The sequence below is a fragment of the Paenibacillus sp. AK121 genome (genome assembly GCF_019042715.1).
Lineage (GTDB): Bacteria > Bacillota > Bacilli > Paenibacillales > Paenibacillaceae > Paenibacillus > Paenibacillus polymyxa_C.
Window position 1 is genome coordinate 1 of the sequence record NZ_JAHPJM010000014.1, and the last position, 57,671, is coordinate 57,671.

General features: G+C 47.0%; 54 protein-coding genes, 2 pseudogenes and 1 riboswitch (1 of these 57 running past the window's edge). Of the genes and pseudogenes, 18 read left to right on the forward strand and 38 right to left on the reverse strand.

Features of this window, described 5'->3' with window-relative positions:
• From KSP24_RS20855 to KSP24_RS20875, 5 genes are all read left to right on the forward strand, one after another.
• Positions 1-447 (forward strand): spore germination protein (locus tag KSP24_RS20855; RefSeq protein WP_216976520.1); only part of this gene is annotated, 447 nt, incomplete at its 5' end.
• Positions 444-1,652 carry a Ger(x)C family spore germination protein gene (locus KSP24_RS20860; RefSeq protein WP_013369449.1) on the forward strand — a complete coding sequence of 403 codons (1,209 nt, stop codon included), beginning with the start codon at positions 444-446 and terminating at the stop codon, positions 1,650-1,652. The genes KSP24_RS20855 and KSP24_RS20860, both read left to right, overlap by 4 nt.
• Before the next feature lie 5 nt (positions 1,653-1,657).
• Complete coding sequence (locus KSP24_RS20865; protein WP_025677506.1) at positions 1,658-2,767, forward strand: GerAB/ArcD/ProY family transporter; 1,110 nt, start codon at positions 1,658-1,660, stop codon at positions 2,765-2,767.
• Between the two features lie 30 nt (positions 2,768-2,797).
• Positions 2,798-3,034 carry a hypothetical protein gene (locus tag KSP24_RS20870; RefSeq protein ID WP_013369447.1) on the forward strand — a complete coding sequence of 79 codons (237 nt, stop codon included), beginning with the start codon at positions 2,798-2,800 and terminating at the stop codon, positions 3,032-3,034.
• Positions 3,035-3,049: 15 nt separating this feature from the next.
• Positions 3,050-4,165 (forward strand): GerAB/ArcD/ProY family transporter, encoded by a 1,116-nt coding sequence (locus KSP24_RS20875; protein ID WP_216976522.1) that lies wholly within the window; start codon positions 3,050-3,052, stop codon positions 4,163-4,165.
• A 64-nt stretch (positions 4,166-4,229) separates the two neighbouring features.
• On the opposite strand, the gene bcp is transcribed toward KSP24_RS20875, so the two are convergent.
• The 4 genes from bcp to KSP24_RS20895 are packed head-to-tail and all read right to left on the reverse strand — an operon-like array spanning position 4,230 to position 7,369.
• Entirely contained in the window at positions 4,230-4,706 is a 477-nt protein-coding gene (gene bcp, locus KSP24_RS20880) for a thioredoxin-dependent thiol peroxidase (protein ID WP_216976524.1), read from the reverse strand.
• A 42-nt stretch (positions 4,707-4,748) separates the two neighbouring features.
• Positions 4,749-5,537, reverse strand: coding sequence for an ABC transporter permease (locus KSP24_RS20885; RefSeq protein WP_013369444.1), 789 nt, complete (start codon positions 5,535-5,537; stop codon positions 4,749-4,751).
• A 4-nt stretch (positions 5,538-5,541) separates the two neighbouring features.
• Positions 5,542-6,336, reverse strand: coding sequence for an ABC transporter permease (locus tag KSP24_RS20890; protein ID WP_013369443.1), 795 nt, complete (start codon positions 6,334-6,336; stop codon positions 5,542-5,544).
• The gene (locus KSP24_RS20895) at positions 6,329-7,369 is read right to left on the reverse strand and encodes an ABC transporter ATP-binding protein (RefSeq protein ID WP_013369442.1); all 1,041 of its coding nucleotides are present in this window, start codon (positions 7,367-7,369) and stop codon (positions 6,329-6,331) included. The genes KSP24_RS20890 and KSP24_RS20895 overlap by 8 nt, the downstream gene beginning before the upstream one ends.
• 103 nt (positions 7,370-7,472) lie before the next feature.
• On the opposite strand from KSP24_RS20895, the gene KSP24_RS20900 reads away from it, so the two are divergent.
• From KSP24_RS20900 to KSP24_RS20910, 3 genes are all read left to right on the forward strand, one after another.
• Positions 7,473-8,594: an LCP family protein gene (locus KSP24_RS20900; RefSeq protein ID WP_216976526.1), complete on the forward strand. Its 1,122-nt coding sequence runs from the start codon at positions 7,473-7,475 to the stop codon at positions 8,592-8,594.
• Between the two features lie 82 nt (positions 8,595-8,676).
• Positions 8,677-9,993 carry a glutamate-1-semialdehyde 2,1-aminomutase gene (locus KSP24_RS20905; protein ID WP_302054374.1) on the forward strand — a complete coding sequence of 439 codons (1,317 nt, stop codon included), beginning with the start codon at positions 8,677-8,679 and terminating at the stop codon, positions 9,991-9,993.
• 207 nt (positions 9,994-10,200) lie between these two features.
• Positions 10,201-11,151, forward strand: coding sequence for a DMT family transporter (locus tag KSP24_RS20910; protein WP_216976528.1), 951 nt, complete (start codon positions 10,201-10,203; stop codon positions 11,149-11,151).
• A gap of 100 nt (positions 11,152-11,251) precedes the next feature.
• Here the strand turns inward: KSP24_RS20910 and KSP24_RS20915 are convergent, their stop codons facing one another.
• The 14 genes from KSP24_RS20915 to KSP24_RS20980 form a co-directional block, all read right to left on the reverse strand.
• On the reverse strand, positions 11,252-11,653 hold the full coding sequence (locus KSP24_RS20915) for a sensory rhodopsin transducer (RefSeq protein WP_216976530.1): 402 nt from the start codon (positions 11,651-11,653) through the stop codon (positions 11,252-11,254).
• 52 nt (positions 11,654-11,705) lie between these two features.
• Positions 11,706-12,740, reverse strand: a complete 1,035-nt coding sequence (locus tag KSP24_RS20920; protein ID WP_216976616.1) for a glycoside hydrolase family 88/105 protein — start codon at positions 12,738-12,740, stop codon at positions 11,706-11,708.
• A 73-nt stretch (positions 12,741-12,813) separates the two neighbouring features.
• Positions 12,814-13,926: a rhamnogalacturonan acetylesterase gene (locus tag KSP24_RS20925; RefSeq protein ID WP_216976532.1), complete on the reverse strand. Its 1,113-nt coding sequence runs from the start codon at positions 13,924-13,926 to the stop codon at positions 12,814-12,816.
• 18 nt (positions 13,927-13,944) lie between these two features.
• A complete protein-coding gene (locus KSP24_RS20930; RefSeq protein WP_013369435.1) occupies positions 13,945-14,784 on the reverse strand; it encodes a carbohydrate ABC transporter permease in 840 nt (279 codons plus the stop codon).
• Positions 14,785-14,789: 5 nt separating this feature from the next.
• The gene (locus KSP24_RS20935) at positions 14,790-15,698 is read right to left on the reverse strand and encodes a carbohydrate ABC transporter permease (protein ID WP_016819319.1); all 909 of its coding nucleotides are present in this window, start codon (positions 15,696-15,698) and stop codon (positions 14,790-14,792) included.
• Positions 15,699-15,888: 190 nt separating this feature from the next.
• A complete protein-coding gene (locus KSP24_RS20940) occupies positions 15,889-17,181 on the reverse strand; it encodes an ABC transporter substrate-binding protein (RefSeq protein WP_019686149.1) in 1,293 nt (430 codons plus the stop codon).
• Between the two features lie 174 nt (positions 17,182-17,355).
• Positions 17,356-18,915 carry a response regulator transcription factor gene (locus KSP24_RS20945; RefSeq protein ID WP_216976534.1) on the reverse strand — a complete coding sequence of 520 codons (1,560 nt, stop codon included), beginning with the start codon at positions 18,913-18,915 and terminating at the stop codon, positions 17,356-17,358.
• On the reverse strand, positions 18,893-20,623 hold the full coding sequence (locus KSP24_RS20950; protein ID WP_254207930.1) for a sensor histidine kinase: 1,731 nt from the start codon (positions 20,621-20,623) through the stop codon (positions 18,893-18,895). Before KSP24_RS20950 ends, KSP24_RS20945 begins: the two co-directional genes overlap by 23 nt.
• Before the next feature lie 166 nt (positions 20,624-20,789).
• Positions 20,790-21,032, reverse strand: a complete 243-nt coding sequence (locus KSP24_RS20955) for a hypothetical protein (RefSeq protein WP_013369430.1) — start codon at positions 21,030-21,032, stop codon at positions 20,790-20,792.
• A gap of 36 nt (positions 21,033-21,068) precedes the next feature.
• Complete coding sequence (locus KSP24_RS20960; RefSeq protein ID WP_017428433.1) at positions 21,069-21,935, reverse strand: inositol monophosphatase family protein; 867 nt, start codon at positions 21,933-21,935, stop codon at positions 21,069-21,071.
• A gap of 173 nt (positions 21,936-22,108) precedes the next feature.
• Complete coding sequence (gene uvsE / locus KSP24_RS20965) at positions 22,109-23,110, reverse strand: UV DNA damage repair endonuclease UvsE (protein ID WP_113050148.1); 1,002 nt, start codon at positions 23,108-23,110, stop codon at positions 22,109-22,111.
• Positions 23,111-23,249: 139 nt separating this feature from the next.
• A complete protein-coding gene (locus tag KSP24_RS20970) occupies positions 23,250-23,573 on the reverse strand; it encodes a hypothetical protein (protein ID WP_025677477.1) in 324 nt (107 codons plus the stop codon).
• A 104-nt stretch (positions 23,574-23,677) separates the two neighbouring features.
• Positions 23,678-24,766 (reverse strand): D-alanine--D-alanine ligase, encoded by a 1,089-nt coding sequence (locus tag KSP24_RS20975; RefSeq protein ID WP_216976536.1) that lies wholly within the window; start codon positions 24,764-24,766, stop codon positions 23,678-23,680.
• A gap of 73 nt (positions 24,767-24,839) precedes the next feature.
• Positions 24,840-25,835, reverse strand: a complete 996-nt coding sequence (locus KSP24_RS20980; RefSeq protein WP_013369425.1) for an amidase domain-containing protein — start codon at positions 25,833-25,835, stop codon at positions 24,840-24,842.
• 424 nt (positions 25,836-26,259) lie between these two features.
• On the opposite strand from KSP24_RS20980, the gene acnA reads away from it, so the two are divergent.
• Positions 26,260-28,971 (forward strand): aconitate hydratase AcnA, encoded by a 2,712-nt coding sequence (gene acnA, locus KSP24_RS20985; protein WP_040102136.1) that lies wholly within the window; start codon positions 26,260-26,262, stop codon positions 28,969-28,971.
• A gap of 74 nt (positions 28,972-29,045) precedes the next feature.
• Here the strand turns inward: acnA and KSP24_RS20990 are convergent, their stop codons facing one another.
• Both KSP24_RS20990 and KSP24_RS20995 read right to left on the reverse strand, forming a co-directional pair.
• Positions 29,046-29,393, reverse strand: a complete 348-nt coding sequence (locus KSP24_RS20990; protein WP_216976538.1) for a DUF1648 domain-containing protein — start codon at positions 29,391-29,393, stop codon at positions 29,046-29,048.
• A gap of 277 nt (positions 29,394-29,670) precedes the next feature.
• Entirely contained in the window at positions 29,671-30,507 is an 837-nt protein-coding gene (locus KSP24_RS20995; protein ID WP_025677468.1) for a YitT family protein, read from the reverse strand.
• 507 nt (positions 30,508-31,014) lie between these two features.
• On the opposite strand from KSP24_RS20995, the gene KSP24_RS21000 reads away from it, so the two are divergent.
• Positions 31,015-31,167, forward strand: a complete 153-nt coding sequence (locus KSP24_RS21000; protein WP_010348453.1) for a hypothetical protein — start codon at positions 31,015-31,017, stop codon at positions 31,165-31,167.
• 205 nt (positions 31,168-31,372) lie between these two features.
• Here the strand turns inward: KSP24_RS21000 and thiC are convergent, their stop codons facing one another.
• Positions 31,373-33,187: a phosphomethylpyrimidine synthase ThiC gene (thiC, locus tag KSP24_RS21005; RefSeq protein WP_013369420.1), complete on the reverse strand. Its 1,815-nt coding sequence runs from the start codon at positions 33,185-33,187 to the stop codon at positions 31,373-31,375.
• 183 nt (positions 33,188-33,370) lie between these two features.
• Positions 33,371-33,482, reverse strand: a riboswitch (TPP riboswitch).
• 116 nt (positions 33,483-33,598) lie between these two features.
• Positions 33,599-34,342: an IclR family transcriptional regulator gene (locus tag KSP24_RS21010; protein ID WP_216976539.1), complete on the reverse strand. Its 744-nt coding sequence runs from the start codon at positions 34,340-34,342 to the stop codon at positions 33,599-33,601.
• A 298-nt stretch (positions 34,343-34,640) separates the two neighbouring features.
• On the opposite strand from KSP24_RS21010, the gene KSP24_RS21015 reads away from it, so the two are divergent.
• A complete protein-coding gene (locus KSP24_RS21015; protein ID WP_040102139.1) occupies positions 34,641-35,678 on the forward strand; it encodes an alpha/beta hydrolase in 1,038 nt (345 codons plus the stop codon).
• 251 nt (positions 35,679-35,929) lie between these two features.
• Positions 35,930-37,309: a Fe-Mn family superoxide dismutase gene (locus KSP24_RS21020; RefSeq protein ID WP_216976621.1), complete on the forward strand. Its 1,380-nt coding sequence runs from the start codon at positions 35,930-35,932 to the stop codon at positions 37,307-37,309.
• A gap of 11 nt (positions 37,310-37,320) precedes the next feature.
• Here KSP24_RS21020 and KSP24_RS21025 read toward each other — a convergent pair whose 3' ends face one another.
• The 7 genes from KSP24_RS21025 to KSP24_RS21055 all read right to left on the reverse strand — a co-directional run bounded on the left by KSP24_RS21025 (position 37,321) and on the right by KSP24_RS21055 (position 42,853).
• Positions 37,321-38,166: a lipoate--protein ligase family protein gene (locus KSP24_RS21025; protein WP_216976541.1), complete on the reverse strand. Its 846-nt coding sequence runs from the start codon at positions 38,164-38,166 to the stop codon at positions 37,321-37,323.
• Positions 38,167-38,358: 192 nt separating this feature from the next.
• Positions 38,359-38,952 (reverse strand): GTP cyclohydrolase I FolE, encoded by a 594-nt coding sequence (gene folE / locus KSP24_RS21030; protein ID WP_013369415.1) that lies wholly within the window; start codon positions 38,950-38,952, stop codon positions 38,359-38,361.
• Between the two features lie 54 nt (positions 38,953-39,006).
• Positions 39,007-39,261 carry a YneF family protein gene (locus KSP24_RS21035; protein ID WP_013369414.1) on the reverse strand — a complete coding sequence of 85 codons (255 nt, stop codon included), beginning with the start codon at positions 39,259-39,261 and terminating at the stop codon, positions 39,007-39,009.
• A gap of 105 nt (positions 39,262-39,366) precedes the next feature.
• Entirely contained in the window at positions 39,367-41,100 is a 1,734-nt protein-coding gene (gene queG, locus KSP24_RS21040) for a tRNA epoxyqueuosine(34) reductase QueG (protein ID WP_058710696.1), read from the reverse strand.
• Positions 41,101-41,195: 95 nt separating this feature from the next.
• On the reverse strand, positions 41,196-41,633 hold the full coding sequence (rnhA, locus tag KSP24_RS21045) for a ribonuclease HI (protein WP_019686138.1): 438 nt from the start codon (positions 41,631-41,633) through the stop codon (positions 41,196-41,198).
• Between the two features lie 90 nt (positions 41,634-41,723).
• A complete protein-coding gene (lepB, locus tag KSP24_RS21050) occupies positions 41,724-42,308 on the reverse strand; it encodes a signal peptidase I (RefSeq protein ID WP_025677452.1) in 585 nt (194 codons plus the stop codon).
• A gap of 119 nt (positions 42,309-42,427) precedes the next feature.
• Positions 42,428-42,853 carry a GNAT family N-acetyltransferase gene (locus KSP24_RS21055; protein ID WP_013369410.1) on the reverse strand — a complete coding sequence of 142 codons (426 nt, stop codon included), beginning with the start codon at positions 42,851-42,853 and terminating at the stop codon, positions 42,428-42,430.
• Between the two features lie 521 nt (positions 42,854-43,374).
• On the opposite strand from KSP24_RS21055, the gene KSP24_RS21060 reads away from it, so the two are divergent.
• Together KSP24_RS21060 and KSP24_RS21065 are read left to right on the forward strand one after the other, a co-directional pair.
• Positions 43,375-43,989 (forward strand): superoxide dismutase, encoded by a 615-nt coding sequence (locus KSP24_RS21060; RefSeq protein WP_013369407.1) that lies wholly within the window; start codon positions 43,375-43,377, stop codon positions 43,987-43,989.
• Between the two features lie 137 nt (positions 43,990-44,126).
• Positions 44,127-44,615 (forward strand): DinB family protein, encoded by a 489-nt coding sequence (locus KSP24_RS21065; RefSeq protein WP_058710694.1) that lies wholly within the window; start codon positions 44,127-44,129, stop codon positions 44,613-44,615.
• An 84-nt stretch (positions 44,616-44,699) separates the two neighbouring features.
• Here the strand turns inward: KSP24_RS21065 and KSP24_RS21070 are convergent, their stop codons facing one another.
• Both KSP24_RS21070 and KSP24_RS21075 read right to left on the reverse strand, forming a co-directional pair.
• Positions 44,700-46,139 carry a PTS transporter subunit EIIC gene (locus tag KSP24_RS21070; protein WP_025677448.1) on the reverse strand — a complete coding sequence of 480 codons (1,440 nt, stop codon included), beginning with the start codon at positions 46,137-46,139 and terminating at the stop codon, positions 44,700-44,702.
• A gap of 24 nt (positions 46,140-46,163) precedes the next feature.
• Complete coding sequence (locus tag KSP24_RS21075; RefSeq protein WP_216976543.1) at positions 46,164-48,359, reverse strand: alpha-galactosidase; 2,196 nt, start codon at positions 48,357-48,359, stop codon at positions 46,164-46,166.
• Between the two features lie 174 nt (positions 48,360-48,533).
• Between KSP24_RS21075 and KSP24_RS21080 the strand changes: the two genes are divergently transcribed.
• The 3 genes and pseudogenes from KSP24_RS21080 to KSP24_RS21090 form a co-directional block, all read left to right on the forward strand.
• On the forward strand, positions 48,534-49,355 hold the full coding sequence (locus KSP24_RS21080) for an AraC family transcriptional regulator (protein ID WP_216976545.1): 822 nt from the start codon (positions 48,534-48,536) through the stop codon (positions 49,353-49,355).
• A gap of 471 nt (positions 49,356-49,826) precedes the next feature.
• Complete coding sequence (locus KSP24_RS21085) at positions 49,827-50,819, forward strand: YiiG family protein (protein ID WP_013369402.1); 993 nt, start codon at positions 49,827-49,829, stop codon at positions 50,817-50,819.
• Between the two features lie 302 nt (positions 50,820-51,121).
• Positions 51,122-51,556: pseudogene (locus tag KSP24_RS21090) on the forward strand (IS110 family transposase); the annotation flags it as partial.
• 464 nt (positions 51,557-52,020) lie between these two features.
• Here the strand turns inward: KSP24_RS21090 and KSP24_RS21095 are convergent.
• From KSP24_RS21095 to acpS, 6 genes and pseudogenes are all read right to left on the reverse strand, one after another.
• Positions 52,021-52,227, reverse strand: a complete 207-nt coding sequence (locus KSP24_RS21095) for a DNA adenine methylase (RefSeq protein ID WP_216976547.1) — start codon at positions 52,225-52,227, stop codon at positions 52,021-52,023.
• Positions 52,228-52,316: 89 nt separating this feature from the next.
• On the reverse strand, positions 52,317-53,420 hold the full coding sequence (locus KSP24_RS21100; protein ID WP_254207926.1) for a GerAB/ArcD/ProY family transporter: 1,104 nt from the start codon (positions 53,418-53,420) through the stop codon (positions 52,317-52,319).
• 17 nt (positions 53,421-53,437) lie between these two features.
• Positions 53,438-53,806 (reverse strand): annotated as a pseudogene (locus tag KSP24_RS21105) (Ger(x)C family spore germination C-terminal domain-containing protein); the annotation flags it as partial.
• Positions 53,807-53,819: 13 nt separating this feature from the next.
• Positions 53,820-54,050 (reverse strand): hypothetical protein, encoded by a 231-nt coding sequence (locus KSP24_RS21110; RefSeq protein WP_014599466.1) that lies wholly within the window; start codon positions 54,048-54,050, stop codon positions 53,820-53,822.
• A 491-nt stretch (positions 54,051-54,541) separates the two neighbouring features.
• Complete coding sequence (mutY, locus tag KSP24_RS21115; RefSeq protein ID WP_216976551.1) at positions 54,542-55,774, reverse strand: A/G-specific adenine glycosylase; 1,233 nt, start codon at positions 55,772-55,774, stop codon at positions 54,542-54,544.
• A gap of 4 nt (positions 55,775-55,778) precedes the next feature.
• Positions 55,779-56,183: a holo-ACP synthase gene (acpS, locus tag KSP24_RS21120; RefSeq protein ID WP_013369392.1), complete on the reverse strand. Its 405-nt coding sequence runs from the start codon at positions 56,181-56,183 to the stop codon at positions 55,779-55,781.
• Positions 56,184-56,365: 182 nt separating this feature from the next.
• Here acpS and KSP24_RS21125 point away from each other — a divergent pair, with 182 nt between their 5' ends.
• The gene (locus KSP24_RS21125) at positions 56,366-57,193 is read left to right on the forward strand and encodes an alpha/beta hydrolase family protein (protein ID WP_058710687.1); all 828 of its coding nucleotides are present in this window, start codon (positions 56,366-56,368) and stop codon (positions 57,191-57,193) included.
• A 91-nt stretch (positions 57,194-57,284) separates the two neighbouring features.
• Here KSP24_RS21125 and nadE read toward each other — a convergent pair whose 3' ends face one another.
• Positions 57,285-57,671, reverse strand: the final stretch of a protein-coding gene (gene nadE / locus KSP24_RS21130) for an ammonia-dependent NAD(+) synthetase (protein ID WP_216976553.1). Its footprint extends 423 nt past the window's final position; only the last 387 of its 810 coding nucleotides appear in the window; the start codon falls outside the window, past its right edge; its stop codon occupies positions 57,285-57,287.

The window sequence follows — 57,671 nt, forward strand, 5'->3', positions numbered from 1 at the left end:
ACCGTCGGGCAAGCCGTATCCATTGTAGGTACACTGGTCATTGGACAAGCAGCCGTGGATGCAGGAGTGGTCTCGGCGGCTATGGTTATTGTTGTATCAATCACAGCGATCTCCAGCTATGTTATTCCGGAAAACGGTCTTTCCATTGCGGTTCGTATTGTTCGCTTCGCCTTAATGATGCTAGCGGCAGCCTTTGGACTTCTGGGAATATTGATGGGGTTAATCGTACTTTTGTTGCACTTAACCAGTCTGCGATCGTTCGGAGTATCTTATATGAGCCCGTTCGGTCCCTATGTGGAAAGCGATATAAAAGATACGATATTTCGCCTACCTTGGCCTCGCATGAAGACACGGCCTCAATCCATCTCTATCCAAAATACAATTCGTCAAAAAACGAAAAAAAGACGGATTGGCAATAAATCGAAAACCAGAAGGGATCAGCCATGAAACAGACCATACATTTGTTCTTCGTCTGGGGACTGATTGCATTACTATTAGGTGGTTGCTGGGATCGTAAAGAATTAAACGAGCTGGGCATCGCTATTGGGATCGGAGTGGATATGGAAGGTGACCAGTATCAGGTGACGGCTCAGGTGGTCATTCCTTCGGCAGTAGCTTCCAAATCTTCACCAAGTGCAGGCTCGCCCGTCGTTACTTATGAGGCTACTGCGCCCACAATTCAAGAGGCTATTCAAAAAATGACGGATACAAGCCCGCGAATCATCTATTTATCTCATATTCGTATGCTGATTTTAGGTGAAGAGTATGCGAGAAGAGGAATTTCTGATGCGATTGAAGCCTTGATGCGAGAGCCTTTTACCAGAAGTGACTTTTATATTGCGATAGCCAAAAATAACAAGGCTTCCACGATGTTAAAGATCCCCACTCCACTGGAAAAGTTACCGGCCAATAAAATGTTTGCTTCATTGGATACGTTAACAAAAACATGGGCTCCTGCCACCAAAGTAACCATGGATCAACTGCTGAGCGACTTGGCTAATCCTGACATCCAGCCCACTCTGCCCGCACTGGAAGCTTTGGGAGATACAGAATCGTCCAATGAAAAAGGTGTGGATGACATTAAAAGCATATCTCCTGGAACCACACTGAGGTTCTCCGGTATCGGTGTATTAAAAAAAGACCGCTTGCTGGGCTGGATCAATGAACAAGACAGCAAAGGGTTCAATTACATTCGAAATACAGTGGAATCAACTACAGGACACGTCGACTGTCAGGGAGGAGGTAATATCGCCTTATTAACCTTGAACAGCGAAACCCAAAGAAAAGTGATCATTCGCGATGGAGAACCTGTTATCTCCATATCCGTTACCAACGACAGCACAATACGAGAGGTCAACTGCCAGCATATGAAGTTAAGCAGTATGGCTGACATCAAAGAAATTGAAGCTGCAAGCAATGAAAAAATAGTTGAAATTTTGAGGCATTCTGTAGAGACTGTCCGACGTGAGTTTAAGTCAGACATTTTCGGCTTTGGTCAGCTGATCCACCAGTCCAAACCTGAACTTTGGAAACGACTAAAAGAAGAAAAAGAAAATCCATTTATGGACTTACAAATTGAATATAAAGCAAAGACCACGATCAAAAAAATTGGTTCCTTGTTTGAATCGTTCCAAAAAGAAATGAAGGAGTGAGCTTGGTGGAGGAGAAAGGGCGTATCAGCATTACAAATATAGCCGTACTCGTATTTTTGAGTATTATCGGAGACTGTGTATTGGTATATCCCTCCCTCATTACTAGCATATCCAAACAGGATGCCTGGATCAGCTCATTACTAAGCATCCCTGCAGGACTGGCTGTACTACTGCTATTCCTGCGGGTACATCAGCTATATCCTGATCTCACCTTTGTTCAGCTATGCGAGCGAATTTTGGGTCCGTGGCTAGGCGCCCTCATTTCAATATGGTATTTGTTCCATTTAATGATGAATTCAGCGATTTATTTAAGAGAAGTCGGAGATTTTATGAACAGCCAAACCTATGTGATGACGCCTCTTCCCGTGATCAATTTACTTTTAATCCTTGTGCTAATGTGGGGCATGTATATGGGATTGGAACCCATTGCGCGTACGGCTCAAATCTTATTTCCATTTTGCTTGGCTTTTGCTTTGTTTTTAATCCTATGCTTGCTTCCCCAATGTGACAGTCAGCAGCTTAAGCCCATTATGGAGCAAGGTATTCCTAAAATTATGGAGGGCAGCCTATTTGCGCTCTCCTACCCATTCGGTGAACTAGCCTTTTTACTCATGATTTTTCCCTATGTGAACAAACAACCGGGTCTAAAAAAATCGGTTTTACTTTCCGGACTTGCTGCCAGCATTCTGTTAAGCGTACTACTCCTAGTTTCTCTCCTGGTGCTGGGCCCTTTTGTAACCGAACATAGCGTGTACACCTCTTATATGCTATCTAAAAAGATCAATATAGGGAATTTCTTACAGAGAATTGAATCCATGATGAGTACTGCCTGGATTATCACTACCTTTGTTAAAACCATTTTACACTTCTATGCCTTTACCTTAGGAATGACTCAGCTACTGCGATTAAATAATGTTCGGACCTTTCTTGGTCCTAGCTTCATGATCCTGTTTGGTCTGATTATCGTGTCGGCGCCTAATATTACTTATTATCTGGATACGATCGTCCACGCCTGGATTTATTGGGATTTGACGGATTCCATTGTCCTTCCTTCGCTGCTGCTTATCGTATACAAGTTAAGATCGAAAGGCCGCCACAGCCTGGGACCCAGTTGATCCACACCCTTAACGGAAGGAGCCTTCACTGTGCTGATCACCACTGTTATTATCTGTATCGGTCTAGCCATTGCTGCCAAAGATTTGCCAGGCTTGTATCGAAAACATCGCTTTAAAGATATGTTCGTGTACATCATTATGCTCGGAATAGGCACATGGCTTAGTGTCCTTGCCGCCAAGTCAGAGGTTACGCCAAGCCCGCTGGTGCTGATTGAAATCATCTACAACCCTGTTAACGCTTTTGTGTCACATATATTTGGTTTTTAGAAAGGAGACAGCCACATGTCAAAAAAAGCACGTATTAGCGTTCGGCAAGTGACTGTCCTGATGTTTATGAGCTTAATCGGGGATATGCTCTTAATCTATCCGACTATGATTACACATATTGCTCTTCAGGATGCCTGGATCAGCTCCATACTGTCCATCCCGCTAGGCTTAATTATTATTTACGTGCTTATTCGTGTTCATGAACTCCACCCGAATCTTACACTTATTGAAGCAATTCGCAAAATTATGGGACCCGTGTTAGGAACCGTTGTCTCCTGCTGGTATCTGTTTTATTTTTTAATGAACACCGCTCTTATTGCGAGGGAGGTAGGCGATTTTCTGACTACACAGTTATTAGTACACACCCCTCTGCGTGTTCTACTCGCTATGGGAATATTCTTAATGGTGCTTACTGCGCTAATGGGAATTGAAGCTTTCGGTCGGGTTAGCGAGATGCTATTACCAGCATATATATTAATTTTCTCTGGTCTGATCCTTGCACTCCTGCCACAAGTTCAGCTTTCTAATATACGGCCTGTTTTGGAAAATGGGCTGGCTCCTGTTGCTAAAGGAATGGTTCCAGGCGTGGCAATGCCTTTTGCCGGAATGTCCATTATGCTTATGGTTTTTCCTTATGTAAACAAGAAAGCCCATTTTAAAAAGGACATGTTGCTCGCTTCCCTTATAGGCGGAATCGTGATTAGTCTGTTTCTGCTGCTCTCTCTTCTTGTGATTGGACCCTTTGTGACTAATTACAGTCCATACATTTCTTCTGTACTCACGACAAAAATTAATGAACTGAATTATATTACACGCGTTGAATCGCTTGTTGCTTTAACCTGGGCACTGGCTGCCTATTTCAAGGGAGTTCTTTTCTTCTACGCCTTCACTTTTGGAACCCCCCAGTTGTTCCGAATTTCTAATAGTCGTCCATTCGTCATACCCGCAGGAGCGATTGTGTTTGGTATGACCATTTTGATAACCCCAAATGTGTTTTATTATGTAAGAACTCTTGTTTATCCGATGGCTGCCTGGCATTATACGAACGGCTTGTTCATTCCGCTTCTTTTATGGGTTGTTTACCTCTGTCGGCGAAAGTGGAAGCAGCGGCAAAACATATCTACACATTAACAAAAAACCTTTTGAAACCGAGCTTAAAAAGCATAGCCCGATTCCAAAAGGTTTTTTTCATAACTTATGCCATGTCCTGAATGTATGCCAGTGCTGCATCAATATGCCCTTTTACTCTTAAACCGCGCCATTCATGAACTAAAATGCCATTCTCATCAATAAGGAACGTAGAGCGAACAATGCCCATGTACTGCTTGCCGTACATCTGTTTTTGCTGCCATACACCATATGTTTCAGCCACCTGATGCTCTTCATCAGATAACAACTGAAAAGGTAGACCGTACTTGGCAATAAACTTGTCATGCTGCTTAAGTGGATCGGGGCTTATGCCCAGAATCACGGTGTTCAAACCTTCAAACTCCACATGTTTATCCCGAAAATCACAAGCCTGGGTCGAGCAGCTAGAGGTTAAGTCCTTGGGATAAAAATACAACAATACTCTACTGCCGCGATAATCCGACAGCTTGACACTCTTGCCCTCACTACCAGGCAATTCAAAGTCTGGTGCAGCTTGTCCAATAACGGTCAATGTCGTGGACATCTTATCATCTCCTATCTTGTAGGGGTTCTTATATCATCCACCCTATGAGCCAGCCCCCCGGTAACGCCGAATCCCCCAGTTCCAAGCCAGTAAGCCCAATGTCAGAAAAACAATTCCCATCACAGGAGTTAAGAGCGCCATATGGCGCATGTCCTCTCGTTGAAGGAACAGGGAAGCCGGGTATACACCGACAAAAGCAAATGGCAGTATCCAAGTCAGCACAACCTGAATGGCACGGTTATAGATCGTTACCGGATAACGTCCGTAGCCCTGAATATTGTACATGAGCGGAATAATTCCTGTGGGCGCATCCGAAAAGAATGAAAGAGAAGTCAATATGGTGTATATACCCGTATAGATCGCCACGGCACTTAGACTCAAAACGATCAGCGCCGGTACGAACCACCACTCCATAGCCAAATCCATCTGTGCGCCGCTGATCCCCATAATAATCAGGCCGATCACTGAGCCGACCAGCGCGGGCGGGTCCACATTTTCAAGGAAAATCTGGAACAGATTATACGCAGGACGGGTCATTACCCGGTCGAGTTCACCTTTTACAATATAACGCTCGCTAAAGTTCCAAAGGTTAACGAAACAACTGAACAGTCCATAAGGAACCATAAAAAATCCGTAAACGAACACAACTTCGCTTTCACTCCAGCCACCCAAGCTGTTCGTATGCATAAAAATAACTAAAATAAAAATAAGATTCGTGGCCTGAAAGAGCAGATCCGAAATGACTTCTACCCAAAAATCGGCACGATAGGTGAGCCGTGATTTCATGTAATTTTTCAAATATTCGCTAATGAGACCCAAATAGTACATCATCGGCTTACCCTCCCTGCACGAACAGACGTCTGCGCGCCAGCCGCCAAATGATGATCATCGGCACGAGCAGAACGACCAGCCAAATGATTTGGATACCCAGCACATTCCATATGCCAACGCCTTTTACACGTCCCGTAAATACAGAGCCCGGCAAATAAGTAATTGCCTGAAACGGCATCCATTGGGAAACTGTCGCCAGCCAGCCCGGAAACAAACTGATTGGCAAGATCAACCCCGAGAACAGGTCTACGACTACGCGCTTCATGCGCATCATGCCCTCATTATTTTCAATAAAAAAGGCCGTCAATCCTGTAATAATATTAATCTGAGTATTAATCAGAAAGCTGAAAAACAGCATGACCAGAAAACCAATCCAGGCTACCGGGTCACTAGGAAGCTTCACGGGAAACAGCAGCATCGCAATCGCCATGCCCGGAATCATAAACAAGAGGAAGCGAAACATCCCCTCGCCGAGCCCCTGCATAAACTTAACAAGTACATAGTTATAAGGTCGGATCATCTGAATAGCAATGCTTCCATCCCGAATATCCGTCGATATTTCGCGATCCAGATTGTTAAAATAAAAGGCTCGTGCCATCCACGAAACGGCTACATAGGTTGTCATCTGAGCAGCAGTAAAGCCTCCAATACTACCCGCATCGCCATATATCGCTTTGTATGTGAAATAATACACGCCGATATTCATGGAATAAATAAGTATGCCTGAATAATAGTTCACACGATAAGCAAGCATGGTGAGAAATCGAATACGAATAAAATCGGTATATACGCTAAGCATGAACTTTGGCCTCCACTATCGGATTGCCCTGGCGTTCTGCCGAGCCAGACTGATAGATACTGCGGACGATATCATCCGTGTTGGTTTCAATGATTTTGATATCCGTAATGTCCGTGCGGCCAACTACGTTAGCCAGCACATCCGATACATTAATATGAAGAGGAATCCACACCTTGGCAGCCAAATCGTTATCCATGGTCCACGTCAGCGGCATATCGGCTGTCCATGCCTGCAATTGCTCAAGCTGTGTCGTCGTACCAAATTGAAACCGTACTTCCCTTCCTGTCCCCCAACGATCCTTGAGATCATCCAGTCCACCATCATAAATGATATTCCCATCATCCAACATAATGACGCGCGAGCACAGCGCTTCAATATCCTGCAAATCATGGGTTGTCAGCAAAATAGTGGTCCCGTGTTCACGGTTCATGTCCTTCAAAAACTCGCGAATTTCGGACTTCACCATAATATCAAGCCCAATGGTCGGTTCGTCCAGAAAAACAATGGACGGATTGTGCAGCAAAGCAGCTACCAACTCACAACGCATCCGTTGTCCAAGGCTAAGCTTGCGTACCGGGCGACTTAGCAGATCCTGCAATTGCAGCCTCTCTACCAGCTCATCCAGCCTACGTTTGAAGTCTGTGGCCGGAACCTGATATACTTTGCGCAGCAGTTGAAAAGACTCGATCACACCGATGTCCCACCAAAGCTGGCTGCGCTGACCGAAAACAACGCCAATGTTACCTACAAATTTCTCGCGATCCTCATAAGGGACATATCCCCCCACCTTGAGATGTCCCGAGGTTGGCACGAGAATACCTGTCAACATCTTAATCGTGGTGGACTTTCCGGCCCCGTTTTCACCAATATAACCGCATATTTCCCCTTGCGGAATACGGAAGGATATATCTTTGACCGCAGCCACCTCGTTGTATTCGCGGGCGAATAAATCAAGGAAGGCACCTTTTAAGCCCTCGCGGTTTTTTTGAACCTTAAATGTTTTGCGCAGATCCTGCACATCAATTGCTAGCATGCTATACCTCTCAATCAGGATTTGTAAAATCCATAGTTAAATTGATTGTGCTCCAAAAAGAAATTATAATGTAATGAACTGAAAAGCGAAAGGGAGAGCATCCATGACAAGCAGAACCAAAAGGACGATATGGTCGGTTCTAGCCGTGGTAATCGTCGCGATTGTCGGCTTTGCCGTGTACTATTTTACATCCATTTATAATCAGCTGGATAATCTGCATAAAGAGGGTGCTAACTCCCCCTTCAAAAATGTAAAGCAGGTCGATCAGGTTCGTACACCAGAACCGCCCAAGTGGGAAGGTACCGATATGGTCAACATTTTGCTGATGGGTGTCGATGGCCGTGGCATCCAGAAAGGGGAAGTCCCCCGATCGGATAGCATGATGGTCGTATCACTGGACCCCGTGAAGAAAAAAATCCACTTGTTCTCTATTTTGCGTGATACGTACGTGGATATTCCCGGCTACGGAAAAAATCGAATCAATACTGCCATTACTCATGGCCCCAATACGGCCATGAAGACGGCTGGCGATCTATTGGGCATCCCAGTGCAATATTATGTGTATACGGATTTCCAAGGCTTTATCAAACTGGTGGACGCTATAGGCGGCATTGATTTTGAAGTGGAAAAGGATATGCATTATACAAGTAATGCGGATAAGCATGAATACGATATTGATTTGAAAAAGGGTATGCAGCATCTGGACGGCAACACGGCGCTTCAATATGTGCGGTTCCGCCATGATGCCATGTCCGACTTCTCCCGTTCCGGACGGCAACGGGCATTTTTGGAGGCCGTAGCCCAGAAAATGCAGACCACGACTTCCATTGCTAATCTGCCAAGCATTTTAGAGCAGGTTAACCCGTACATTGATACAAATCTCAGTGTTAACGATATGTGGAAGCTGGCGAATGTAGGGTACCAAAGCAGCTTTGCAGGCAGCGAACAGGTTCCACCGATGAAGCTGCTTGGAGAAGAAAATGTGGGCGGCGCGGCAGTTCTTACCGTCCGCGATCCCGAAGAACTGAAATCATATGTGCAGGATATATTTAATAATCCTCCCACACAAACACAGGAACAAAATAAAGATCAGAACGAAACGAAACAGCCAGATAGTGCATCGTCTTCCAAGACGGATAAAGCTTCCTTTACAGGGGGCAGTAAAACCAGTAATGAGGATGCTTCCACACAATCAACAACAAAGACAGGACAAAAAGAGCTATAATGATGTATGCAGGGGCAGCCGTGAACGCTGCCCTTTGGCGTGTGTATACCCTATTTTAATGAACGGAAAGGAAGTTTTGATGATGAAACGGGATAACTCCGAAGCACTATATAAAGAAGCCCTGGAGCATATTGTCGGGGGCGTTAACAGCCCTTCACGCTCCTTTAAAGCTGTAGGCGGCGGCGCTCCAGTATTTATGAAACGCGCCCAAGGCGCTCATTTCTGGGACGAGGATGGCAATAAATATATCGACTATTTGGCGGCCTACGGCCCTATTATTACCGGACATGCTCACCCCCATATTACCAAGGCCATCAGCGAAGCGGCTGCGAATGGCGTATTGTATGGAACCTCGACGGCATTGGAAATCAAACTGGCCAAGATGCTAAAAGAGGCCATTCCTTCTATGGATAAAGTTCGGTTTGTGAATTCCGGCACAGAAGCGGTCATGACGACGATTCGTGTGGCACGGGCCTATACTGGGCGGAACAAGATCATCAAATTTGCCGGTTGCTACCACGGTCACTCGGATCTGGTACTTGTAGCCGCAGGCTCCGGCCCTTCCACACTGGGCATACCTGACAGCGCAGGCATTACAACCAACATTGCGAGCGAGGTCATTACTGTGCCATTCAATGACCTTGACGCGTTGCGTCAAGCTTTAGAGCGCTGGAGCGACGATGTAGCGGCAGTCATGGTAGAGCCGATTGTCGGTAATTTCGGCATGGTGATGCCGCAGTCGGGTTATCTGGAAGGGCTGTGCTCGATGGCGCGGGCGAATGGCTCCCTCGTCATTTATGACGAGGTCATTACCGCCTTCCGTTTCCACTACGGCTCAACCCAAACGTATGCAGGTTTGGACAACCATGATGCGATTCAGCCGGATTTGACCGCACTGGGCAAAATCATGGGCGGCGGTCTGCCGATTGGTGCATACGGCGGCAGCAAGCAGATCATGGAGCAGGTTGCCCCACTCGGCCCAGCCTATCAGGCAGGTACAATGGCGGGCAACCCGGCTTCGATCTCGTCAGGCATCGCCTGCCTTGAAGTTCTTCAAGGGGAAGGCGTGTATGAAGAGATGGAACGTCTGGCTGTGAGACTGACGGACGGTATTCAGTCTTCCGCTGATCGTTACGGCGTGCCATTGACGATCAACCGCATTCGTGGAGCGTTCTCGACGCATTTCTGTGATCATCCGATCACGAATTACGCGCAGGCGCAGGATACGGATAGCGAAGCGTTCGCATCCTTCTTCCGCCACATGCTGGATCGCGGTATTCATCTGGCTCCGTCCAAGTTCGAAGCCTGGTTCCTCACAACAGCGCATACGGACGAAGATGTGGATGCCACGCTGGAAGCGGCGGACGATTCGTTCCGTGCGATGTCACAAGGTAAATAAGCAGAGCAGTAAGGGATAAAATATGAATAGGATGAGAGCTGGAAGTAATCTTAGGGACGGGTATCCGACCTCTGGGACTGCGTTCCGGCTCTTTTTCATTTCATAACTGTACCCGTACAGTTGCAGATTTTATGAATTGTGTCTGGTTATGCTATCCCGTTATATTGAGAGAACCACAAGTTGAGATCATGATTACGGAGGTTTATTATGCACAGTCGTTCCAGAAATGGGGGCGCCTATCTGGCAGCTCTCAGCTATGCAGCTATACTTGGCTTTTCATTTTTATTTGTAAAATTGACGGTGACAGAGGCAAGCCCGCTGGATGTGATCGCCCACCGCTTTGCGTTGTCATTGATCGCTCTGACCATTCCAGTACTGCTTGGTTGGATCAAAATCAATATCAAGTTGCGTGATATGCTGCGCATTTTACCATTGGCGCTGCTTTCACCTTTACTGTTTTTCCCCTTGCAAGCGTTCGGGCTGATGAGTACTTCTTCATCGGAGGGCGGAATTATTCAAGCTACCGTTCCAATCTTTACGCTTCTGCTAGCCTCCTATTTTCTTAAAGAGCGCACAACAGTGCTTCAAAAGATATCCTTACTGCTATCTGTCTTTGGTGTCGTTTTTATATTTGTGATGAAAAGCGGAGCACCGTTAGCTTCCAATAGCTTTGGCGGTATTTTTCTGCTCGTGCTCTCTGCTATATGCCTATCTGGCTATAACGTGCTGGCTCGTCCATTAACACAAAAGTACAGTCCAATGGAACTGACCTACGTTACCTCCATTTTGGGATGTATCGTTTTTAACTTGGCGGCCTTGGGGTATCATGCTATAGACGGTTCCATGAGCGCTTATACTGCGCCGCTAGTAAAGCCTGATTATTGGATGGCACTAGCTTATCTAGGCATACTATCTACCCTCGTCACCTCGCTGTTATCCAGCTTTGCCTTGAAGTGGATCGAAGCCTCCAAAATGAGTGTGATTGGTAATTTATCCACCCTTATTTCCATGATGGCAGGTGCTTATATTTTGAAGGAGCAGCTTGCCTACTATCACATTATTGGTGCTGTGGTGATCATTATCGGTGTGGTGGGCACCAATTTCGGAGGAAGAAAAAGCTTTACGCCGATCAAAACAACTTCGGCTAAATCACAATAATGGGCTAAAAGCAGACAGGTGCTAATTTGCCTTCAAAAAAAGAAAACTCCAAGCTGGGTCATTCCAGCCTGGAGTTTTTAACTTCATAGTTTTTTGCGCACTAGACCGGGTACGCCATAACACTCATTAACGCCAGCTCGGGCTGTGTCGTGTCCAGTCTACTATATTGTACAATGATAGGCACATCGCTAGTGACCGTAATTGCGTAAGGAATACCTGGCGGAATTCGTTCGCCGGACTTTTCCAGCGAGGCTGTTCGGATATGACGGGTTCGTCTTCCTTCCACCACCTCGATCAAGCCCTCCAACGGCTCACGGTCTTCAAAATAAATGTCTATGCTCAGCTTTGCCGCACGGTTTCCACAGTTCAGCACACATATACTCTCATGACTGAGCAGCTCTCCCCGGCTTTCCGGTGGAATATATCCATCGGGGATGACCCAGAATAAACTTCCTCGCGGCTGGTTAGCCGCCTTTTCCTGAGACTGTTCAGGTTCTCCCATGCCAATGGCCTCCTTTCAGCTATGAATACCTTCTCACCTCTAAAGCCTTTTTTTACCCGTATAGGTTCTTCTTGGTACGCAGCAGTTGAGCCAGAAAAGCAAGCGTCAATCCCTGGCCCCATCCCTGAATGCGTTTGTAGGGTACGTTGCGATAGCCATCTATATCGTTCATTACAGCAGTTCCAGCGGATACGCCAGTCACTGTGCCGTCCTCTTTAATGCGGGAAAGGATGCCGTCGATCGCCTTTTGCGTGTATTTGTTAAACAATCGGCCCTGCATAAGCAAAGCAGTCGCAATCCCTGCAGAGCCGGAGGTTTCCAGATAAGAGGTATCATCATTCAGCACTGTATGCCATAGTCCTTCTGGGGATTGCAGCCGCACTAGTGCATTGAGTTGGTCACGCAGCGAGCCGTCAATGATCATATAGGATGGATGCTGCACCTCCACACATTTCAGCGCCTTGGCCATCGTGAGGGCTGCCCATGAATTGCCGCGCGCCCAGTATATTCCCGACATGCGGCTTTGGTTCGCATGATCCCAGCCGTGATAATACAAATTCGTATCCGGGTCCTGCAAAAATTCTTCATGCCCGTGATATTGCCGGATTCCATCCTCCCAATATGTCTTGTTGCCCAGGAAATGCCCGATCCGCAGCAGATAATAACCGGCCATAAACATCGTATCCACCCATGCTTGCTGCGGAAATACATCATGTAGTGAATTCACGGTGTGCTGGAAAATGCCGTCGGCAAACCGCTCAGCCTTTTTGACCAAAAATTCTGCCATCTCGATGGCGATATCCAGGTATTTTTGCTCACCTGTAGCCTGATGTAGTGTCAACAAACAATGTCCAACAGAAACGCCGTTTACCGACAGAGGCGGAAGTCCATCCTCGATATTCTCGTCAACCCATTCTTTCAGCTTGGTCAAATACTTTTCATTGCCTGTTGCTTCATAGGCCTCGCATACTCCATAAAAGGCTACTCCACCCGGCCAATCCCAGCTATAGTGCATTTGAAACGTGCGTTCCACTACCCGGTCAATCACCTGTTTAATCTGTTCCTCATCAAAACTCAATGCGGGCATTGCTACGTCTCCTCCTTTGGTAAGCTTCACGTTAGTTGCCCTCCTTGCCACCTGTTCCAAAAAAGGTCATCCGTCAACGTAAGTACATGCGCAGCGGTTGCAAATCCAGTTCCTTCACAGCCGTCGTCACCATATTTGCAATCCGGATCGCACCATTCTCATGAAAATGCGTATTATCCTCCAGGCCGCCGGAAAAGTTCATGTCTTCCCCAGGTAGCAGCCACATAAAAAGCTCCTTGCTTTCTTCAGGGCCCAGCTCTTCATATAACTCCTGCGTGCGGGCAGACAAATCAATGAGCGGCACGTTCGCTTCTTCCGCCAACTCGCGAACCGCCGTTATATAGTCGCCATGTGTGTCGGACAGCGTACCATCCTCGTTAAAATAGCGACGATGTACAGGCGTAATCAGCACCGGGGTTCCGCCCTTGCTTCTCGCTCCGTCGATATATAGGCGCAAATGCTCCTTGTAGGTTGTAAAAGGCTCCGTGGCCCGCTGCGGATCAGGCTTCTGATCATTATGACCGAACTGGATGAACAGGAAGTCTCCTGTCTTCATTTCTCCCAAAATAGCGTCCAGACGTCCCTCGTCCACGAAGCTTTTGGAGCTTCGTCCCGATACAGCGTGATTATCCACGCAGACATCATGCTTGAACAGGGCCGGCAAAGCCTGGCCCCAGCCTGTATACGGATAGCCAGACAGCCCTTGATCCGTAACCGTAGAGTCTCCGGCTAGGAATAGCCGAAGACTCTGCAGTGCGGGTGCAATTTCCAGAGCATTGAGCCGTGGCGCAGTGCCCGATACGGTGAGGAACAGTCTGCCGCCTCGGACAGGCACCGTAAACATCGCTTCCGTGAACTGGCCCGGCAGCGTGTGTACCGGGGGCAGCATATGCTTGCCCTCGCCAGCCTGGAATCGCGTGAGCGTTTCCGCCAGTGGATCGCCGACCAGTATAGTGACGAGATACAGCCCGTCTGGCACATCTGCAATAAACGAAGCGTTCAGTGGAATACAAAAGCTGTTTCGCAGCCGTGTGCGTGCGTCCTTGACTGGCTTCTGCCTTTGTCGCCCGTACACATGCTCCGTAGTCTCGAAGCCATAGCCTTGCTCAGCCGTATATATGCAATCCGGGGACACTGCCTTGCAGCCATCCGCAGGCTCTCCCGGACCAAAGTCAAATTTCCACATTTTACTCACTCCTCGGTCTTAACCCTTCAGGCCACTCGTGCTCATTCCTTCTACGATTTGCTTTTGGAAAGCGAAGAATACAGCGATGACAGGCAGCAGGCTTAGGATGGACATCGCGAACATTCCTCCCCAGTTGGAGGCTGACTCGCTGTCGAGGAACATTTTGAGTGCAATCGATACGGTATATTTTTCTGGCGAGTTCAGATACAGTACCGGGCCTAACAAATCCTCCCACTTCCAGTAGAAAGAGAAGATTGCCGCCGTAGCCAGCGAGGATTTGAGCAAGGGTAAAATAATTCGAAAATACAACCGGAACTTGCCGCATCCGTCAATCGTCGCCGCTTCATCCAGCTCTGCTGGAATCGTCCGTATAAACTGCACCATCAGAAAGATGAAGAACGGCATCCCGAAAAAGGATGGCACTACCAACGGTAAGATCGTATTGATCCATCCAAGCTTGGTGAAAATAATATATTGCGGTACCAGCACTACATCCCCCGGCAGCATCAGCGTCACCATCATCAGAGCAAACCACAAGTTACGCCCTTTGAATTTCAAACGTGCGAAGCCAAATGCGATCAATGAGGAGGAAAGCACAGCGCCAATCGTGGAAATCACTACGATCGTGAGCGAATTCAGAATATATGTGCCAAAGTTATAACCAGTCGTGCCTTTCCAGCCTGTTACATAGTTTTGCCAAATCCATTCTGTAGGGAAAAGTGAGGAGGCCGTGACGAATATCGTCCGACTTTCTTTAAAAGAGCTGAACAGCATCCAGAACACGGGATACAGCATTAGGAGCGCCAGTGCAGCAACCAGAATGTGATAAATTGGCCATTTGAACGTTTTCCATGCCATTGGTATCAGCGCCCCTTTTCCGTTTCATAGAACACCCAGAACTTGGATGTCATAAATAAAATCGCTGTCAGTATCGCAATCATAATGAGCATGACCCAGGCCATAGCTGCCGCATATCCCATATTGCTGAACATAAACGCCTGCCGGAACAGATACAGTGAATGCAGCATCGTTCCATCCATTGGACCACCCTCACCCTTGGAGATAACATAGGCCGGGACGAAGGTCATAAACGCACTGATCGTCTGCATAATCAAGTTAAATAAAATAATCGGACTCAGCAGTGGCAGCGTAATACTGAAAAATTTTCGTACTGGCGTAGCGCCATCTACACTGGATGCCTCGTACATTTCAAGCGGAATGTTTTTCAGCCCTGCTAGAAAAATAAGCATGGATGAACCAAATTGCCATACAGACAAGGTGATCAGCATCATGAGCGAAGCATTCGGATCACCAAACCATTTCACCGGGGTTGCCCCCAAGGCCGAAAGCAAGCTGTTAACAATGCCCTCATTACTGAAAATATTGCGCCACATGATGGACACTGCAACGCTACCCCCGATAATAGAAGGCAGATAATACATCGTCCGATAGGTGCCTACCATGCGTGACTTGGTATTCAAAATCATCGCCACAAACAACGCGAAAATCAGTCGCAACGGTACACCGACCAATACATACGTAAATGTGACCCTGATCGAATTCCAATATTTCGGATCACCTGTGAACATTTTTTCGAAGTTACCCAGACCAATCCATTTGGGCGGGGTGAACAGATTGTAGCTCGTAAAGGACAGATACAGCGAAATAAACATTGGAATTAACGTAAATGCCAGAAAGCCCACAATAAACGGGCTGATAAACGCATATCCGGTCATATTGGCTTTCAAGCTCTGATGATTTCGCAAGCTCATCAAGCCTCCCTTCTGTTGCATTTAAAAAAATTTCTAATTCAGAGATATTATATAGTCGTTGTTATACGAACTATATTGTGATATCTACAAAGGTTGCCTCTGCAATGGGTTCGTCGGATCAACCGTGCGCAAGTCATGCTTTGCACTACGCACGGTTAACCTAACGAATCGTTCCTTCAACCCTGCATTATTACTGCTTGTTATTCGCAAGGATGGTATTCGCATCAGCCCGGAATTTGACCGCTGCGTCTTCAGGCGTCATCTGTCCGAAATTGACTTGCTCAATATAATCGGTCAGAGTAGCAATCACTTCCGGCGATCCAACCGGCGGCGGCGGGCTCATTGGAGAAGCCTTTGGCTCCATGGAAGCCACAAATTCAAACACCTGCTTCGTTGCCTCGCTCAACTCCGGCGCTACAGCTTCTTTGATTTTGGCAGAAATCGGTACGCCGCGTTCGCCTTTAATCAATTTATTCGCTTCAACATCGTTCATCCAGAAATCAATAAACTTTGCGGCCTCATCCTTCACCTGTGAACGGGAAGCCACCGCCCAGTACATGGTAGGCTGCATATACACGCCTTTTTCCATATTCGGTCCAAACATTGGAGCAAGCGCCATTGGACGATTAACGACCTGTTGTAAGCCCACATACTGATTGGACCACTGCCAAATGCCGATACCTGTTCCTTTTACGATATCCGATTCCTCAAGAATTCCCTTGGTTTGGTTCATGACTTCAGGAGTCGGTGTCGCCCCCTTCTTAATCAGCTCAGCTAAACCACCGAAGAAATCAACAAACAGCTTATCGTCATCATACCCCAATCCTGTTCCTTCCGTATTGTAGAGAGATTTTCCATGTGTCCGCAAATAGTAGTGGAAGAAAATATCCGCAGCCATGGAGCTGTCAAAGTAAACTTTATTGGAGGCTGCCTTCAAAGCCAGCTCTTTGTATTGGTCCCATGTCCAGTCATCAGGAATTTTGTCTATGCCCGCTTTTTTGAGCAGTGCCGGATCGTACTGGAAGCCCAGCACATTGACACCTGTTGGAATACCATATTGCTTTCCGGCAATGATCCCGGTTTTGAGTACATTTTCGTTTACATCAGCGACTTGGATTTTCTGATTCAAGTAAGGCGCCATATCTTCCAGCTGGCCGTTCTTCGCATATTGGCTAATATACGAAATGTCCATCTGCACGATATCCGGCAGTTGGTTTGCTGCCGCCTGCGGTGCGAGCTTCTTCCAGTAGTCATCAAAAGAGGCATATTCCACATCAATCGTTACATTCGGATTTTTTTGCTTATACAAATCGATAACCTTCTGCGTATATTCGTGGCGCGTATCCGATCCCCACCAAGCGATCCGCAACTTTACTTTCCCGTCTGCACTTGCGCCCGAATTGCCTCCACCGTCTGCTCCACTACATGCCGTCGTCAATACCAGCAGCATCGCTATGACCAGAAACCATCCTTTTTTGCCCACCTATCTCTCCCCTTTTCGCTGTTCTAGAAAGGAGCCTTATTACGAGTAACAATGTACTTACGCTTGCTTGGTAGCGTTTACATTTGCTCCTGTTGTTATTTTCCCAAAAGCAGAGAAACATTGGAATACACAAATCAGATTTCAAAGGTTTAAAAAACAGAGGGACTCAGCAACTCATCCCCGTTCGTGTGATTTAATGTACTCGGAGGGTGTCATACCTGCCCATTTTTTGAACACCTGGCTAAAATATTGCGCGTTCCCGCCGAAGCCGAACCATTCCGCCAGCTCAAACACCTTTACGTCTCCCGTCTCCCGAATATGCTCAGCCGCGCGTTCGATCCGGTAACGGTTAACATAGTGTGAAAAGTTTTCACCCGTCACTTTTTTGAAAATTTTCCCTAAGTAGTCGGAATTCATATAGAGCATTTGACCCGCCACTCCGTTCAGCGAAAGATCGGATTTTCTATAGTTTTGCTCAATAATAGTGATCATTTTATCCACCGTGGAAGATTGACGGTATACATTGCTTTTATAATAAATTGCAGTCATTCGTTCGGCAGCCTCCTGTACAAAAGATTTGAGACATGCCAATGTTTTTTGCTCTGCCAGCACAACCATTCGGCTCGTAAACGCCGCACGCTCTTCTTCAGGACATATACGGATCATGGCCGCATAGAGCTGTAGCACATAGGAACGGGTTACGGAGATTTCCAGCTTCATACGGGACAGGATGCCGAACAGCCGATCCACTTCTTGAGCAACCTCCTCCCTATTTCCAGCCTTGATCAGCAGACCAAACTTCTCCTCGTCCAGCTCCAAATCTGCCATCTCCCTGGTATCCTCAGCCGCCAAATCCTCCTTCGTAATGAGACTGCCCTCCCCGGTATAAAAGCGGTGATTCATACAATGCAATGTCTCCCGGTACATCCCCCGCGAATGCTGCATGCTATCCGACTCGCTAACTGCGACGGTCACCTCCAGCTTATAAAAGCGGTGAAATGTCGTACGTACCGCTTCAATCTGTTTCATAAATCGAGATGTGTCATCCCCACTCTCCAGCACAATTAGCAGCTGCCCTTGCATAGTCGTACTGAGCAAGACATGATCCATTAAATCCCCTGCTATATTTTGCAAAGCAAACAAATGCTCCGGCTCGTGGGACTCCTCCACCCGCAGCAGCAGCATTCGAACCTGCTTATCTTGCAACTCCAGACCGAACAAACGCTCATAAAAAGCGATATCACGGCTGCCGTAAGTTTTATAGGAAATAAACTCCTTCAAAAAATGCTCCTTCACATGCGGCAACATACGCTGAAAATCAAGCTTCATCCGGTTCACAAACTGCTTGCGTTCTTCCTGTTCCTCTCGCTCCTGTCCCAACTCTGTCAGAGCCTCATGAATTTGCCGCTCGTTGCAGGGCTTCAGCAAGTAGTGCTTCACCCCGTATTGCATAGCCCGACAGGCATAGTCAAAATCTTTGTAACCTGACAACAGAATAAACCGAACGTCTGGAAAATGCTCCGTCGTTTTGGCAACGAGTCCGATACCGTCCAGTCCTGGCATAGAAATATCGCTGATCACAAAATCAGGCGGACTCGCCTGGATCTGATCATATGCCTCAATCCCATTACGCGCCGTACCTACCAGCCTTGTTCCTGCCTTGCCCCAATCGACCACCTGTGAAATGCCTTCCAAAATCATACGCTCATCATCAACCAGTAGCACCTTGTACACGACCCTGATCCCCTTTCACATATGGAATACAGACATGAATTGACGTTCCTGCTCCTGACTCGCTATGCAGCTCTATCCCCCAAGGTGTACCAAATGTCAGGTTAATCCGTTCTTGAATATTCGCAAGTCCAATACCCCGCCCACGGGTTGTGATCTGTCCGCTCCGCAGCTTTTCCAAGAAATCCGGGGTCATTCCAGGTCCGTCATCTTCAACCCTCAGGAACAGCGCCCCCTCGTTTTCTCTGACCACAATTGTGATCCGACACGGTTCAATACGCGGCTCCAGCGCATAATGGATCGCATTCTCCACCAAGGGCTGAAGTGTTAGCTTTGGAATTTGCGCGTCCATCAATTCTTCCGGGACATCGAGATGGAAAACGAGACGTTCATCAAAACGTGTTTTTTGGATCGTTACGTAGCTTCTCACGATATCCAGCTCTTTTTGAAGCGGAATCAGCTGTTCTTCAAAACTGACCGCACTGCGTAGTAGAAAAGCAAGGGCTTCCACCATTTCTGAAATCCGGTCCTGCTTGTTGGCCTTGGCGAGCCAGTTCACAGACTCTAATGTATTGTATAGAAAATGTGGATTTATCTGTGCCTGAAGCGCCTTCAGCTCTGTTTCCCGCAGCAGTAGCTGCTTGGCAATATTCTCATTAATAAGCTCACGGATACGGCGGATCATCTTCTTATACGTCCGATGCAGTAAGCCTACCTCATCCTGTGTGGAAAGGGGGACCGCTCCAAGCGCTTCCTCTTCCAGACGGTCGAGATCCCCTTTTTCTATTTTACGCATATTCTGGATCAACTGAACGATCGGTTGGGTAATGCTGCCCGACAGCCTGGCTCCTAACGCCAATGCAATAAGCAGCATAATGACAAAAATAGCGCTTACAATTTCTTTGATTATCGTAATACTGCGAAACATATCATCAAAGGGAGTCATATGTAAATACGTCCAGCCCGTATAAGAGGATTTGATTTGAGCAGCAAAAAAGGTCCCGCCTGTATAGGTCGCGATCCCGTAAGGCTGCTTCCTCCCAAGCTCTGCCTGAATATCGCTCTCACTCAAAAGCGGTGTTTCGGGATAAATCATCCGTCTTCCGTCTGTAATCATCAACTGTCCGTCACGGCCGGAGGTCTGCACACGATCCGCTACAATCCGGTCAATTCGCACACGAATCGCAAGCGTTCCAAGCCCGTTCAGCGTAAAATTGGAATCGGTAAAAGATTTGAATTGCCGTGCTGCCAGCAAGGAGGAATGGCCTGCCGCATACCATGCATGAGAGCCGTCATATTCGTCTGCCAACTCCGACAGGGTGGATCGAAGCTCTTGGGGGATACCTTCGCGGTTGCCCGCACTCATCACCTGTCCCTCTTTGTCGATTACCATCATAGAATAGACATAGGTTTCAGAGCCGGCAAAGGCAATAAGCCTATTCGTTATTTTTTTGCGCAGTACCATTTTGACATAAGGTGACGTTTCCTTTTCCAACTGGAGCAAATAACGCTGAAGCTGCTCGTCCGTTATTACCTTAAAAGTAACCTTTTCAACATCCTTCAGTTCATTTTCAATGCCAATTGAAGAAATATTGAGTACCTCGGATGTCTTTTTGTACATTTGATTATCATAAATATGAAATACGTATTTAAGTATGACTGCAACAACCGCAAAATTAACCAGCATGAGCACCGTAATCAGCAGTACCATCTTATGATGGATTCCAGCATTTTTGTAAGCGCTCTTAAAATAGGTAATCAGTACATGTCGCCTCCTTCGCTCATCCTGCACGGTCCAGCTCAAAATGGAGAAAACTCTATATATTATACAAAATACCCCATGCCTTGATCATTCGGCAAGAGGTATTTGGGTTTGCTTAGCGTTGATCGTTTGCTTTCGATTTGTCCGCCTTGCTCATATATTCGTCATATCGGTCATCAAGTTCACGTGCCATACTCCGGTATTTACGCGTCTCTTCGACAATAGGGTCCATTTGAGTCTGAACCCGCACCTCATATTTGGGGCTGAGTCGTTCCCGTTTTTTGGCCTCATTCTCACGAATTTCGCCTTCCGTCAGCAGTTCACTGAGCTGGCGTTCCAATTCTTCGGATTGGCTCATCGCGATTTCCTCCTTCAGGATGATGGTTACGTAGTATTATAACCCGGTTGCGTCCGCTTCTTTCAGCACTTGAATAAGTTGAGAATGAATAGCTGTATTCGTAGCTACAACATGCCGTACACTCAGGTCATAAGGTTGGCCTAATGTGTTCGTAATGGTGCCTCCTGATTCCTGTACCAACAAAGCACCCGCGGCCACATCCCAGGCATTCAAACCGATTTCGCAATAAGCGGACAAACGTCCCGACGCCACATAAGCCAAATGCAAGGCTGCCGAGCCGAGCGCCCGAATGCCCCGTACCTGAGGTGTAAGAACCTGCGTAATTTTCATATTCAACGGTTGTGCATACGTACGATCCGGCGGGAAGCCGATGCACACCAGACTATCTCCCAGCGTTTCTTCTTTCGATGCTTGCATGCGATTTCCGTGGACGTATGCGCCTTTTCCCTTTTCCGCTACAAACATTTCATCACGGGACGGATCATAAATTACCCCGACAATCACTTCGCCACGATGAGCCAAGGCAATAGACACACTGTAGTACGGCAGACTGTGCACGAAATTGGTAGTGCCGTCTACCGGATCAATAATCCATAAATATTCCTCTTCACGGGCAGCCTCTAATGCTCGGGCTGAAGCTTCAGCTCCCGGCTCTACCCCTTCTTCACCCAAAATGGCATGATCGGGAAAATGGGTGAGAATAAGTCTGCGAATCATCTGTTCTGCACCTTTATCTACCTCGGTTACTAGATCGGTCGAAGATTGCTTGGTATTCAATTGTTCAACAGTGCCCAGTCTGCTCTTAATCCATTCCCCGGCTTTGGATGCCGCATTAATAGCCACGGCCGTATAGCTTTTTCCTGATACGATATAGGGAACCTTTTCGTTTTCATGTTCGTTCAACGTGTTCACTCTACTTTCTATATCATTGTTACGTGGTTTATGAATCTGCCCTGCAGACAGTCTCTTAACCATCTCTGTTTCAGTACAAGTTTGCTAGTTTACACATTCTAGTATACACAATAAGCTTCATAAAGTTTCTCCATATGGAAGCTTTATCCGCAAAATACTACTTTTTAAGGCGTAATTTCTATGGAAGCCCCATCCAACACTTTGACCCCGTTATCTTCCTGAAGACGCAGTTCATTCATTAATCCGAACAATGCTTCATCCTTAAGTTTGGCTTCAAGCATGACATCAATCCGATCCGTATATCCAGCAATATTACGCAGAAAGGTCAGCAACGGCTCCACCAGAACACCGTCTGCATGACCACGAGGGTCTTTTTCACTTTTAGGACTGGAGGCATGAATTTTGGGCGGCAATGGATGATCAGTAGAAGATCCGGCTTGAGCCAATTCCCCTTTCCAGGTCTCCAATATATCCGGCCATAGCTCCCACGGCTTTTCCCCCTCGTTATTGACCCATTGATGATGAATATCGAGAACCATCGGCAAGCCCGTTATTTTGCAAGCTTCCAGTGTTTCCACCGCATTGAACGTTTTATCATCATTTTCCAATGTTAACCGTTGTCTTAATGAAAGATCCAGGGCATTCACTTGCTCTACAAAACGCTGACCTGAGGTCACCTTATCTCCGTAGGCACCACCAATATGAATGTTGTTCTTGGCTTCGGCACCAAGTCCCATGGCCTCCAGCATCGCCACGTGGTACTTCAGATCATTAATGGAGCTCTGTAACACTTCAGGACGGGGAGTGCTGAGCACTGTAAAATGATCGGGGTGAAACGATACCCTCATCTTATTCGCCTTGACATAGTCCCCCACCTCTGCAAAATCAGCGGCAAGCGCCTCAAACGGGTCCCAGTCCCGCAGATCCTGATGGGTCGCAAGCGGAATCAGCTTGGATGAGAAACGATAGACCTGAATATCACTCGCACGATTATGACGCAGCAGCCTCAATGTATTATGGAGATTTTCGGCTGCAATCCGTTCTAGCTTGCGGATCGCCGCTTCTCGGTCTCCGATCTTGTTAAAGCTGGCCATGGTCATAGTTTTAGAAGGGGATGCATTTTGCACGGTGACTGACATGGCAACATATCCGAACCTTACGATCATAGATGTCCTTCCTTTCAGCAGTTTGCAGTAGATGGCAAGGCCGCTTTCATTCTGTGACCTAGATCCCTTTTCTACTGATCATACCCGGAAAAGCACCTGCTGATTCGGTGTATTGCACAAAACTGTAAGAAACAAACAGCTAGGATTGCTGCTGTACTCCAAAAAACATTTCATCCGCCAATGCGGTCTGAATTCTTGATTCCTCTTCATTCAGCTTACGAATGAGAGTCATTTCTACCTCGGTCACTTCGTCACCTTGGAAATTGATTTCGGCGATACAGCCCACAATCTGAACGATGGCTACTGCCACGTTGTCCACGCTGTATGCGATGACCTTCTGTCCTGTCGGAAAAACACGCAGTCCGGATTTAACCATTTTGCCACGTCCATATTCCAGCAGTTCATAAAGTTCTTGTTCGCTCTTGAATTTGCACACCGAGTTAAATTCAGTTTGAAAGCCCATGTCTAGCCGCCACCTTTCATAATTAAGGGTTTGGTAAAATGCTCAAGTACATCAATATATATGAACAAAAAGGAGAGTGATCAGCTCCCCTTCATTTTTTTCGTTTATGAGTTCTCATAGTGCAGTGCCGACCGGCGCTCATAACGCTCCAGTGCAAGAGCAATCATGCGATCCAGTAGACTTACATAGGATACGCCGGTTTCTCTCCACAACAATGGATACATGCTGAACGGTGTAAAGCCAGGCATCGTATTCACTTCATTAATAAGGATATGTCCATCTGAGCGTCTGACGAAGAAATCTGCACGGGAAATCCCACAACCTTCCAGAGCGCGGAAAGCTTGCAATGCGGCTTCACGGATACGATCTGCCACTTCCTCGTCCAGTGGTGCCGGAATGAGCATTTCCGATTGACCATCGGTATATTTGGCAGCATAGTCGTAGTAATCACTCGACGACACAATTTCACCCGGTACCGAGGCAATCGGCTCATCATTGCCAAGTACGCTGACCTCAATCTCACGGGCATCGACGTACTCTTCCACGATCACCTTCAGATCAAATTGCAAAGCCAGATCTACAGCCTTTACCAGTTCTTCTCGGTTACTCGCTTTGGAAATACCGACACTTGATCCCAGATTGGCTGGTTTGACAAAGCAAGGATAACCTAGCTCAGTTTCTATGTTACGCACCAAGTCATGACCGGTTTGTGCCCACTGTGTACTATTAAAATAGCAGTATTTCACTTGCGGCAATCCTGCATGCTCAAACAGCTTCTTCATGACGCCTTTATCCATACCTGCTGCCGAAGCCAGCACTCCTGCCCCGACATAGGGCATATCCGCCATTTCGAACAGACCCTGAATCGTTCCGTCCTCGCCAAAGGTGCCGTGCAGCAGCGGAAACAGTACATCCAGTGTCTGCTCTCCATACAGCTTGCCGAACAACGTATCTAATGCCGCCTTGGTGCCGCCCTCAGCATGCTCCAGCTTCAATTGCTCTACAGTAGTCAGAGGCGCATTTAACAGCGTCCCTCTACGCCAATCGCCAGCCTTCGTAATATAAAAAGGAATAATCTCGTATTTCTCATAGTTAAAAGCGTTCATTACCGCATACGCCGTTTGCAGCGATACCTCATGTTCGCCCGATTTACCACCGTACACCAGCCCTACGGTCAATTTTTGATTTGCCATGCCTATCCTCCGCTTTCTTGCTTTCGTCATTGTGCCTGATTTGCTTCACTGTACCTGTTATCCATCATCTCATTTAAAAATAGTCGGCGATGTGATAAAAGCGATATACCGTATTGTCCGTCCACGCATACGAATTTTTATAGTCCCAATAACGATGTCTGGAGCTTACCGTATGTGCATTGACTAGCGGCATGCCGCCAGCATCAAAGGCCGTTACCACCGTGCTGTGCTGGAAAGTTCCGTCACCATCCCAATCATAAAAAATGACGTCCCCCAGCATGAGCTGCTCCGGTCGACTCACCTGCTCTGCGGTCAAACCCCAGGAACTGGAACCCAAATACCGTTCCAGACTGTTGGAAACCGCCCAGCTATAACTCCACAGCTCACGTCCGGCGACCCGTCCTTTATACCACCAGCCCGATTCTCTTTTACCAGTATAGTGGATCGGTGCACCACCTGCAAAGAGGCACTGCGAGATATAGTTGGTGCAATCCACATCAAAAGCCTCAAACTCCGGGTTAAAACTATCCCACCACTGATCTGCATAGGCCGCTGCTTCTTCACGGCGATATCGACTGGGGCGTGCTGATGAACCGAAGCCCAGCACACCACGATTTAGCAGCGGCAGACTTCCTCCCTGATTAAACGACGCTTGTTCGAAAGGAACCTCTCCTCCCGCTGGCTTTCTTTCTGCCGGATCACGCTCAATCCTCGTCACCTGCCAGGCTTCACCCTCGCGTGTAAACGTCAGGCGCTCCCGTTCAATCCGATCCTCCCGGTGAGTCATCCCGCCCTTCTCATAAAAGAGCCGCACATGCAGTTGTACATCGACCACTGCCTCATCCGGGGTATCCTGCACTATTCGTATCGGCTTGGCTCGTGTCTCGCTGCGTAGGGGTACAGCGTCCCGTTCGCTGTACCACTGCTCCAATCTGGCCGCACGTGCTGCCCGCTCCATTCGCTGGCCCACCTCCAGGTACTCATCCGGCTGTGGTACACCATTTACCTCACTGCGATTGTACTGATTCACGTAAGCAAAAAGGGCCTGTTTCCATTCCCGCTCCCCCATCCCTATCCCTCCATTTTTCGTCTTGCTATCCTTATTCGGGGATAACCTCGCCGATATATAACTTCCTTTCTTTCCTCTCTGGTCTGATAGGCTCTCTATCTATAAGTATGAATCTCTAAAGCTTGGTATGAACATCGAAAAACGCGGGGGAACGGAACGTTTTATTTTCCAGTCTGACACGCATAATTTAGGTCAAAAAAACTTTACGGAACCGTCTGAAAACGGTATACTTAATCCAAAAGCAATCATTTTGAAATCATGTTTCATCTAATGAAACGAATTGCATTCATCTCAACCTCTTAACTTACGATGAACCGCTGAAGATGAAATTGAGAACGCAACCAATTAAAACCTAATTGTGCAAGACGTCGAAAAAAGACATCCCTATTTTCCCGCAAGCATCCACTTCAAGGAGGTAATACTTATGTCAGGAAAAGATCAATTCTCCATTGCCCGTAGCTTGGAAGTTAACGGGAAGCCTTATCGCTACTACAGTCTTAAGGCACTGGAGGAACAAGGAAAAAGCGGTGTTGCCAAGCTGCCTTTCTCCATTAAAGTGTTGCTGGAAGCTGCGGTTCGCCAGTTTGACGGACGCGCCATTACTGAGGAACATGTGCAGCAGCTGACAGGCTGGGCTGAGGATCGTGACACCAACAAGGAAATCCCGTTCATTCCTGCACGTATCGTGCTTCAGGATTTTACAGGCGTCCCGGTGGTTGTCGATTTGGCGGCCATGCGTGATACGGTGAAAAAAGCGGGCGGCGATCCGAAACAAATCAACCCGCTCGTTCCCGTCGATCTCGTAATCGACCACTCGGTTATGGTTGATGCTTTCGGTACCAGTGACGCGCTGGACTACAATATTAATGTAGAGTTTGAACGCAACGAAGAACGGTATCGTTTTCTGCGCTGGGCGCAAACGGCATTCAATAACTTCCGTGCGGTGCCGCCGTCCACTGGTATCGTTCATCAGGTTAATCTAGAGTATCTCGCCTCCGTAGCCGCGACCAAAACCATCGACGGCGAAACCGTGGTCTTCCCGGATTCCCTCGTGGGAACGGACTCCCATACGACGATGATTAACGGGCTGGGTGTTGTGGGCTGGGGTGTCGGCGGGATTGAGGCAGAGGCCGGTATGCTGGGGCAGCCGCTGTATTTTGTCACTCCCGATGTGATCGGCTTCAAACTGACAGGCAGTCTGTCAGAAGGTGCTACCGCTACGGACCTGGCGCTAACAGTTACGCAAATGCTGCGTAAAAAAGGCGTAGTCGGGAAATTCGTAGAATTTTACGGCCCAGGTCTGGCCAACATCAGCTTGGCTGACCGTGCGACTGTGGCCAACATGGCACCGGAATACGGCGCAACGATCGGCTTTTTCCCGGTTGATGCCGAAACGCTGGCTTACCTGCGCAGCACCGGACGTTCCGATGAGCAAGTCAGCCTCGTAGAGGAATATTACAAAGCTCAAGGCATGTTCCGCACAGCCGATACCCCAGACCCTGTGTTCAGCGATACGATTGAGCTGGATCTGGCTTCGGTTGTACCGAGTCTCGCCGGACCCAAACGTCCGCAGGACCGTGTTGAGCTCAGCCGCATGAAAGAAACCTTCGAAGGCATTATCCGTACCCCGGTAGACAAAGGCGGCTATGGATTGAGCGATGAAAAGATTGCACAGAAGGTTCCACTGACCCATCCGGACGGCTCCACCAGTGAACTGGGTACTGGCTCAGTCGTGATTGCAGCGATTACAAGCTGCACGAACACCTCCAACCCAAGCGTTATGCTAGGCGCGGGCTTGCTCGCCAAAAAGGCAGTACAACGCGGGCTCAAAAAGCCAGGCTATGTTAAAACAAGCTTGACACCAGGTTCCCTTGTCGTAACGGAATACCTGCAAAAAGCCGGGCTGATCGAACCACTCGAAGCCCTCGGCTTCCATGTTGCAGGCTACGGCTGCGCGACCTGTATCGGTAACTCCGGTCCACTTCCTGACGAAGTGAGCCAGGCCATTACAGACCATGATCTGACCGTTGGCGCAGTCATTTCCGGTAACCGGAACTTTGAAGGACGTGTGCATGCGCAGGTCAAAGCCAACTATCTTGGTTCGCCGCCACTGGTTGTCGCTTACGCGCTGGCAGGTACGGTGAACATTGATTTGACGAATGACCCGCTTGGTTATGATCAGGACAATCAGCCTGTCTACCTGAAAGATATCTGGCCTTCTTCCGAAGAAATCAAAGAAGCGATCAGCCTGTCTCTCAGCCCGGATATGTTCCGCCGCAAATACGAAAATGTATTTACAGCCAACGAGAAATGGAATTCCATTCCGGTTCCTGAAGGCGAATTGTATGAGTGGGATGAAAACTCAACTTATATTCAAAATCCGCCGTTCTTTGAAGGGCTTCAGGATGGCGTGCAGGATATTAAGGAAATCCGTAATGCCCGTGTACTTGCCCTGCTGAATGATTCGGTCACGACTGACCACATCTCGCCAGCAGGCAACATCGCCCCTTCCAGCCCGGCTGGACTGTACTTGAAGGAGCATGGTGTTGAACGCAAGGACTTCAACTCCTACGGCTCTCGTCGCGGTAACCATGAAGTCATGATGCGCGGTACATTCGCCAACATCCGTATCCGCAATAATGTAGCTCCAGGCACCGAGGGCGGTGTGACCAAGTACTTGCCAACAGATGAGGAAATGTCCATCTATGATGCGTCCATGAAATATCAGGCAGCCGATCAGAACCTGATCGTCATTGCCGGCAAGGAATACGGTACAGGTAGCTCCCGTGACTGGGCGGCCAAAGGTACGCTGTTGTTAGGGGTTAAAGCCGTCATTGCTGAAAGCTTCGAGCGGATTCACCGCAGTAACCTGGTCGGCATGGGTGTACTGCCGCTGCAATTCCAGGAAGGCTATGGCTGGTCCAGCTTGGGTCTCAATGGTCGCGAAACCTTCGATATCCTCGGCATTGATAATGACGTGAAACCAGGTCAAGAACTTACGGTTGTAGCCAAACGCGAGGATGGCACCAAGTTCGAATTCCCGGTCACTGCCCGTCTGGACAGCACCGTCGACATCGACTACTACCACAACGGTGGTATTTTGCAAACCGTATTGCGTCAAATGATTCAAGCGTAATGATCGATTGAATCATGAAAATCCCCTCCCAAATGCGGTGTAAACTGCAATTGAGAGGGGATTTTTTACATTCTTCAAGCCTTCAAAAGAAAACATATGCCAAGGATTGAGAACACCAGGGTTATAAGAAGCGTGAAGAGACCAGGCAGGCTTTCCATGATTGTAGAACTTTCTTCGCTCTTGAACTGACGTCTGAGAAACGGCTGGAGAAAAAGCATAATTACAAAAGCTATGAAGCTAAGTGCACACAACAACCATACTTCAGGGGAGGATTTGTCAACAAAACGATCAGCCACATCATTGAAATTGTAGTGGATTGCTACATTTCTCGGCATTGTCGGATAGATAAACAAGTAGATACTGAAGGGCACAATAGAAAGAAGAATGGAAAATAAATTTAAAATATTTAAACTACTTCGCATGAAAATCCTCCTTATTAGAGCTAAACAATTTATATGATACACAGATCAGCAGTCTATATTTTTACTTCCCTGGCTTAGTAAGAGAGAAATAATAAAACTAATCATCGTGGGCAAATAAGAAACGAGCAACTATATACTTTAGCTTCTTGTCCTAATCCTACTTCAAACCAACTAAGCGGTTAGTAAAGGACATTCCCACTGCTAAATGCAAAAAAGCCGACCCACTCAGGACCGGCTTCCAACCATGTTCTCTTATTCTCTTACCTTCGCTTGCCAATTACTTCGAAATATCCAAAAAGCCCTCTCCGAATACGTCCCGTACATCATGAATGGTAATAAACGCTGCTGTATCGATGGCTTTTACAATCTTTTTAAGCGCGGACACCTCTTGTTTACTAATGACGATATATAGGACTTCTTTTGGATTTTTGGTGTAATATCCGTGGCCTGACAGGACGGTAACTCCACGGTCCATTTGCGTAATGACCATCTCGGCAATCTTATCTTGGTGCTCCGAAATGATCATGACCGCTTTTTTCGGATTCAATCCTTCAATCATGAAGTCCATCACCTTCGTACCAACGTACAAAATAACGATAGTTAGCATCAATTTTTCCGGGCCAATAATAAAATAGGAAGAGAATGCAACAATCAGATCAAAAAACAACAAGGCATAGCTGATATTCCAATCCAGATATTTGTTGGCGATCCGGGCTAAAATGACGGTTCCTGCCGTTGTACCACCGACCCGTACAATTAAGCCAATTCCAACCCCTACCAAAACTCCGGCAAATACAGCATTAATCGTCGGCTCATGCGAATCAATCCGCCAGTTGACCGTTAAATGCAAAAACAATGAGTTAAATGCGACCGCAATTATAGTGTACACGGTCGTTCTCTTGTCCAAAAATTTATATCCAACAATCAGCAGCAAGCCATTAATCACCAGATTGACGATCGAGGGAGACCACTGAAACAGGTAGTACAAGATGATCGTGACCCCTGTAACGCCCCCCTCGCCAAACTCATTCGGGATCACATACAGATTAACAGCCAGCGCGAAAAAAAACGCACCCAGAATAATAAATACGATATCTGCAATACTTTTTTTCATATATGCTCTAATCCTCTCTCTAACATTTCAACGGATGAATTGCCAGATAGATTGGCTGACTCTTCTTGCCAAAATACGCTGACAACCAGTTCATGGTATCTACTACCCAACATAAAGTCAATACAACTTTGACACTTTAATTCGCCACCAGACTGCCTTAGTCCAAGCTTAGAATTCCGCAAAATTCCGCTAATACAAGGTTATTCGACAAAAAAACACAATCCCGACTACTAAACTAAGAAAACGGGCCTCTAGCCCTTGTTTAGGCCCTAGGCACATTTTCCCCTAAAATGACCATCCTCCTAATACACATTTTGGCCACATACGACCATCTTCCTGTTTTATGGCAAAAGCGTTTTACTTTGGATAAATGCGGGTATAATGATTGAAACCTTACCAAGCAACCTACATGGCATTACGACATCAAGTACATATAAATAGTCCTATACAGACGTCCTAAGCAACTCAATCTGAATTTGACAATATGGAATTGGAGGAATGACCCACATGAATACAATGAACTTAACTGTCCACACCCTGATGCCCTTTCACCACCAATACCAACGTGCCAACGCGGTGAGTATGCAGAAGAAAGAAGATAGCTCGGAGAAGAAGCTCAGCTTTCAGGACATTTTGAATGAAAAAATGGGTAAAAAATAAAGCTCCGTTAATCCGGTGCATATCTCGCTTTACATAAGCTGAAAAGCCGTAGTTTTCTACATCGACTGTAGAGAACCACGGCTTTTTGCTATCTCACGCGTTTCTAAACCTAAACTCATACATTCATGGAAATAAACCTCTGACGAGCTTAACTGTACTATTTGTTGAGGCTTCCCAGTTGATTGACTTTCGTATCGCTACCGATTTATCGCTCGCCATCCCGATACTGCTCTGCCTTCTCACGCATCCCGGCGACGACGGCTTCCTCGGTATTCAGTCCCTTATCTGCCGCATAGGCACGAATGTCCTGTGTGATACGCATACTGCAAAACTTAGGACCGCACATCGAGCAAAAGTGTGCTTCCTTGGCCCCCTCTGCCGGTAGTGTTTCATCATGGTAGGACAAGGCCCGCTCAGGGTCAAGCGAAAGATTGAACTGATCGCGCCAGCGGAATTCAAAACGCGCCTTGGACAAAGCATCGTCCCGCTGCTGTGCACGTGGATGGCCCTTCGCCAGATCGGCAGCATGTGCGGCAATTTTGTAGGTAATAACTCCCTCGCGGACATCATCCTTGTTCGGCAGACCCAAGTGCTCCTTCGGCGTAACATAGCACAGCATGGACGTCCCGAACCAACCGATCATGGCCGCCCCGATAGCTGAGGTAATATGATCATATCCTGGTGCGATATCCGTCGTCAGCGGCCCTAAAGTATAAAAGGGAGCCTCCTTACAAATTTCCATTTGTAAATCCACATTCTCCTTGATTTTGTGCATAGGGACATGTCCCGGCCCTTCAATCATGACCTGGACATCATGCTTCCATGCGATTTGCGTTAGCTCGCCCAACGTCTCCAGCTCTGCAAATTGTGCTTCATCATTCGCATCATAGATACTACCCGGACGCAGACCATCCCCGAGAGAAAAGGCCACATCGTAGGTTTTCATAATTTCACAGATTTCTTCAAAATGCGTATACAAAAAGTTCTCCTGATGGTGCGCAAGGCACCAGGCTGCCATAATCGACCCGCCCCGGGATACAATTCCCGTCATTCTATTCGCCGTCATCGGTATATATCGCAGCAATACTCCCGCATGAATTGTAAAATAGTCCACTCCTTGCTCCGCCTGCTCAATCAGTGTGTCTCGATACAACTCCCACGTCAGCTTCTCTGCTTCGCCGTTCACCTTTTCCAGTGCCTGATATAGCGGCACCGTCCCAATCGGTACGGGTGAATTCCTAATAATCCATTCGCGTGTCGTATGGATATTACGGCCTGTGGACAGGTCCATGACGGTGTCTGAGCCCCAGCGTACAGCCCAGGTCATCTTCTCCACTTCCTCCTCGATGGAGGACGTAACCGCGGAATTTCCAATGTTTGCATTGATCTTCACGTGAAAATGGCGCCCTATGACCATGGGCTCGCTTTCCGGGTGATTGATATTTGAAGGTAAAATGGCTCGTCCAGCCGCCAACTCCTGCCGCACAAACTCGGGCTCCACTCCTTCACGGATCGCCGCAAATTCCATTTCAGGCGTAATGATCCCTTGCCGCGCATAATGCATTTGCGTCACAGTGCGTCCTTGTGAAGCCCGTAGCGGACGGTTGGTCACGCCGGGAAATTCCACTGTTTCCCGTTTGGAGCCGGGTTTCAGTCCATTATCCTCCGGCTTGACGGCGCGGCCGTCGTAAGCCTCCACATCCCCCCGTTCCAGTGCCCAAGCTCGCCGTAATGGTGGCAAGCCCTGACGAATATCCACCTGATAGGCTTCATCTGTCATCGGACCGCTGGTATCGTACACACGCAGTGGCTCATGATACTCTATTCCCTGCGGCGTATGTGTGGGATGCAGTGCGATTTCACGCTCTGGCACGGCAATGTCCGGCCGAGAACCTTGAATATACACCTTGCGGCTCCCTGGGAAAGAATTAACCCTACTGGCTTGCTCCGTACTTGTCTTCTCTACTGCTGTTGATTTCACTCCTGTTTCTTTTGTTCCTTCGGTTTCCATCGATTTCATGGTCCATTCCTCCCGTATCGTTGAAGTGACACACCGATCCGGAACCATTCCGAGGGTGGCGCTGATCTATGCAAAAAAGCCGGTTCCCTAGGGAACCGGCTAATCAAACGAGGCAGCTATCCAGACAGTGCGCACATGGAATAAAACCCTATGCGTCACCGCAGACAGCAGCTGCGTATACATTTCAATGGCCGATTACTTCCCTACGCTGGTATGATCCAGATCAGGTGCAAAGGGTCCGGAATCTTGCCCGATTCCATCTCAGCCCGCATTACAGGCTCCCCCAGTAACTGTGATACTTTCTATTCACATGAATTGGCGGCTATAACAGACATCCGCCATCTCTATCAGACTACTTTAAATTTATAGCTTTGGCAACCCTTGTATGATTTCCTTTTGTATTGATTACTGTTACGGGAGCATAAGCCCCATTTCCTTAGCTGCTTCGATCAAAACCGGAGCAAAATCATGCAGCGTCTCGGGTGCAAGTCGACTGACCGGGCCGGATACAGATAAAGCCGCCGCGACCTGTCCCTTTCGGTTCACAATAGGCGCGGCCACAGCCGCAGCTCCTGGCTCACGTTCTTCATAGCTAGTCGCATACCCCTTCTCACGAATGTCCTGCAGCTGGGCTTTATATACCTCAGGATCTACCGAGGGAGGCCATTCTTCACTGCTTAGCAGTACCTCCAGCTCCTGTGGCGGCATAAAGGCCGCCAGCACCTTGCTGGAGGCTCCCACAGCCAGCGGCATACGCGCTCCCACGGGAGCAACCCTGCGGATCGCCTGATTGCTCTGCACGGCTTGTATGCGAATACGCATGCTTCCATCCCGCAGGTACAAGCTGACCGTCTCCCCTAAGCGATCACGCAGTCCTTCCATTGCAGGCTGTAACAACACCGCCGGCTCATCGCTTTGGGACAGATGCGTCGACAGCTCCCATATGCGAAAACCAAGCCGATATTTTTCCGTTTCGGTATTCCGAACGACAAATCCCCGATCCTCTAGCGTAGTCAAAAGACGATGAACGGTGCTTTTATGTAGACCAATTTGGGAGGCAATCTCCGTTAGACCAAGATCAGATTCTGCGGTAAAACACAGCAGTATATCAAGTGCACGCTCTACAGCGCGGACGGTTAATTTACGGTCTTCCATCGTGAACCGCTCCTCTTGTATCCATATTCGTTTCACACTATGAAACATGGTTACATAAATTATATAGAATAGTCGCGGCTACTGTAAACCGATGTTTTTGTGACAACCATATTACAGAACAAGAACAAACATCGACAATTCTTTGCATCATTTTTACTTTTCCGGTTCAGACGTTGACTTTGGATAATACCCATCATACGATAATAGGTATCTATACGGACATACCCTACTATTTTCAAGTGGAATTATACCTAAATTTTATGATTCGAAGATCAATTCTATATAAGGAGGCTCTTACATGATTTCGACATCCCAGCGCAACGCTCAGCTACAGACCGCTGTTCAGGAGCCGTCCACCCCACTCTTTAATCCCCGTATGCTGCGGTTCAAGCACGTTGTGATTGCTCTGCTGCTGTCGGTCGTATTTTTCCTGTTGTTTTGTTTTATTGCCTTGCATGCTTACATCGCCTGGGTGCTTACGAATCCCACCGTCGCGCCATTATACTCTAATCCGATGCAGGCCAAAGGTATGCCTTATGAGGAAGTCAGCTTCCCAGCCAAGGATGGTAGCCGCATGGTACAAGGCTGGTATATCCCGGCAGATCAATCGCGGAAAACCATTATTTTCAGTCATGGCTATGGAGCCAACCGTGAAGAAAGCTGGATTCCCATGTATGATCTGGCGCATTATGCCCATAGCTTGAACTTTAATGTGGTCATGTTCGATTACGGATTTGCGTCACAAAACAGCAAGGCCGTCGCAACCGGAGGCAAGGCAGAATCCCAACAGCTCCTTGGAGCCATCCAGCTGGCAAAACAACGCGGCTCGTCGGAAATTATTGTATGGGGCTTCTCTATGGGAGCAGGAACCGCTCTTCAGGCGGGTTTGCAAACCAAAGATGTGGACGCGATGATTTTGGACAGCACCTTCCTACTGGAACCGGATACGCTCTACCATAACATTCACAATCAAATTAATTTGCCGAGACATCCATCTTTGGAAATACTGGAGTTGCTGTTTCCAGTCTTGAACGGCACCAGTTTGCATCAGATTCCATATCAGGAGGTTAAAAAAGAGGACTATCCGTTTCCAATCATGTTTGTGCATGGTACACAGGATGAAAAGGCCCCTTACCCCATTGCGGAAAAGCTCGCTGCCAATCAGACCAACCCGCTTTCCAGTGTATGGATTGTCAAAAACGGGATACATGAGCTTATTTTCAGAGAGCACCCTCGTGAATATTTGCGGCGGGTATCGACGTTTTTAAGCAATGTGCAGGAGCTGGAGGACAAGAAAACCACGGCTGCTGCCCATAAACAAACGACTACGAAGTAAAGAATTATTTTCGAAATAAGCATTCATCGCCTTGAAGAAGCCTGCCTATGGACACTTAACCCGTGCCGTAGACAGGCTTCTTTTTTTATTTTCCACGATTAATTATTGTTCTGCACAACAGGTATAACCTGATGAAGGAAGTTCATAGACATATTCCCGATGAGACGGCGAATATACTGGGTACATATGCATCCAGGACAGATCTGCTAGATCTGCCGGATAGCCATAGTGGGATACGGGAGGTAAAAACGATGCTGAGTACTTATGGGTCTTTCCTGCCCTTACGTGTGCTGGAGGAAATTCGTCATTGGAAGCAGCAGGAAAGTTGGCATGTGGAAGTGATTAAATCCGCTACTGAAGGGCTAGAACCTGCTTATGTGCGGCTGCTGGATGATTGGCGAACCGTATTTGAACAAACGGAACGGGCCGCCATAGAGTTGCTTGAAGAGCAACGGAGCGCGCTTGATCCGGTAGAACAGGCATGGCAACATCAGGAGAAAAAAGCGTCGTCTGCCCCCCAAGCTCATACACACCAGCTGGATAAACCATCAGCACATTCAAGGGGATCAGACGCATCAGCAACTGGAGAGAAACCGTTGTCCGAATCAGGCTTGAATTCACAGCCTGCCTCTCAAGAATTAAATCGTCGACTGGACGATTTGCTGCAAACTGCGAACCGTCAATCACAGGAATATGTACGGCAGCTAGGTTTGCTGACCGAGCACAGTCATGCATTGCGTCAACAGCCAAAATCCGCCGGAGTTGTAATACACGCAGCACATGAAAGTCAATATTTCCTTATTTCGACAACTCCCTTTCAAGAGCCCGGCTCCATCGCACGAGCCACTGGGTTGTATCATGTAGCGGCAGAGGGTGAGGATTACCCGGAGCAAGCGTTTCGAGAGAGGCATGCCAGCATGAGAGGAGAAGGTTCTGGGGCTACTAAAGGCGTCCAGTCCGGTCAGACGCAACCTTCAGCAGCGGAAAAATCCTTAGTCGGTCGCCCGGTCCCTATTGGGGGACATCGGCTCCCTCCGCTTCCTTACCCTTATAATGCGCTTGAACCGTACATTGATGAAAAAACGATGCGTATTCACCATAACAAGCATCATTTGAGCTATGTGAATGATCTGAATAAAGCGGAAAAGAAACTGGAAGAAGCCCGAAAAACAGGTGATTTTGACCTCGTAAAGCATTGGGAACGTGAACTGGCATTTAACGGGGCAGGTCATTATCTGCATACTCTTTTTTGGACGATCATGAGCCCTCAAGGCGGTGGAAACCCAAGCGGACCGCTGGCTGAACAGATTAAAAAGGATTTTGGCAGCTACGATGCCTTCAAAAAGCAATTTAGTTCGGCAGCCGAAAAGGTCGAGGGCGGCGGCTGGGCTATCCTGGTATGGAGCCCGCGCGCCGGGCGGCTTGAAATTTTGCAGGCCGAAAAGCACCAGAACCTGACTCAATGGGAGTCTATTCCGCTGCTGGCGATCGATGTGTGGGAACACGCATATTACTTAAAGCATCAGGCCGAACGTAATAAATACATCGAAGATTGGTGGCATGTCGTCAACTGGCCTGAGGTGGAGGCGCGCTATGTTCAAGCCTCCAAGCTAAGATGGCAACCATTCTAAGCTAAAACAAACTACACCTGCAAATCGTACCGCTCTCTCAGCGCTGCCATCTGTTCTGCCAATCCTTCCGGTTGCACCAGCGAGCCATCGGCAGGCAAAATGGCAGCCCGGCTCTCAACTACACGGCGTAGCGATGCTGTATACGCCTCGACAGACGGCACACCAGCCAGCTCTGCCAGGCTGCCCATCGTTGCCGGATTCACCTGGGGATAATCCGGCTGCTGCACGCCTTCAGGCGTACCCCCGGCCGCCTCTCGATAAAACTGCTGCACCGCCTGTGCGCGCTCTGCTCCGCGTCCCTCAATCATCACGAAGGCTGTGATGATATACGCCTTGGCTTGACGCCGCTGCGCAATGCCGCAAAACTTGCGTCCCCCAACGCTCACATCGTAATCCCCGGGACAGAAGGACCCGATGATTTCTCCGGTCTGCGCCTCGACAGACCACGGGGCCAGCGCATCGGCAATCAGCCCTGCCATGAGCCGAAAATCCTCATGCAGGCTGATGGCCCGCTGCGGATTCGGCAGGATCAAGGACAGGTTCAGTACCCCCCTGTCTAGCATGACGGCTGCTCCGCCTGAAGGACGCACACATACCGACGTTCCTGAGCTGCGCACCCGCTCCATCGCCTGTGGGGCGTTGGGAAGCCTGCGGTCCCGGTGACCAATCACAAGCGCTCCCGGATGCCGCCATAAATGCAAAATGGGCGTAGCTCCTTTCCCTACTTGCCGACAGGCTAGCTCCTCCCAAGCCAGCGGAAACAATACGTCTTCCTGACTAGTCGTCAATGGTGCTTCCAACCATTGCAACGCAGGCAATGCTGTTGTTATTTCTGTTGAGCTATGTATATGATCCATACGTTATCCCCTATCTTAAAAATAACTGTTATCCATAGGCTAATCGTAACTTTCAGGGCAGCTATGCTGCCATTGTTCCATTTCATTCTTCACAGCAGCGATGTATTTTCTCTATTTCTGATGTTAACAAAAAAAGGCGGCTACGCCTATGCGTAGACCACCCTTTTTTTCATCCTATCACGCCGTGTTCAATCATTCCTTAATCAGGGACAAGAACTCTGCGCGTTGTGCTGCATTATCACGGAACGTGCCGCGCACTGCAGACGTTACCGTTTTGCTGCCAGGCTTTTTGACGCCTCTGGCACACATGCATAAGTGCTCGCCTTCCACGACCACCATAACTCCGTGAGCGGAGACCGCTTCATTTAGAATATCAGCGATCTGCGATGTAATACGCTCCTGTACTTGTAATCGGCGGGTCACCGCCTCCACCAAACGGGCAAGCTTACTTAGTCCTACAATTTTACCGCTGGGTACATAGCCGATATGCACTTTTCCGAAGAAAGGAGCCATATGGTGTTCACACTGACTGTAATAGACAATATCCTTCACGATTACAAGCTCCTCGTGATTCTCGTCAAATGTCACACCCAGCGCATCCCGTGGATCAACCTCATAACCCGCAAATATTTCCTCATACATGCGCGCAACGCGTGCCGGTGTTTCCAACAAACCTTCACGCTTGGGGTCCTCACCGATCAGTTTTAAAATCTGCTCCACATGGTACTCGATTTTATCCCGGTTATCCGCAGCTTTGCGGTTAATATAATCTTTTACGCCAGCCACAGTAATCCTCCTCTATGCAGCAACCTCATGCGGCATCCGTGCTCACGTTGCTCATTATTTCCGACGGCCCTGATTTTTACGCGCACCAGGCTGATTTTTGGAGAACTGTTGGTTCTTCATCATCTGCTGGGCTTTTTGCATCTGTTTCCCATTCAGGTTGTAGCCCATCTGTTTGGCCATTTTTTGCAGCGTTTCAGGGTCGTTTTGCATCTTTTCAAGCTGTTTGCGAAGATAATAAGCACCGATGAAAAATCCCCCGACCAAGCCAACAATCAGGGTAATAATCGGAATGACAATATTCCACACCACGAAGTCGTCACCTCTGTATATTTATATGAAACATCTTGAATTACACGAACCTATCATAGCAAAACATGGGACAGCTAGCAAATTACTTTTTGCAAACATATGTCCTTATTCCTTCTCCAATTCCAGCAGCTTCATCTTGACTGGCAAGCCTCCGGCATAGCCGACCAAACTTCCATTTGCACCTGATACCCTGTGACATGGAAACAGGATTGGCAATGGATTTTTGTTATTGGCTCCGCCGACAGCACGTACCGCCTTGGCTCGTCCGATCGATTCTGCAATATCTTGATAGGACACACTTTGTCCGTACGGAATATTTTGCAGTGCGCGCCATACCTGCTCTTGAAAAGGAGTGCCTCTCAAATCATAGGCTATACTGAATTCCCGTCGTTCTCCCGCAAAATATTCACGCAGTTGTTCTGCAGCTTCGCGCAGCTTTTCCGGCTCCTGTACATAGACATATTCCCCGACCCATGTCCGGGCCCATTGCTGAAGCAATGCTTCCTTCGCATAAAAAGAGCCATAGTCAATTCGACATAGCCCACGATCCGTAGCACACAGCGTCAGCGTGCCCACAGGCGTCTCCATTTCATCATAATAAATCGTAGTTGGACCCTGCGAATCCTCCGTCTTTAATTCAGCAGAAGTTTGTTGCTCTGCCTGCTCTTGTTCCTCTAGCTTGGAATGCGCCTGTGCGATCATTTCGCGTACTTGCTCATGTTGTTCCTTCTCTGATGCTTGCTTGATCGCTGTCATAGCGTTTTCCCCTCCTATTCGACTCAAAGCCCACGCCGCCGTGCCTCTCAGCTCGGGACGCGGATCATCCAATAAAACCTCCGTCAATTTGGGCACCGCGCTAACATCCTTGAAATTGCCAAGACCAATGACTGCATTGCGTTGAATCGGCTTCTTCCCCCGCCAGGCCGCCGCACTTTGACCAAATCGGTCTTTGAATTCGCGATTGCTCAAATCCAGTAACGGTAACAGCAACGGCTTCACAATTTCAGGATCGGGTGTAAGCTCGGGATGATGATCCCAGTTAAGGCCTCGATTTTTGGGACATACGATTTGGCACGTATCACATCCATACAGCCGATTCCCTATTTTCAGCATAAACTCCTCGTCCAAAAAGCCCTTGGTTTGCGTCAAAAAGGACACACACCGCTGGGCATTCAGCTGTCCCGGACCTACAAGCGCGCCGGTAGGACATGCATCCAAACATTTGGTGCACTCTCCGCAACCATCCGTAACCGGTTCATCTGGCTGGAAAGGAATGTTCGTCAACAGCTCCCCCAGATAAATCCATGATCCCAGTGTCGGTGAAATCATCATCGTATTTTTGCCGCTAAAGCCAATCCCTGCGCGTTCCGCTACGGCTCGGTCTGACAGTTCTCCGGTATCTACCATGTTTTTTAAAATTGCATCAGGTACCCGCTCACTTATAAAAGCCTCAAGCTTTTCCATCGCTTCACGCAATACCAGATGATAATCTTTACCCCAGGCTGAACGCGCCAAAATACCACGGTACTTGCCCTTGTCCGACTTCGGCGGGTCCTTCATTTTGGAAGGATACGCCACCGCAATGGCAATCAGGGATGCAGGCTGCGAGCCATACAGCTCCGGATAGATCCGCTTATCAATATCGGGCTCCTCAAAGCCGGACTCATAGCCTTTAGCACGATGCTCTTCCAATATAGCTTTCAGAGACAGAAAGGGATCGGCGGATGCGAACCCGATGGAGTCGATACCCAGCCCTGGAGCTGCCTCAATAATTTCCTGCTTGAGCGAAGCCCAAGTCGAAGCCGTTCCGGTAGCCGTCCGAGTTAATTCGCGTTGCATCCGATACTCACCTCTCTTCCACTTTTATCATTACGGATATGAGAATGTCGCAACATTCTCATATCTCAAATTTCAACAGAAAACAGCAACAGATGCTACCGTAAATTTTTAACAGCACTTGTCGCCAGAAAATCACAACGATTATTCAGTTCGTTGTCACTGTGACCTTTCACCTTCACATATTCAACCTCATGCTTACCCATCAGTTCCCACAGTTCTTCCCATAGTTCCTTGTTCTCCACCGGCTGATTTTTACTGTTACGCCAGCCATTACGGAGCCAATTCTTAATCCAGCCTTGTTTGAAGCAATTGACGACATAGGCAGAGTCACTGTGTACTTTTACACGGCACGGCTCCTTGAGCAGCTTCAGCGCTTCAATCACCGACTTGATCTCCATACGGTTGTTTGTCGTCATCTTTTCGGCACCCGACAGCTCCTTACGATGCTCTCCATACAGCAAAACGATCCCCCAGCCCCCTGGGCCCGGGTTCCCCGAACAAGCACCGTCGGTATAAACCATCACTTCTTTCATCGTTCTCTTCCTTTCCTGATTGGGAACCGCTGACCGTTATAACTCTGATCGGTTCGCACGTATTCCGCATTGATTTCAGACTATTGTTGCTCATAGCCACTTCCACTCCGAGATCGGCCAAAATATAAACTCTGCACGTCCCAGTAAATCTTCAGACTTAACGCTGCCAAAATACCGGCTATCCTTGCTTGCAGCCGTATGGCGATTATCTCCCATGACAAAAAAGTGTTCCGGCTCCACTGTAAAAGGACCGTAATCACCATCCTCCACGTCCGAGTTGGTGTACGGCTCATTTAGCAGCTCACCGTTTACATACAAATGATTATGCTCAATCCGAATGACATCTCCAGGAATACCTATGACTCTTTTCACTAAAAATCTTGGGCTGGACAGTTTGGAATCGGGATCTTTTAAAATCACAATGTCCCCTCTCCCCGGATCATGAAAATTATAAACCAGCTTATTAACGAACAAATGCTGGCTTTCCGTTAGCGTCGGTTGCATCGAATGTCCTCTGACCGTGGACAAGTTAAATACAAACAGGTTTAGAAGCAACAAGACGACCATTGCAATCAGCAGAGTAACTAACCAATCGCGTATGTAACCAGAGCGACCTGCCTGTTTGGACGTTTCCGGTGAAGGTAGCAGGTCTGACGAAGGAGTCAAAGCATCCATAATTAACCTCCTCAACCCTGTTATAAATAGAAAAGCATATCCCGTACCCGATTGCAACGGTTACTCAGATATGCTCTAAATGTAAATATTATACTTCATTTCTGTATATCGATTGCCGATTAATGAGGTGCCAAAATACTCAGCTTCTGAAACGCCTGTAAAATCTGGCTTGCTCCGTAGCCCATAGCTTCGTACAACGGCATGGCCGCACTGTTATGCTTGTCCCCGGCTACCCAAATACGGCTAACCTTACGTTGCTGAAAACGTTGCTCCATGGACTCCACAAGCGATTTCCCAATTCCCATCCGACGATGATCCGGGTGAATAGCAATACGATAGTAACAACCATGATTCTGATCAATCGTGCCAATCAGGGCACCAACGATCTCTCCCTCTTCTTCGGCAACGACGATCAAACCGGAATCCCACGAAAGCTGACGGGCAAAAGCACCCACCGTCTCTTTGTAGCACTCCTCTGACAAGGCAATTTGCATGAGTTCCGTAACTGAATTCACATCACTTAATTGAAAGGAACGAACGTGCATAAGTAATATCTCCCTTTTCGTAAGCATAATAAAAAAATTGAGACAGCACCGTCATTTTTACATAAATCCATAAAGCGCTTATCATGGTGTTAATCACAAGGCATTATGATAAAAATGCATACGATCTGCTATATATGAAATGAAGAACAGGAAAAGGGTGTATGCCCTCAAGTTCGTCATGTCATAGACATGACAGCTTATAGCAGACGACAAAAAAGCCGAAAATTCTGCTTCCTTGACCATTAAACCATACTTTTTGACGGAATACATCCCTTTTTCTCATGTAAGCGCTATATATAAAGCGTTTACATTTTTGAAGGTCAAATTTACCTCTTTTTACCTATGTATTACGTATTCCAATCGGGTTTTTGGACATGCTATCTACCAGGCCCTATTGCTCAGTTTGGTATTTTACAAACAAAAATGTTGAAAAAATAGGCTGGATGCGGTTTAATATAACTATCGAGGGTATTATTACATAGGAACACTTACCCAACCATATAACCAGGAGGGATTTTATTATGGCATTTCAATTACCAGAACTTCCTTACGCAAAAGACGCACTGGAACCACACTTTGATGCACTGACAATGGAAATTCACCATGATCGTCACCATAACACATATGTTACGAACTTAAATGCAGCTCTGGAGAGCGCTCCTGAACTGCAAAGCAAAAGCTTGGAGGATCTGATCTCCAATCTGGACAGCGTTCCTGAAAGCATCCGCACTGCGGTTCGCAATAACGGTGGTGGACACCACAACCACAGCCTGTTCTGGGAAGTTATCGGTCCTAACGGCGGTGGACAGCCAACAGGTGCAATTGCTGAAGCAATCAACAACGAACTGGGTGGCTATGACAAATTTAAAGAAGACTTCACTAAAGCAGCTACAACTCGTTTTGGTAGCGGCTGGGCTTGGCTGGTTGTCGGCAAAGACGGCAAACTGGCAATCACTAGCACTCCAAACCAAGATAGCCCGCTGTTCGAAGGTCTGACTCCGGTACTTGGACTGGACGTTTGGGAGCATGCTTACTACCTGAAATATCAAAACAAACGCCCAGATTACATTGCAGCTTTCTACAATGTAATCAACTGGGATGAAGTTAACAAACGTTACGCGGCTGCAAAGAAATAAGCCAGTAGCAACATTCTTATCCTAAATCATGAAGGGCTGTCTCAAAAGTAGATTTTCTACGAATGAGACAGCCCTTTTGGCATTCTGTGGTAAACTGGTGGAAATCATTCTTTATTACAGTCCCAGGAGGGTAATGGATGCAGACTTTTTTTCGTTATAACTGGATGGTTCGAGAACAATGGTATCGCTGGTGTGAAGAGGTGCCGCAGGAGGAACTGCTGAAAGAACGTATTGGCGGGGCTGGCGGCATTCTAAAAACGCTCTTTCATATCGTTGATGTAGAATGGAGCTGGGTTCAAATCATTCAAGGCAAACCTGATTTCCAGGAGGACTTCTCTCAGTATAATACGCTGGCTAAAGTCCGCGAGCTGGACGCGAAGTTTCGACTCGATGTGGAGCCGTTCGTCCTCGCCTGGCATGAAGGTCTGGAACGAAAAAGGTTTGAAGATCACCTCCCGGACGGCAGAATTGCGATCGATGCCTGGGGCGAGGTGATGCGCCATGTCATTGCCCACCAAATTCATCATATCGGACAGTTGTCCGTATGGTCGCGTGAGCTCGGCAAGGCCCCGGTTTCAGCCAATGTAATCGGCAAAGGGCTGATTGAGAGCGATCCATCCATATAGGTATAATATCCGCCATTAAAAAGGAGTAGAAAAGAGCCTTCAAGCTCCTTCTACTCCTTTTTATCATACACTTCGACTCATTTCTTAAAGTATTGCTTTTGACCTCTTGCTCTTGATAACACCATAAGCCAATGTAAATAATGCTCCACATATCAGGGCAATAAGATGAGCGACAAGATAATTGATATGACCGTGGTTATCTGACGCTGCAATTGCAAAGCCGGGAAGAGCCGTGGTTCCGAATCCAATGGCTGTCAGCTTGCTTAAATATACATATGCTCCGGCAACCATTCCTCCGAGACATCCAGCAACCAGAGGGAACTTATACTTCAAAGTGACCCCGAAGATCGCGGGTTCAGAGATTCCAAAAAGTACAGACCCGAATGCAGAGTAACCCAGTTCTTTAACCTTGGTGTCTTTGCGATTCAAAAGAATATACCCCAATACGGCGCCCCCTTGAGCCATCAAAGCTACCGATGCCAATGGATTGATAAAATTTCTGCCTGTGTCAGTTAACAGCTGTGCTTCTACCGCGCCCATAACATGGTGCAAACCTGTAATAACGATGATCTGCTGAATACCTGCAAAAAACATAAAGCCAAATATCCCCAGGTTTTGCGTCATCCAAAGCAACGAAACAGTCACCAGACTGGCTAGCTCCCGCCCAAGAGGGCCGATAATCGTAAACAATAGCAGAGAAGAAACAAAGACCGTCAGCAAAGGAGCCAAAAATAGTTTAATCATGTCTGGAACCTTTTTGTTAAAAAACTGATCCAACTTGGCTACCACATATCCCATCATTAGAGCAATAATAATACCGCCCTGAAAGCCTACCAACTGTACGGGAAGGCCGAAAAGACTGATCGATTCTGGATTTTGGCTCCCTTTAGCTACCTCAAAGGCGTCCGCCAAGGCTGGATGAAGCATAATCGCACCCAGCACAAGCCCCAGAATCGGACGGCCGCCATATCTCTTGGTTGCAGAATAAACAACAAGCAGCGGCAGGATGGTGAAAATACCTGTGGAAACGATTTGAACAAAGCGATTGATCCCTTGGAAAATTGGATACATCTCCACAATCGATTTAGGGCCGAATAGCCCCTTCTGGCCTAATAGACCGGTGATCCCCATTAACAATGCGGCGGCAAGAATTCCAGGCATGATCTCAATGAAGACATCTGACAGCGATTTAATGGCTTTTTGAAAAGGATTTTGCTTTTGTGCGGACTTCGATTTGACATCACTTAATGACATATCTTCTGTTCCGGTCAGTTTGGAGAACACGGCATAGATATTATTGACCAACCCAGCTCCAAAAATGATCTGCAGTTGATCCCCCGCTATGAACACACCTTTAACCAGATCAACTTCTTCAATCTTTTTTAATTCTGCTTTTTCATTGTCCTCAAGTACAATTCTTAATCTTGTGGCACAATGGGCCACACCGATAATGTTCTCTTCACCGCCGATATATTTTAAAATTTCTTGAGAAATGTGCTTATACTGCTTTTCTTTTGCTTCCATCTAGTAAAACCTCCTCTAGCTGAATCAGATGATGTCTTCTTTAACAAATCTCCAGAACAGACCTAAAAAGTCCTGCTTCACCCTGGTCAGCGTTATGCCTACATGCATTAATTCATCACCGCCAAACAGCTCACCAGTTTCTATATTTCTGTAAATGTAGTCTGGATTCAGACCTTTGAATTTTAACGTTTTAATCGCGGCAGCGGGTTGGGATAAAACCTTGAAATAGCTCGCCGCCATTTCCGTTTGATCCTCTGACACAAAGCTCCATGCGGCTTCATTTTCATCAAACGGATTAATGATTCTGTAAAAGTTTCCAAACTGAATGAGCGATCTCATTTCCTTATATAGAGCTATCTGCTTTTTCACAACTTCTTTTTCTTCAACAGTTAATGTCGTCAAATCCAGCTCATAACCTAAATTCCCGGCCATAGCGACATAACCTCTGGTCTCCAATGGTGTTATTCTGCCCACTTGATGGTTGGGTACGGTGGAGACGTGTGCGCCCATCGTAATCGGAGGATAGACAAGACTTGTCCCCCATTGAATTTTCAGTCGGCAAATGGCATCTGTATTGTCACTCGTCCAGGTCTGAGGCATGTAATAGAGCATACCGGCATCAAAACGGCCTCCTCCACTAGAACAGCTTTCGAATAAGACATGAGGAAACTGCGATGTAAGCTCTTCCATAATACTGTAGAGTCCCAGGATATAACGATGCGCCGTCTCCCTTTGTCTCTCAGGTGGCAAGGCGGCCGAACCCACATCTGTCATGTGACGATTCATGTCCCATTTTACATAAGTAATTGGAACGTTCGATAAAATATCGGAAACCGACTTAACGATGTACTCACACACTTCCTTCCTTGATAAATCCAACATAAGCTGATTTCTTCCCAGCGTATACGGACGATCAGGGACATGGATACACCAATCGGGATGCCTTCTGTATAAATCACTGTCTATGGATACCATCTCAGGTTCAAACCACAAACCAAACTCCATACCCAGATTTCGAATGCGATTGGCAAGATCCGGCAATCCATCTGGAAGTTTGCGACGGTCCACCACCCAATCGCCTAATGAAGTATTGTCATCATCTCGTTTCCCAAACCACCCATCATCCAATACAAACAGCTCCACTCCTACACTTTGAGCTTCCTTCGCCAACTGCTCAATCTTGTCGGCATCAAAGTTAAAGTAGGTGGCTTCCCAGTTATTAATCAGGATCGGTCGTTCCTTGTCACGAAATGGTCCACGACATAATCTGTTCCTGTATAGATCATGATAAATTCTCGACATGCCGCCCAAGCCATTTTCGGTGTATACCATAACCACTTCTGGCGTTTGGAACGACTCCTCCGGTCCAAGCAGCCATGTGAAATCAAAAGGATTAATCCCCATCGTGACTCTAGTGTTCCGATAGGAATCTACCTGCGTCTGGGCCGTAAAGTTCCCGCTGTACACCAGATTAAAGGCGTATACTTCGCCCTGATCTTCATCTGTCCCTTCTCTTACAAGTGCCATAAAGGGTGCCTGATGAGGGCTGCTAGCGCCACGGCAGCTGTCTACCATTTGAATTCCGGGTAAAATTTTTCTCCTTGCTATATTTTTTTCATTGTTATGCGCACCGTACAAGGTAATGAGTTCATATTCATCATCTCGAAAATCCACACTGGCACTTAACGCTCTAAGCAGTTTTAGCTGCTGCTGACCTTCATTATCAAAACGGACATAACGGGTAATGACATCCCGCTTTGGATATAGGCTATAGGATAGTACAATCTTTACATCAATTAATGGATCTTCAAGGATGATTTCCAGTGTTTCTACTTCGCCATCATCCTCCGCATACGTAGAAGGAAGCCCTTTCAATTTTGCTTTGCCTTGGTAAACCCGATGTTCTTTATACCGAAAATCTGTCACTGTAGAACCATTCTCCAATTGAAGCTGATACGCAGGAATCCTGAAATCACTATTTCCAAATGACGGATATTCTTGCGGGATGGTATCCAGTGAAAAAGCTCGATCCGCCCCATTCGGATTGGGTGAAAATCCTCTATCCATAAAGATGATTTTATTGCTTCCCCGATAGTTCTGAATTTTCTTTCCCCAATACAGATGGACTAAATAACCATCTTGTATAACCTGCATGACATAACTGGTATTGCTGCCTTGTAAATGGAATAAAAGCTTCTCTTTATCGATGATTATAGCCATAGTGACCCCCTTGTAGCGCCAATAGTAATATTTTCAAAAAGTATAAATTATGTTGTTTCCTTGTTTCTTACACCCTAATCATAATGGAATAGTTTTAATAATTATATGGAATAATGTAGACTCTATATGAAACGGTGTGATAATATGCAGAGATGAATTAAGAGGTGAAAACAAATGAGTTCGCATTTTTCCAATCATTCCTATAACAACTTAGATCTCAATCTATACACATGTGGAAAAGAAAGCTGTACCAGCAAACACTCTTATGGTCCAGCCATTCGAAGCGGGTATATGGTGCATTTTATTTTAAAAGGAAAAGGGATCTATAAAGTCAACGATAAAATCTATCATTTGGAGAAAAACGATGCTTTCTTTATTGAGCCGAAGGTTCTAATTTACTACGAAGCGGATGAAGTCGACCCATGGGAATATGCCTGGATCGGTTTTAATGGGGTGCAAGCAAAAGAATATCTAAGCCGGACCTGTATCCATAGGGACAATCCCATTTTCCGGTTTGAAGCAGAGGGCAATCTTGCTCGCTGTATGGAAAGTATCGTCGTTTCTTCTACGCTGAAATCCAACAAAGACCTGTTGCTTACATCCAAGCTGTATGAATTCCTGTATCTGATGTTTGAACTTTATCCTAATCAGGAAGTCAACAATGAGGTAAGACAGCAGCGTTATATTAAAGAAGCGCTTCTCTTTATTCAACAAAACTATTCACACTTCATTACCGTAAGTGACATTGCCAAGTACATTTCAATTGACCGTTCGTATTTGCATCGTTTATTTAAACAGCAACTCAATAAGTCACCACAGGAATTTTTATTGCATTTGAGGATTGAAAAATCTTGCTCCCTCTTAAAAAATACTTCCCTGAAAATCGGAGATATTGCTCGGTCTGTAGGGTATAAAGATGTACTCCTATTCTCTAAGATGTTCAAAACGGTCAACAAATTGACCCCATCCGAATACCGAAAAAATCACCAAAAATAACACGCTTTGACGTTCTACCTCGGCTGCCCATAATAAACCTCTTACGAACAAAGAGGTCAACCAGTAAAAACTGGCTGACCTCATAATACGAACGGACAGGATAGCTTGGTTGTTCGCGAAAAATAATAACTCCTTTAATTCCGGAGAGCCAGAGCGGCCGTAACAGCAGCTGGATCTCCACCGTACGTCTCAAGCTGATCGATTACGATTTATCATTAGGCCGGCCTTATCATTACTCATGTTATATCTTCTTTAAAGTGACGACAAAGAAATTTATAAAATTATGCTACTCAAGTCTCAAGACCCATTCACCAAATAATTTTAAAATTGATTAGATTATTTCACAATCAACATTAATATGCGGCGAAGAGGGAATTTAATCGACCAGAAGAGGGCAGTTGTTCTCTCTCCTATTCAGACACCTTACAAAAGAAAAGCACGTTAAATTACTCAGTCGGAGGAATCACTATTTTGAGAAAGCTATCATTTTTTATTGCCATTATCATGTTAGGTACAATGTTGTCCGCTTGTTCTGCCATTACATCCACCGTGGATCAAGCGCCTGCAGGCGTTACGTCCGGCGAGAGCAAAGAAATCGAAAAATACAATGCGTATGTGAGGCTGAATAACTTGATGACAGGCAGAATCAATGAGGTTCTGGTTCATTATTTCGAGAAGTTCGGAGGTGATACACAGCCTGTAATCGAGAAGAACTTCAGCTTCATCATGCTCGGCGTTGCTGAAACTGAGCGGGAAATTGTTGATAAAGCGAACGGCTATACCGCAAGCCAACCTGCTTTTGCGAACGTAGACCCCGTAGTGATCAAACTGACACCGGTCATCAATGATCTGTTGTCCGTCCTGGACGAAATGAAAGCCTACTACGATACAAAAGGCTACGTGGATGATGATTTCGCAAAAGGAAAACAGCTGCATACCAAGCTTGTAAGTGCCAATCTCGCTTACGAGACTGTCGCCAAACAATACTTCACGGCTTTGCAAAAATTGGGTAACGAGCAGCGTCTGGCCGAACTGCAAAAACTCAAGGATTCAGACCAGCAGATCAGGTATAATGCCTTGAAGTTCATGATAGATGCCGAGGCTACGGCCATTGAAATGGATGAGCAGGGAATCACCGCCGACAATGTGCTGCAACTTGATATGACGAAGTTTAAAGCCAAATACGACATTATGACCGCAGATCTGAGTACGCTCATGACAATCTCAAAAGACAAGAAACGAGTTCAAAAAGAAGGGATTAACAGCTTCAGTATCGAGAGCTATGTTGATTCAGCCACTGAGGCAAAAGCGGCCGCTTCGAAAATCATTGAACGCATCAATAAGAAGGAACCTGTATCTGATTCTGATCTGAACGGCCAGTTCCTGAACACTACGGATGGCACACCTGAGAATTTCAATTATAAGCTAAGCAAGGCAGTCGAACGATATAATGAAATAAATTAAGCGTATCGTGGATAAGGTTGTAGCAACGATTCTAGGGAAAGAAAAGCAATGTTAGTTCAATGGAACAGCGACAGTCTAGGACTTTATTTCGTATTATTAGGTCAACCAAAAATTTGGTTGGCCTATTTTAATAGGTGTTTTAAGATGACGATAGCCGGGAAGAACTAGGTGGTTTTAGGGAAATAAATAACCCCGTCAAGAAAACTGTTCTCCCACTATCACCAACGACCATGTTTGAGCTGGTTGGGGCATGCGATCCCGTATAACAAGCGAAGCTATGAGGTTGGAATCATCGTGGGCTCGTTTCATTTCTCATACGAGAAGAAATTGAACATCTCATTGTGAATCCCTTGCAATCTAAGCGAGCACGCGGGACTACGTTACGCAAAGTTAAAACAGATGCAGCAGACGCTTGGCACTTAGCTGAAATGTTCTACCGCGGCGATTTAAAGCCGCACCGGGCATGGGATGAAGCTCATACGGAGCTTCAAAATGTGACCAGACAGCATGAATTTATAACATCATTATATGTGCAGGCCAAGCTAAATACTCGGGCTTTGTTTGATCAGGTATTTCCCGAATATGAACCTGTATTTTATGACCTTTACTCGGTAACGGCTCTAAAAGTCCTACAAGCTTGCCTTCAGGGTAAGGTCAAAAATGCCTCTCAATCTTTGTTTGAACATGCCAGGCTCCTCACTCTAGGAAGTGGATTAACGATAGAGCAGAGCTGCTAGACATAGCGCTGAAGCAAAAAGCCAAGGTCAACCGAAGCATCTCTCAACATTACGTTTTAGAAGGAATGATTACCTTATTACTTGCTTTTCAGTCTCAACTCGAAATATTAGAGACACAAATGGAGGAAATTTCCGTAAATCAGCTTATACATACATATACGCCATACTTAGTAAAAACGAGCCCTATTGTCTGTAAAATTACCATATTACCATATTAATCCATAAATTTCTGTAGGAGCAGAGGGTTTCTTAGTCATGCCTCGGTCCAGCCAATATTTTAACGAAAATATACGCTAAGGGAGCATAAAAAACGGGCTTTTCTTACTCTAAGTCGTTGTCCACTATACATCATTAGCGGTCATCATTATGCCGAAAAACGGTTCGTTACGTCCGCTAAGGTCATCAGGAACGACGAAAATGCATGTCCGATAAAGCTAAACATAAAAACGGTCAAAATGTTGGCGCTACCCCTTATACCAAAACTGGTCCTCTATAAATTCTAAAGCATCCCGGTTTTGTACAGTAAACCGGTCACTCATAGAATGAATCGTGTTGATACGTTTACATAGATCATCCGGATTCCAGCGTGAGAGTAAGATCTTTGGATCACCACGCATGCCTCCAAGAGGATTCGCACGATAAATGCCTGAAAACGCCAGACGGTTGACCAAGAGCAGCCTCCATGCAGCCTCGAACATCATCTATGTTCATATTTTCATTCCCCCTATTTATTATCATTTTAGGGGTATGACCAATTACATTATGAACGTTTCCCATCTAGGTTTCCCCTTATGCAGAAGATCATGGAAATGAGAAGAAGCACCAATGGTACTGCCGCGCATATTATCATTCCAAAATACCCCGTTACTGTATCAAAGTTATCTATTTGAATAAAATTTTGAGGATAGATGCTGACGGCAAATATGATAATTAACGGAAGATAAAAAATGTATCCGTTCCACTTTTGGGTGAGCTGGCTGATCCCGGCTACAAGATAGAAATAATAATTTGAGGCGGTCATGAAAATTTTGATTGTCCACAAAATGATAAAAAATATTTCAAACCGTTCCAGGAACGAACCGGGGAATTCAATTTGCTGCGCAAAAGAAACGACCGGCCATTGCAATCGGGAAACTTCTTCTACCGACATACAGCCAACGACCATCGTTACCATCAGGACATACAAAGCCATTGCAATCGAGTAGCCGATCCCCCCCGCTTTCCATGCTTTTTGTGGATTGACCATAAAATTAGTTAATATGAGCATGGATTCAAAACCCAGCGTCGAAAAAGGTACAACTTTAAGAGATTTGAGGATCGGCCCCCACCCTTGATGGAAAACAGGGCGCAAATTATCAATGTCAAAATGATTGATATTGAGAATGATCAGCAATAAATAAACAATAAAGGTTAAGGGAAAGAAAAGCTCGACCAAGCGAACCATCGCATGAAGACCGCCCGAGGTCAAATAACCAATAAGCAGAAGAAACGGCAAGAGAATCATGCTTACCGGAGTTCTCTCCAATGCAAGGGCTTTGAGGAATTCTGCCATCATTCTGGATACAAGAGAGCAGATCATCACGCAATATACCATGAACGCAATATTGATGAAAAGGCTGATAAATTTACCTGCGATCACAGAATTGAGCTCATAGAACGTCTTCCCTGGAAATCGCCGACACAATTTCACGTTGATAAAAACGACGCCGACACCAAACAGACTTGCCAGCAAAAGCCCCTGCCACACGTCAGGCGTTTGCGTCTGTTGCGTGATGGTTCGTGGTAAACTGACAATTCCCACAGCGTACACGGTCGAAGTTACTGTTAATAGAGCTTGTATAGTAGAAATTTCATCCTGTTTCATGGAAGGTATGTTGGGCATTACGCTCCCTCTCCTTTTGTATAAGCACCTGTTCGTTTAATCTGTACTTCAACCCGAACGTCGATCGGTATTTCACTGAATGTATCCTGCCAATTGTCTTTTACACGATCCCAGTAGGCGGGATAGTTTACTTTTACCTTTGAACCGAAGCCGGCTACGTCTGCTTTCATTTCTTTCTGGAGCTTGCTTAATGATTGGAGCACGATCTTTTTGATTTCATCTTGCACCGTTTCTTTAGCGGTTCGGATGAACGGTTCCTTCAAGAACTCCGAAGAAATAACCGAGTTTTCGTTTAGTTTGACAGCTGTTTTGATACGAACCGTGAATGAGAGAGCCTCCCCTTTGACGTGAGGGATAAGTTTGCTATGGGTATCCTCAACTTCATCCTGATAACACTTCTATCACACACGCCTCAAGATCTGTTCCTTCTTTCGCATTGATCGTAAAAGCCGCCTGCTGTACCAATTCTTCCTTCAGTTGTTCCAGATTAACCTGAGAGCGGCCTTCACGGATTCCCGTTTGTCCCACATCCATTTTTTTGAAGACGACATCAGGAAGATGATCCAGGATCTTTTTTAGATGATCTAATTTCGCCTCGAGTAATCTTGCCATAACGATGACGGTCCCCCTTCAAAAAACTTAAATCATGATATACATGTAATATGTGTAAAATAGTGATAAATATTCATGGGGAAGAACAGGGGTCTATCGTGTTCGGCGATGAGTAGATACTAGAACCAGAGGGACTCTCTTTGAGTATCAGTAAGCAAAAAAACGAACACCAGATGGTGTCCGTTGTTATGGAGGCGAGGGTACTCTCGTCGAGCGATTCCGTGAAGCTAATCCCTTTTAGTTGCTCATTAAATTCCCGAATTGTTCTGTCGTTCCGTTTGGTTCAACAGTAGGATTTCTGTTTAATGCAATTGGCAAACATTTTGATTTTTGGCGAGTAACACAATCACAAAAGATGCATCCTTTTCAACCTAGCCTAGTCTTTCGACTTGCGGGTCACTGCTTTTTTGAGTGGGAGTCAAATAAATGGAATTTGATACTCGACCTATTAGACGATCCTTTATTTTTTGCTGACAGTTATATTATTAACATCAGTTCTCTTTTTGCTTTGCATAATATTCGTTGATCAGATCAAGGAACACCTTGGGAAACGCCAAGGTGGACATATCCGCCTCGCTGATCCAGCGGTACCCCGCCGGCAGCGCATTATGTGCGTGCTCCACCTGCTCAGCCAGCGCAATTAACACACCTGGCTTCGCCGCGGTGCTGTAGCTGGCCCGCTGCTCGGCAGCCAGCGGCTGTTCGCCCTCCTGCCCGGCAGGGGCGGCGACCTCTTCACACTGGAACACACGCAGGTTCCAGTGAATGTGGCTGAACGTGTGCTCTGCCTCACGTACAAACCTCACCGGGCGCGCATGCACGCCCTCTGCCAACAAATGAGCTGCCAGGTGATCCATGGCCGGCTCATCTGGCACCGGACCGTTGTAGCCCTCCTGTCCGGCAAGCTCGTGCGGCAGCTCCCACATGCGGGCCAACAGGCCCTTGGCCGGGCGCTGGCGCACAAGCAGGCGGCCTGCATTGGCACCGCTGCCCTCGATAAGGGCGACGGAGCGAGGCTCCAGCCGCGGCGGCTTCGCTTTTGTTTTGACTGGCAGCGTCTCCTCGCGGCCTGCCAGCCTGCCCGAGCAATGCTCCATGACCGGACAGGTCAGACAATGAGGCGACTTTGGCGTGCAGACCAGCGCCCCCAGCTCCATCAGCGCCTGATTAAAATCGGAGGCTCTTCCTTCGGGAATCAGCTCCCTGACCAGACTTTCCATATGCGCTCGCGTGCTGCCCTTCATGATATCCTCTTCAATGAGAAAATAACGCGACAGCACACGCATCACATTCCCGTCTACAGCAGGCTCTGGCCGATTAAAGGCAATGCTCATAATCGCCCCCGTCGTATACGGACCTACTCCTTTCAGTGCAGCAACAGCCTGCGTATCATCTGGCACCTGCCCACCGTGAAGCTCAACTACCTGTTTCGCCGCCGTTTGCAAATTCCGGGCCCGCGAATAATACCCCAGCCCTTCCCACAGCTTGAGAACATCCTCCTCGGGCGCTTCCGCCAGCGCTTCAATCGTCGGAAAACGTGCAATAAAGCGATTAAAATACGGAATGACCGTATCGACACGTGTCTGCTGAAGCATAATTTCCGAAATCCAGATATAAAAAGGATTGCGATGGCGGCGCCACGGCAAGTCGCGTTTGTTACGTGTATACCAATTCAACAGTTCAAAACTGAAGTAACGCTTTTGTTCCAATGTATTTGTAGTCATCACATCACGTCTCCTTATATTCGACAATCACAAAAGCAGAGGCAATGTTAGGCTGATGTGTAATACTCAAGTGAATGCTGTAATTCGAGTCACCCGTATTCGGTAATCTCAGTCGATCCCACGCAGACGAAGACAAATAAACTACGGGCTTCCCCCCCGGTTCAGGTAAAATTTCCATATCGCTGAACCCGATGATTTGTCCAATTCCACAGCCAAAGGCTTTCGTTATGGCTTCCTTGGCAGCAAAGCGCCCTGCTACGAACTCCGCTAGCCTTCCCTTGCGTTCCACTGCAAGCTCGCGTTCTGCCGGGGTCAACACCCGATTCAAAAATGCATCTGCATATTTACCTGCCAAAATATGAGCCATACGGCTTATTTCCAGCACATCATGTCCAATTCCGTAGATCATTTGGGTATTCCCCGCCCTTTTTTTACTTTACTGGATCTATTGTAACAGTGCGTCCACACCCTGGCGAGTCGTAAAGGCGTAAAAGCGTCACCAAAATATGTTAAAATGAGAGAGGCAATCAGTGAATGCTTTAAATTCGCGGATATGCCGGTTAAAAAACTCCCGTAGAAAGGAAGGATAGGATGTCAGAAACGATTGTGGTTGAAGCTGGTACTGATGCAGGAACAGATGCGGTGATCCGGGCCTCATGGTTTCCCGCTAAAAATACGGCCAAGAGCCTGCTCATCATCGCTCATGGCTACAAAGGATTTAAGGATTGGGGTATGTTCCCCTTTATTGCAGAAGCATTGAGTATGGATAACCACGTAGTAACCTTCAATTTTTCACATAATGGCATAGGTGAGGATCTGGAGAATTTTACCGAGCTGGAAAAGTTCGCACGCAACACCTATAGCCGCGAACAAGAGGATTTGGAACTATTGCTGTCCAATTTGAGATCACGCCATGAATTCAGAGAATTGCCGTTGTTTCTGTTAGGACATAGCCGAGGTGCGGGAAGCTGCTTTGTATATGCACTAGATCATCCCGGCGAGATTGCTGGCGTCATTTCATGGAATGGCGTAACCAATCTTGATCTGTTTACTTTACCACAAAAAGAAGAAATGCGTGCCAAGGGACGCAGCTATGTGCAGAACGCCAGAACCGGGCAACAGCTTCCGCTTGATGCTATCATTCTGGACGACCTGGAGCACAATCGCGAGCGTTTTGCCATTGTAGACAGGCTTGCCAATAGCCAGCTCCCAGCTGTACTTATCCAGGGAACCGAAGACTCCAAACGTCTACGGGAAGGCTCTGCCCAGCTCACCTCCGTTCGTCCCGACATCGAGTGGGTACAAATTCAAGGCGGCAATCATACCTTTAACACCGTTCATCCATTCCAGGGAGGCAGTCTTCAACTGGATCAGGCAATTACCGAAACCCGCCGCTTCATTGACCGGATCACTAATTAGGCAGTAGCCCCCTCAATACAAACGGCGATCCGCCGGGCGGATCGCCGCATTTATTTAGCTTAGCATTTTACAATTCCAAAATGATTAATGCTTACACTCCCGGAATGCTTGTCCGCTTATGTGCTGTACGTGTAAAATAGCTTTCCAGCTTTTCGCTGGCCGCCGGGTCAATTTCTTTGCCCTCCAGGTAGTCGCTGTTTGCTTCGTAGGAGATTCCCAGTTCCTTTTCATCCGTCTGGCCTTCCCACAATCCTGCTGTAGGCGCTTTGTCCAAAATAGCCTGCGGAACTCCAAGATAGCTGGCCAGCAAACGCACCTGACGTTTGTTGAGAGTGCTGAGCGGTGTAATATCGACCGCACCATCACCCCATTTGGTATAAAAGCCTGTAATGGCTTCTGAAGCGTGATCTGTACCCACGACGAGCAGGTTCAGTTCATTCGCAAGTGCGTACTGAACCACCATACGTGTTCTTGCCTT

Bases quoted from the DNA above. Each gene is read 5' to 3' on its own strand.
- KSP24_RS20860 (WP_013369449.1), top strand. From the start codon at position 444: ATGAAACAGACCATACATTTGTTCTTCGTCTGGGGACTGATTGCATTA.
- KSP24_RS20875 (WP_216976522.1), top strand. From the start codon at position 3,050: ATGTCAAAAAAAGCACGTATTAGCGTTCGGCAAGTGACTGTCCTGATG.
- bcp (WP_216976524.1), bottom strand. From the start codon at position 4,706: ATGTCCACGACATTGACCGTTATTGGACAAGCTGCACCAGACTTTGAA.
- KSP24_RS20885 (WP_013369444.1), bottom strand. From the start codon at position 5,537: ATGATGTACTATTTGGGTCTCATTAGCGAATATTTGAAAAATTACATG.
- KSP24_RS20890 (WP_013369443.1), bottom strand. From the start codon at position 6,336: ATGCTTAGCGTATATACCGATTTTATTCGTATTCGATTTCTCACCATG.
- KSP24_RS20895 (WP_013369442.1), bottom strand. From the start codon at position 7,369: ATGCTAGCAATTGATGTGCAGGATCTGCGCAAAACATTTAAGGTTCAA.
- KSP24_RS20900 (WP_216976526.1), top strand. From the start codon at position 7,473: ATGACAAGCAGAACCAAAAGGACGATATGGTCGGTTCTAGCCGTGGTA.
- KSP24_RS20905 (WP_302054374.1), top strand. From the start codon at position 8,677: ATGAAACGGGATAACTCCGAAGCACTATATAAAGAAGCCCTGGAGCAT.
- KSP24_RS20910 (WP_216976528.1), top strand. From the start codon at position 10,201: ATGCACAGTCGTTCCAGAAATGGGGGCGCCTATCTGGCAGCTCTCAGC.
- KSP24_RS20915 (WP_216976530.1), bottom strand. From the start codon at position 11,653: ATGGGAGAACCTGAACAGTCTCAGGAAAAGGCGGCTAACCAGCCGCGA.
- KSP24_RS20920 (WP_216976616.1), bottom strand. From the start codon at position 12,740: ATGCCCGCATTGAGTTTTGATGAGGAACAGATTAAACAGGTGATTGAC.
- KSP24_RS20925 (WP_216976532.1), bottom strand. From the start codon at position 13,926: ATGTGGAAATTTGACTTTGGTCCGGGAGAGCCTGCGGATGGCTGCAAG.
- KSP24_RS20930 (WP_013369435.1), bottom strand. From the start codon at position 14,784: ATGGCATGGAAAACGTTCAAATGGCCAATTTATCACATTCTGGTTGCT.
- KSP24_RS20935 (WP_016819319.1), bottom strand. From the start codon at position 15,698: ATGAGCTTGCGAAATCATCAGAGCTTGAAAGCCAATATGACCGGATAT.
- KSP24_RS20950 (WP_254207930.1), bottom strand. From the start codon at position 20,623: ATGGTACTGCTGATTACGGTGCTCATGCTGGTTAATTTTGCGGTTGTT.
- KSP24_RS20955 (WP_013369430.1), bottom strand. From the start codon at position 21,032: ATGAGCCAATCCGAAGAATTGGAACGCCAGCTCAGTGAACTGCTGACG.
- uvsE (WP_113050148.1), bottom strand. From the start codon at position 23,110: ATGATCGTAAGGTTCGGATATGTTGCCATGTCAGTCACCGTGCAAAAT.
- KSP24_RS20970 (WP_025677477.1), bottom strand. From the start codon at position 23,573: ATGGGCTTTCAAACTGAATTTAACTCGGTGTGCAAATTCAAGAGCGAA.
- KSP24_RS20975 (WP_216976536.1), bottom strand. From the start codon at position 24,766: ATGGCAAATCAAAAATTGACCGTAGGGCTGGTGTACGGTGGTAAATCG.
- KSP24_RS20980 (WP_013369425.1), bottom strand. From the start codon at position 25,835: ATGGGGGAGCGGGAATGGAAACAGGCCCTTTTTGCTTACGTGAATCAG.
- acnA (WP_040102136.1), top strand. From the start codon at position 26,260: ATGTCAGGAAAAGATCAATTCTCCATTGCCCGTAGCTTGGAAGTTAAC.
- KSP24_RS20990 (WP_216976538.1), bottom strand. From the start codon at position 29,393: ATGCGAAGTAGTTTAAATATTTTAAATTTATTTTCCATTCTTCTTTCT.
- KSP24_RS20995 (WP_025677468.1), bottom strand. From the start codon at position 30,507: ATGAAAAAAAGTATTGCAGATATCGTATTTATTATTCTGGGTGCGTTT.
- KSP24_RS21000 (WP_010348453.1), top strand. From the start codon at position 31,015: ATGAATACAATGAACTTAACTGTCCACACCCTGATGCCCTTTCACCAC.
- thiC (WP_013369420.1), bottom strand. From the start codon at position 33,187: ATGAAATCGATGGAAACCGAAGGAACAAAAGAAACAGGAGTGAAATCA.
- KSP24_RS21010 (WP_216976539.1), bottom strand. From the start codon at position 34,342: ATGGAAGACCGTAAATTAACCGTCCGCGCTGTAGAGCGTGCACTTGAT.
- KSP24_RS21015 (WP_040102139.1), top strand. From the start codon at position 34,641: ATGATTTCGACATCCCAGCGCAACGCTCAGCTACAGACCGCTGTTCAG.
- KSP24_RS21020 (WP_216976621.1), top strand. From the start codon at position 35,930: ATGCTGAGTACTTATGGGTCTTTCCTGCCCTTACGTGTGCTGGAGGAA.
- KSP24_RS21025 (WP_216976541.1), bottom strand. From the start codon at position 38,166: ATGGATCATATACATAGCTCAACAGAAATAACAACAGCATTGCCTGCG.
- queG (WP_058710696.1), bottom strand. From the start codon at position 41,100: ATGCAACGCGAATTAACTCGGACGGCTACCGGAACGGCTTCGACTTGG.
- rnhA (WP_019686138.1), bottom strand. From the start codon at position 41,633: ATGAAAGAAGTGATGGTTTATACCGACGGTGCTTGTTCGGGGAACCCG.
- lepB (WP_025677452.1), bottom strand. From the start codon at position 42,308: ATGGATGCTTTGACTCCTTCGTCAGACCTGCTACCTTCACCGGAAACG.
- KSP24_RS21055 (WP_013369410.1), bottom strand. From the start codon at position 42,853: ATGCACGTTCGTTCCTTTCAATTAAGTGATGTGAATTCAGTTACGGAA.
- KSP24_RS21060 (WP_013369407.1), top strand. From the start codon at position 43,375: ATGGCATTTCAATTACCAGAACTTCCTTACGCAAAAGACGCACTGGAA.
- KSP24_RS21065 (WP_058710694.1), top strand. From the start codon at position 44,127: ATGCAGACTTTTTTTCGTTATAACTGGATGGTTCGAGAACAATGGTAT.
- KSP24_RS21070 (WP_025677448.1), bottom strand. From the start codon at position 46,139: ATGGAAGCAAAAGAAAAGCAGTATAAGCACATTTCTCAAGAAATTTTA.
- KSP24_RS21075 (WP_216976543.1), bottom strand. From the start codon at position 48,359: ATGGCTATAATCATCGATAAAGAGAAGCTTTTATTCCATTTACAAGGC.
- KSP24_RS21080 (WP_216976545.1), top strand. From the start codon at position 48,534: ATGAGTTCGCATTTTTCCAATCATTCCTATAACAACTTAGATCTCAAT.
- KSP24_RS21100 (WP_254207926.1), bottom strand. From the start codon at position 53,420: ATGAAACAGGATGAAATTTCTACTATACAAGCTCTATTAACAGTAACT.
- KSP24_RS21110 (WP_014599466.1), bottom strand. From the start codon at position 54,050: ATGGCAAGATTACTCGAGGCGAAATTAGATCATCTAAAAAAGATCCTG.
- mutY (WP_216976551.1), bottom strand. From the start codon at position 55,774: ATGACTACAAATACATTGGAACAAAAGCGTTACTTCAGTTTTGAACTG.
- acpS (WP_013369392.1), bottom strand. From the start codon at position 56,183: ATGATCTACGGAATTGGACATGATGTGCTGGAAATAAGCCGTATGGCT.
- KSP24_RS21125 (WP_058710687.1), top strand. From the start codon at position 56,366: ATGTCAGAAACGATTGTGGTTGAAGCTGGTACTGATGCAGGAACAGAT.